We start from the raw sequence: 57,671 nt of genomic DNA on the forward strand, positions 1-57,671 counted from the left end.
CTCCGAGCGGATGACCTTGCGGACCACCTTGCGCGATACGCCAAGCTCCCGGCAGATCGCCTTGATCGGCTGACCATGAACAAAATAAGCGCGACGGATCTTCGCAATCGTCTCCACCACCAGCATCCCAACCTCGGCTTCCATGACTTGATGGAAGCCACTGTGGACCCTTGTCCCGGGGTCCCGATTGGATGCCGATTACCCCGAATACGGGGTCCTTATTCCATGCCGAAACACAGCCACGTCTCGCGTTCGAGGGCGAGTTCGCGAGCTTTTCGATTGAGCGCGTCGATCGCAGCGTCGAAACCTGTCGGACTCGATGCCATCTCGAGCGGTGTCTTGCCGTCCAGCGCTGGGTGTTCGGTTCAGCCATGTTGCCGCGAGATCGCCGATGTCACGCATCGCGCGGGCTCTGAACTGCGCCAATCGAGCCTCGGTCTCTAACTGTTCCCTTTCGTGCCTGGCGCGTTCGCGTTGTTCGGCTTCGTCGGCCTTCTTCTTGAGCATCCTACCGAGTGCGCCCGCGCATGGCAGGCCGAAGAGTTGCAGGTTGCTTCGCGGGGAAAATCGGGTGTTGGTCCGGATGTGCGAGATGTCCCGACACAAAGCCGTCCAAGCGGCCTCTTCGCCTTGAATGGCATCAGCGACTGATCCTTGGCGGCCGGGCAATGGGCTTGCAATCCACACATCTAGCATTCGCGCCAGCTTTCTCATCGTCTTGCATGTTGCTATCCCGAATAAGTACTGAACCTGCCGTGCTTCACACCGCGAACGTACCCGCGCGACACGCGCTCTTCCATCTCGCGCTCTAAGAACTCGTTCGCAATCAACAGCGCCTTCACAGCCTCGCGCACGTCACCGCCGCAAGCTGCAATTGCCTGATCGGCGGCAGCTTCCAGCGCCTGCGGGTCGGATTGCAGGATCAAGGCGGCTGCTTCAGGCATGGGGAAAACCGAACTATGTCACTAGCCAATGTTCTCATTTTGTTCCAAGCAAGTCAAGCGTGTAGCGATATAGAGATTAGCGGCATGACGGCGGACGACGCCACCGATGAGCGAGCTTTCCGCGAGAAGCAGCAGCGGGTCTATGCGTTGGTCGGTCACTGCATTTTGAGATTCCAACACGTCGAGGACTATCTTGAGGATGTCTTCGCCAGCGTCCTTGGCGGAAGTAGACCGCGAGCAGACGCCATCTTCGCATCGGTCCGAGGCATTGATCGAAAGACTGAAATCATCAGAGCTGCGGCAACGGATTTGTCCGGTGAACCTTGGGATCAACTCGCCCCATTGTTAAGGCGAGTCAAGGAAGCGTCGGACGTGCGCGGCCAGATCGCTCATGCCAACCCCGTCCAAAACGGCGGATTGACCCGCATCAAGATCAAAACCGGAAACGGACGGGTCACGGAGGTCGTCAGCGTAGAGCAGGTAAGCAGCAGCCACTGGGAACTGCATAAGAAGGCAAAGCAGACAACTATCTTCACCGAGGAAGAGTTGCTGAGCGAGTACAATCGTACGGACAGTCTCTACGGAGACATGATCAAGTTTGTAGCATCCGTGAAAAGTCTGTCGGTATGAGGCGCTCCGCTTTTCCTGCAGTTTCACTTTAGCTGAAGGCCTTTTTGATGGACATGCTCTCAACCCTGTTCGCGTTGGTCGGCTATGTAGTTGTGGGAGTCGGCGCGGTTGGCGCGTTCGTCTGGTGGCTGTTCCGCACGTTCAGCGAAAAATGGCTGAACGCAAAATTCGAGGAGCGCCTAGCTGCCTACAAGCACGAACAGCAAAAGGAGCTTGAGCATTTAAAATTCGAGATCAACGCCCAGATGGATCGCGCCACAAAGCTACACCAAAAAGAGTTTGAGGCGCTTCCTGAAGCCTGGGCTCGCCTGATGGATGCTCACGGAATGACAGTCAGCTTGGTCTCCCGCTATCAGTCGCATCCCGACTTAAACAGGATGCGGCCTGACCAGCTCGAAGACTTCATCGTGCACAGCAAGTTGGCTGAGTGGCAGCGCCAGCTTGTAAGGGATGCAGACGACAAGACGAATGCGTATCGAAACCAGATTGAGCCCTTCAAAATTGCGCGTACAAGAAAGGCGAGCCGCAAGTTCTATCTGTATTTTCGTAAGAACGGCATCTTTATTCGAGAGCCGATCAAGCAGAAGTTTGAGGCGCTGGATCAATTGATGCTTTCTGCGATGTCCGAGCATGAGATGAATTTTCAGCACAAGACCCGCGAGTTCAAATCCATTGATCGCCTCGCGTCGGACGGCGAGAAGATGGTGAAGGCGTTAGAGGGCGAGGTGCAGAAAAGGTTGTGGGACTCGACACGCCAAGAAACCGATAGTTCAAGCGCGGTCAGTGACAATGTCATATCTAACGTCTAGGCGGATGGAGAAGATTGAGCAGCGGCTCAGCGACATTGGGGCGAGATATAACCGCTTACTCTTAGCGGTCTCCCATCGGAACTATTTGAAATGAACAAGTGGCCGAGTATGCTCGGCACAGATATGCTAGCTCTCTGCAAAGCTACGCTGACGCGCCGATCTAGGGCGCGTACTCATAAATGCGGAGCAGTAGCAGCGTTTGGCCGATTTCCGCTTCGATCCAAGAGCAATGTTCGTCGCCGCGGAGCGAACACGATGGGCCGGACTCTGACATGTGACGGCCCGATGAGCTGCGGACAAGGTCGGTAAGATTGTGAACGCTCATGGCAGCGGTTCGACCTTCGCCGCCATATCGGGAGCGCGCGTGACGCTGTAGGTTGCGTTGCTGCACTTGAGGACCCACACGGCGCGATCTGGGCGGGAGCGTTTGGTATCTCTCGATGCACCAAGCGGCTTGTCACAAGTGAAACCTCATATGCGAATTTGCGCCGACAACATCGAGTGCGGAGTGTCGCCCTGGATTGCCGTCCCCTGTTGCGCCCGCACCGATGAGCTGACAAGAACACTTGCCACGGCGAGGAGTGCTAACCCAAGCGGTTTGTGCATGACTATCGTCAATTTCGAGGTTCGATGAAAATTCCTCGCCGAACCTCACGCTCGTCTGACAGCCACGTACTCAGCAGCCAGCAGAGTAGTGAAAAGTAGATGCAAGATAACAGCGGGCCATAGCAGCACGCCCACCAGGTTTCCCACGATACCCAGATAAGCAAGATAGATGGCTGCAAGAAGATTGTAGGCGAGCATTGCCCGCACGACCGGCCGAGCCGGGGGGAACGGCCAGGACGTAAGCGCAAATCCAAGCAGGGCAATCCCAGCGAGCCGGCCGAGCGCTTGACCGGAATCCGAAATGTCTGCCGAAAAGACCAGCCGCCCGAACAGCACCGGGCTGAGCAACAGGATCAATCCCGTGCCTGCGATCTCAACCGCAACAAGCCGCGCGCCCCACTTCATCATTTCCCTCCAGCGCGGCGAACAGCCGGTCAAGCATACTGCCCGACACCAAACTCACCCCGTCCGCTTTACCGGCGGAATCTTGTAGCTGCCGTCGAGCAACGGCTTGCTCGGCTGGTACGCGCGGATGGTCAAGTTGAACGGCAGGCTCGGCGGGCAAGGTAGCCAGTTCGTCTCGTTGTCCGCACCGGGCGTTGTGGCCTGGATATAAATATCCAGCGAGCCATCCGCATTGTACTTGAGAGGCATTCCCGAAAGGATCCCATAGCGGTTCAGCGAATTCCGTACATAGAAATTCTCGCGATAGGGCGACACCGACCAGACGCCGCTGGCCGAGGGCGGAAACTCGTCCTTGCCGAAATGCAGAACATATTTGGCGGCGCCGTCCAGAACGTTGCCATCGCCATCCACGAAGGCGCTGGGATAGACCGCATCGTCCGAGGTCAGCGCACCAAGCCCGAGCCACGCGATAAGAGCCCGGGTGTTGTAATCGGTGCCATATCTGCCGAGATTGAGCATGTTCAGCCAACCGTTCACGGCAGGCGTATCGTAGAGCGCAGCCTGAAATTTCAGCCATACTTCCGCAGGAGCCGCGTTCAGTCCCCTGATGATGGCTGGATCAAGCTTGCTGGTATCGAACTCCTTGCCCGGCTCGATGCCAAATTTCCTGAGCTTGTCGAGCATCCCGGTGTCGGCCGGATACGGCGGGTTGTCCTTCAAGAGGCGCGCCAGGCGTTTGAAGAACATCTCTCCCGTCATCAACCGTACCTGATCATACGGGGTCGCCGTGAGGTCGACGGCGGGATCGACGGGAACGTTGCTGGGCGGTGTATACGGCTTGCCCCATGCGCTCAACGGTGTGATCTGGAGCTGATCCTGCAATGCGTGGATTTCCGGAAAATCCTGCGGGCCGGCGGCCGACATCTGCACGAGCAGCCACGCGAAGCGCGTGGGGCATCGATAGACGTCCTTGACGTCCGCTGGCGCGGTCCCGTTCCATTTCGGTCCGGCGATGAGGAATTTGCCGGCACCCGAACCGGTGGTTCGGCTGCCGATCGAGGCAAAATCGTCCGTCCACATATTCATCAGCTGCAACACGATGTAGCGCCCCTTCGTGTCGGGGTGCGAAGCGATCATGGGCTCCTTGTCGAGATCCAGGATGGCGAACGACCACACCGTGCTCACGCTGATCCGCACGACATCCTTGAAATCCGGGCTGACGTAGCCCCTCATCCGGCCGAACTGGTTGAACGGCGCCTTGTATTCTTCGGACTTTGAGGTTGCCGTAACCACGCCATTGGTCACGTCCATCAGGACGAGCGGGAAGCCGTAGACGTAGCATTCCATGCCGAGCAGGTACGCAATTTCTTCCTTTGCGTCGCCCTTCAGGTCCTTCAGCTCTCCCAACTCTCCCTTCAGGAATTGGCCCAGCCTTTCGGCTCGACTCTCCGCCGCGCTTGGTCGCAGCAGCGCCGCGGCCGCGCCCAGCGCCAGAGCGCCCAGGCCCAGATCGCGGCGCCGCAGGCTGATCGACTTCATCCAATGACCGTCGCCCATGGCTGTCTCCTTCTTCGCGCGACGCGAGCGTCGTCGGTTGCTACCTTGCGTTCTTGGCCCGCACCGGGGAGGAGCCGGGCTTCGTCTGTTCGATGGGATCCGGCTCCGGCGCCGGCGTCGCTGCGAGTTCTGCCTTGGCTTGCGCCGGGTCCTTCACCTCAGGCTCAAGCTTGAACGTCAGCCTGTTGATCGTGCCAGTGAACTTGAACGGAGGATCGTAGCGATACTCGATCATCGCGACGCCGGTGCGGGTGTCCTGGCCGACGTCGAAGGTTTCGTCCTCAGGGAACGTGACCGGGGTGCCGTGTTCTAGGGATTTCCGGTCCACTTCCTTGCCGTCCACGGAGAGAACGCCCGTTCCTCCCTTGCCGAGGCCCGGACCATCCGACTTGAAGTCGAAGACGATGGTGTGCTTGCCGGCGCTGAGCTCCGGCCCCGACCAGATCGTGCGCTTGAGATTGAGCAGATTGTAGAGAAACACGGGCTTGCCGGAACGAATGCCCGCGACGCCTTTGCTCAGGAACAGACCGTAGCCGCCGAAGCGCCCGCCCTCGGTGACGATCATGCCTTCCGCACCGCCCTGGGGAATCTCGACCTCGGCGGTGATGGTGTAAGACTTGTTCAGGATGCTCGGCGCTGCGCTGGCCGGCACGCCGGTCAGCTCGCCCGAATAGGTGAACTCCGTTCGTCCCGCCGTCAGGCTCGGGCGCGGCGAATTCCAGCGCGGGAGCGTCGTGTTGTCGAGTGGCAGCACGTTGTACTTCTTCGCTTCGGAATCGAAGAGGGCCTGCATCTCCTTGACCTTGTCGGGCATCTGGGCTGCAAGTTCGTTGAACTGGGTGGGGTCATCCTTGACGTTGTAGAGCTCCCACTTGTAGCCGTTGACGACATCCGGAGGCGGTGCGCTGCTCAGCTCCCACGGCAGCGTCAAGGGCGTGGTGGATGCCATCCACCCGTCGTGATAGATGCCGCGATTGCCGAGCATCTCGAAGTATTGCGTCGTGTGCTGCGTTGGGGCTTCGGCATTCGCCTTGTCCCAGGTGTATGCCATGCTGACCCCCTCGATGGGGCTCTGCTTGATGCCGTTGACCGTCTCTGGTTGCGAAATGCCGGTCGCTTCGAGGATGGTCGGGACGACGTCGATGACGTGATGGAATTGGCGGCGGATGCCGCCGACGTCGTTGATGTGGCTGGGCCAGGATATGGCCATGCCCTGGGCGGTGCCGCCGAAGTGCGACGGCACTTGCTTCACCCATTTGAACGGGGTGCTCATCGCCCATGCCCAGGGCGCGGCGAAGTGCGGGAAGGTCTTGTCCGAACCCCAGAACGGGTACCAGAGATACTGGGCCTTCACCGGCACCGGAACGCCGTTGAAGGTGGTGAATTCGTTCGGCGTGCCGTTCAGCATGCCTTCCGCGCTCGCGCCGTTGTCGCCGCTGATATAAATGATAAATGATCAGGGTGTTGTCGAGCTGGCCGAGGTCCTCGACGGCCTGGATGACCCGGCCGATTTCGTGGTCCGCGTAAGCGAGATAGGCGCCGTAGACGTCGGCCTGCTTGATGAAGAGCTTCTTCTCCACCACGCCGAGCGAATCCCACTGCGGCAGCTCTTTCGGCCACGGCGTCAGCTTGGCGTAGTCGGGCATGACGCCCAGACGCTTCTGGTTGGCGAAAATCGTCTCGCGCAGCTTGTTCCACCCGTCATCGAACAGGTGCATATCGCTGATCTTCTTGATCCACTCCGGCGTCGGATGATGGGGCGCATGGGTGGCGCCGGGCACGTAGTAGACAAAGAACGGCTTGTCGGGCGCAAGCTGCTTGAGCTGCTTCATGTACTGGATGGCGTCGTCGGCCATCGCCGTTTCCAGATTCCAATCGGGATTGCCTTGGAACGGATAGATGGCGGTCGTGTTGCGGAACAGATTCGGTTGCCACTGACTGGCATCGCCTCCGACGAAGCCATAGAAATATTCGAAGCCCATACCATTCGGCCATTGATTGAACGGTCCGGCTTGGCTCGATTGGAACGAAGGCGTGTTGTGGTCCTTGCCGAACCACGAGGTTGCGTACCCGTTTTCCTTGAGGATCGTACCGATCGTGGCCTTCTCTATCGGGATGATTGAGTCGTAACCTGGGAATCCCGTTGATATTTCGCCGACCACCCCGTTACCAACCGAGTGATGGTTGCGTCCCGTGATGATCGCCGCCCGCGTTGGCGAGCAGAGCGCGGTTGAGTGGAAATTCGTATAGCGCAGCCCCCGCGCGGCGATACGGTCGAGAGCCGGTGTAGGAACCACCCCGCCAAATGTGCCGGGGGCACCGAAGCCGGCATCGTCAGTCATGATGAGCAGCACATTGGGTGCGCCCTTCGGCGGCACAACGCGCGGAGCCCACCACGCTGTCGACTCCGAGGCCTTCTCCTTGATCACCCCGCCGAAATTCGGCTCAGGTGGCGGAAGCTGTTGTCCGGTAATCGTGGTGGTCGCAGCTGGGGAGCCGGGGACGCCGGTAACCTGCTGAGCCGATGCCGAGGCGCAACCAAGAGCAAGAAGACCAGCGACCGAAATGATGCTGCGACTAATTTTCATGGCAGAATACTCCCGTTGAGAGCTGTGCCGTCAGAAGAGGGTCGTGCAATAAGAGAGGATCGTGCAATTCGAGCGAGACTGCTCGCATTGACGGGGCCATGCTTTGATGCAGGTCAAGTGTCTTGGTTGGACAAGGTTGGAGCCCACGGCTGAGATGCAGCTGTTGGACGTCCGCTCGTCAAAGTGCAACTTGGTGGGTAGGGCAGTTTGGGCGCAGAGCGGACCACCTCGGCAGCCGCGGTCAAATTCCGCCGAGGTGCTTGGATCGCGACATGGTGGATCAGTCGTGCGTCCTGGCAGTGATTCAGAACTACGGGGAAAATCGTGATCCGAAGGTTGCAGACAAAGTGACGCAATTCATGGCACGATATGTTGCAGCATCTGGCGGGCCTTGCAGGTCAGCAAGGTTTGCGTCGAACTCGGAGCCGGCATTGATGAGGTTTCGGACCGTTCTGAAGGCCGCACTCGGCGTCGTCCTGATTTGTCCGGCGGCGAGCTCGTTGGCCGCTGATACCGACGACGATAGCGATGGCGATAAAAAGCCGACCGTGCCGACGATGTACCTCGATCTCAGAACCTATTACGCGCAGATCCCGGCGGGATCCTTGGCGTTTGGCTTTGGTCATCCCTCCTTCTTCACCGCGTTGCCAACGCTTACCGGATCGAACAGCGCGGCATTATCGACCGGATTGCCGGCGGCAAAATCACTCAACGTCGATCTTCCATTTACGATCGATGTCACCGATCGCGTCTCGCTCTACGCCGGTGTGTCCGGCAGTTCGACGCAATTTGCGGGCAGCGGATGGTCTTCATTTGACATCACAAGCTGGAATATCGGTTTCCAGGCCGACATCTAAAAGCAGAATGGCGGGACCTTCCCGACCGTGACGCTGCAATCCACGATCACCCAGTCGATTCCAAACAGCCCTCTGACCGCGACGTCGTTCAGCAACATTCTCGAGTTCGATTATGCCCTGGACAAGGACGAGACTCGCGGTTTTCTCATGGGCGTCCAGCACACGCGCGTTGATGTAGACAACGCATCGGTGAGAATTAACCCGAATACGATCGGTTATGTCGGCGGCTACTATCAATGGCCGAATAACTGGAAGTTTACGGGGCGCATCGGAGTACAGTCGTTCGGAGGCGCCCAGCTGCTAAACCTCGCGCCGATCCAGTCGTTCACCCAGCCCATCGTGCGGCTCGATCTGGACCGCATGGACGACAATGACAACCGACTGTTTGGTTTGACCGCCGAGATCATGTGGCTGCCGAAACCAGCCTACCAGCTCACGCTTAGGACGCCGCTATACGCGGTACGAAACTAATCGAGCTGCAGATCTATCGAAGCCGTCTACCGCTTGAGCTGCTTGATGAGATCTTCAATCTCGCGATTGCTGGGCATCAAGCGCGAGAGTCGCTCAGCATAACCCAAGGCGGACGCGGAATCTCCTTTTTCGCGGCTCAGGGCGAGTGCCGCAGAAAGGGTGTCATGATCGTTGGGATGTGCTTGCAAGCTGGTTCTTAAAACGGCAAGGGCATCGTCGCGACGGCCAGAGGAATTCAGCCCCACGGCATAGACGTAAGCATAGCGCGGTTGACTGGGGTCCAGCTCTGCTGCTTGACGCAATTCATCGAGCGCCTCACTGGCGCGCCTTTCCCGCACGAGCACGAGGCCGAGTGCATGGTGAAGCGAGGCGCTCTGCCCAGAGTTGGACAGGGTCTCGCGAAGCACGCGCTCGCCATCACTGTCGCGCCCAAGTTGCCGATAGAGATCGGAAAGATTGATGGCGGCAGGCGAGAACGATGGGTCAAGCCTGAGGGCTGCCCGATATTCGGCCTGGGCCTCAGCGGCGCTGGCCTGTCGTGCTAGAAAGTTACCGAGCGCAGTCCGGGCGTCCGGACGATCTGCATTCAATTTCTGCGCCGCCACGAATTCGGCGGCGGCTTGCGTGAACTTGCTGCGATCGGCCGTCGGTTGGCGCGATGGCGGAACGGATGCAAGAAGCTCGGCGGCGCGGATGCGCGCGCCGCGCACCGGGTCCGTCAATTGGGGAGATGCAAGCGTCCAGAGCTGGTCGGCCGGAATTCCCTCCAGCGCATCGAGTGCGCCCAGCCTCACGAGCGGATCGGGATCGGAGAGCGCGCGACGGGTCAGGTCGGCATCGGGCGCGGGCATTTCGGCGAGCGCGCTGGCGCGGACAATTCCGGGTGCGTCGCTTGAGCCGACGACGACTGCAAGGAGAGCTTGCGCATCGGGTGCATCGGTCCATGCCGCATGAAATGCCCCTGCATAAGTCTGAAAACCGTGCCGCTCCGGACCGAACCAGGTCTCGATCTGCTGTGCCGCCCATGCGGCGGGCTTGTCGCGGTGGCAGTCGTTGCAGGCATTCGGTGTGCCAAGCTGCACCGAGAGATCGGGGCGGGGGATGCGGAAGCCGTGATCGTGGCGGCGATCGACGACCATGTAGCGACGTTCCGGCATATGGCAGGAAGCGCAACCTGGCGGCGGCGACACATTGGCGTGCTGCCGGTGCGCGGCAGAGTCATACTTGGACGGCGCATGACATTGCGCACAGACGCCATCGCCGGGCGCCTTGAGCGCTGCGCTGTGCGGATCGTGGCAGTCGCTGCAGGTGACGCCCTTGGCGAACATCTTGCTTTGCTTGAAGGGGGCGTAGTTGTAGGTCTCCTCGTCGTCGCGCATCTGGCCGTCGGCACGGAAGTGTTGCCGGTCGAGCAGCGACACCCGATGGGTTTCCGACAGGGGCTTGCCCGGCACCCAGTCTTCGGAGAGCTGTCCGCGACGCGCATGGCAGCGCCCGCAGGTCTCGACTTCCTTGCGCAGGGTTGCTGCAGGTGCGCTGCGCTTCGGAGTTAAAGTCCCAGCTTCGGCCGACCAGGTGATGCCCGCGCGTTCGTCGAATCGGACAAGCAGCCCCTTATCCGGGCCGCGGGCGGCAGGCTTCTGGTGCGCCCATGCAATATGTCGCGAGCCTGCGCCATGACAAGCCTCACAGCCGACGCTGATCTCGGAGAAGCTGGTGGCGAAACGGTCCTTGGCGGCGTCGTAGTTCTTGTGCACGTCCGTCGAGTGGCACTCGGCGCACATGAAATTCCAGTTCTGGTTCAGCCTGGTCCAGTGCAGGGGATCGCTGCTGGTGACCGCGGCATCCGGATAAAGGTGAAACCAGCGCTGCCCACCCTGATCCTTGGGCCGCGTGTCCCAGGCGACGGACAGAGCTTGGATGCGACCATCCGGAAATTCGATCAGATATTGCTGCAAAGGCTCGACGCCGAAGGTGTATTTGACTTCGAACGTCGCAAGCTTGCCGTCCGGACCGTCTGTCTCGACGAAAAATTTCCGGTCCTTTCGGAAGAAGCGCGAGCGCGTTCCGGCATATTCGAACGCGGCATCGTTGAAGTCGCCGTGGACAGACGCATCGGTCGCGTGATCCATGGCGTGGCGATGTTGCGAGCTTTGCCATAGCCCTGTCTCCGCCTGATGGCAGCCGCTGCACGCTTGGCTGCCAACAAAGCTCAGCTCTGCTACGCTGGCCGGCTGAGACGAGGTATCCGACGTCTTGAACCAGGACAGCCCGCTTGCAAGCAGAAGAAACAGCGCACCCGACCCGATTGCCAACAGCGCAGCAGTCCGCCAGCGCAATGTTGGCGCGGAGCGTTGAACAGGGGGCGAACGGGCTTGTTCAGGCCGCGCCGTCGCGGGGGCCTTCTGACGCCTGTGGCTCTTGCGAGAACCCTTCGTCACGTCCGATCACCCCTCGCATGCCCTGGAAGACTTACACGCGCAGATCGTTGTCGTGAAGGGCAATTCGGGTCTCGCGGGCGAGGTCGACGAGCGAAGCGCAGAACGTCAGCAGCGCGGCCATGAACAGCAGGGCCACGCCATATTCGTGGGCGACATTGAACAGCGCACTGATGAAGGCAACGATGATGATGAGCGCGGTGAGGATCGCAGAGAGGATGGAGCAGAACAGCGACCTGTTCAGGAGCGAAGCCCGGTGTCGCAGCCGGGGAATATCCGCCTTGAGGTAGTTCTTTGAGGTATCATCATCAGTGATGCCGTGAAGGAATTGAGCCCGGTCGACGACCCGGTTGATGCGGGAAATAAGGACTGAGATGAAGGACGCGACGGCCCCCAGCAGAAAAGCCGGCGCCGCGACGTTGCCGATGATCCGGGCCAGTTGGTCGATCGAAGGCGTTACCGGCACCAGCTGGATCACGTTGTCCATCTTTGCTCGATTCTCCTGGTGGCACGAATGAAAACTAAACTGCTCGCTGCATCGGGGGCTGTTTCCACTTGCCTTCGAGCGCCTCAGCTTTCGGCCAGTAGAGACGCATAACAACGAAGAAGCCACCCTTGGGTGCGGGCAGCCAGTTGGGTTGCCTGTCTGCTGCCGGAGCCTCGTTCTGGATGTAGAAGGTCATTCCACCGTCCGCGTCGCGCTTGAACTGTGACAGCATCGGCGAATTGAGCAAATAGCGGTTAATCGGATTGGCCGTGAGCAGGCTCGACGGCAGTTCGTACATGGTAAGGGACCAGAAGGCATTTACCGGTGGCAACTGGCCCGGTGCAAAGCGCACGGTGTAACGGTTCGCCCCGTCGAATTTCTTGCCGTCCGCATCTACGAGATACATCGGATACATCGCTTCCTGCTTGGAGTTGCCGTAGATGCCAAACACGGCAGCGGCCATGCGGTAGAGATAATTGTTCTTCAAATATGCGCGGGTGCCGAAGGTGTCCCCGCTGGTCACTTCCCCAGCATCCATTCGTTTTTGCAGTTGGGCCAATGCCTGCCAGGCGTCGGCCATACCCTGTTCGACGGCGGTGTTCAGTTCGGGCGTGAGATCGCTCGCGTTGAAGTTCTTTCCAGCACCAACGCCAATCTTGGCGAACCGCGCCATCAGTTCCTTTTCGGAGGGGTTTGTGGGGCAGAACTGCAAGAGGAAGTTGACGATGTTGAAAAACTCAAGTGAGGTCTTTTCGGTCTCGGGCGTCAGCGCCTTGATGAAATCAATCGCCGGGGCGGCCTTCGGCGCTGGCGCGCCAAGGAAGGCCGAGAGCGTCTGCACCTTGTAGCCGGCTTGCACCTTCTTCACATTGTCGATGTCGCCGGGGTTGAAAAGTTGCGTGCGGTACGCGGCCAGCGCAAATTCGGTCTCGGCACGTATAACCTTCGTCACACCTTTCGGGGTTGAGCCATTCCAATGAGGTCCGGCGATGAGGAAACTGCCGCCATTGTTGCCGGTGCTACGACTACCGATGTAGTCGAAGTTGAACGTATAGGCGTCAATTAGCTGAATGCTGAAGTAGCGTTCCTTTTCAATCGCAGGAACGGTGAGCACGATGGGCTCCGTACGCAAATCCATGCCGAGGAATGAGTAGGGTGTGTCCGAGTTGGGCGTTTGGACTGCCTTGTCTTCCGGGGTGAAGACGCGCGAGAAGTTGCGAAGCTGGTTCCATGGCGCCTTAAATTCGGGGCCATTCGCATCGATGAAATAGGCATATTGAATGCGGTAGCTATCCACCATTGGGAAGCCGTAGATATAGGCTTCCTTGGCAATTGCGCGGGCTTCGGTGGGACTGGCGGCGGTTTGCGCGCCCGCAAGCGCGGGACGGAACGACGGGAGCAAAGCTATCCCGCAGGCAAAAGCTCTCCGTGTTATGGATTTCATTGTCGCAATTCTCCTGTCAGAAAAGCCAGGACGGCCGCAGCGTGGACGGCCGGGATGACCCCGATCGGTCGCGCTCTGTCAGCGGCAGACGCGCACCCCGTTTACAATCGCGCAGGCCGGGCGCACCACGGGTGCGACGACTGGCGCCGAGACGGCCGGACGGGGAGCGACAACCGCGCCATTGGGACCGGCGCATCCCGCACGAACCACACCGCGAGCGCAGACGACAGCATTAGCCTCTCTCGCAACACCGAGCGTGGCCAGGATCAGCAACAGGGCAGCGCATATCTTGGTCATGTTCCATAGCTCCATTTCAGTCGCGGTTTCAATTCCGGGCTGGCCAGGACAAGTCCTTGCCTGCCTTAGGCTCCACGTCGTTCAGCTGCTCCGGACGCGCCGAATAGGCGGGATCTTGAACGTGCCGTCCTTGAGGGCCGTCTTGGGCTGATAGACCCTGACACTGAGATTGAAGGGCAGGCTCGGCGGACACGGCAGCCAGTTCGTTTCCTTGTCGGCGCCTGGTGATTGCGCCTGGATGTAGATATCCAGCGAGCCGTCCGGATTGTATGTGATCGGCATCGCCGAAGTTATGCCGTAGCGGTTGATCGCGTTTCGAACGTAGAAATTCTCGCGATAGGGCGAGATCGACCAAACCCCGCTTTCGGAAGGGAATATCTCGTCCTTCTCCAGATGGAGAACGTATTTCGCCGCACCGTCCAGCACGTTGCCGTCGCCATCGACAAAGGCGGTTGGATAGACCGCATCATCCGACGTCAGCGCCCCCAATCCAAACCAGGCGATGAACGCGCGCGTGGTGTAGTCGGTACCGAAGCGACCGATATTCAGCGCGCCCTGCCAGCCGTTCACGGTCGGCGCAGTGTAGGGGCCTGTTTCCAGCTTGTACCAGACCTCGGCCGGCGCCCGGTTGATCCCTCGCAGAATGGCCGGATCGAGCTTGGACGGATCGAAGTCCTTGCCGACCTCGATCCCGATCCGCTTCAGCTTGTCGACGGTCTTGGTGTCGTCGGGGTAGGGCGGATTGTCCTTCAACGCAGCGGCGAGGCGCTTGAAGAACATCTCGCCGGTCATGAGCCGCACCTGATCGTACGGCGTCGCGGTTGTATCGGCACTGGTGTCGATCGGCACATCCGACGGCGGCGTGTAGGGCTTGCCCCAGGCGCTGAGCGGCGTCAGCTGCAATTGATCCTGCAGCTTGTTGATCGCAGCAAACTCCGTGGGGCTATGGCACGCGATCTGGACCAGCACCGAGGCGTAGCGGGTTGTCGAACGGAACGTCTGCTTGATGCCGTTGGGCGCAACACCATTCCATTTCGGGCCGACGATGAGGAAGTCTCCGGCGCCGGTCCCCGTGGTCCGGCTGCCCGCCGAGGCGAAATCGTCGGTCCACATGTTGAGCGCCTGCATGACGACGTAGCGCCCCTGGGTATCAGGCTGCGAGTAGACGAAAGGCTCCTTGTCCAGGTCGATGAACGAAAACGCCCAGAGAGAATTGACGCTGATACGGACGCAGTCCTTGAAATCCGGATCGACATAGGTCCGCATCCTGCCGAACTGGTTGATGGGCGCTTTGTACTGCTCGGACTTCGAGGTGGCCGTCATCACCGCTCGCGTTGCATCCATCATGACCAGCGGAAAGCCATAGACATAGCATTCCAATGCAAGAACATACGCCAGCTCTTCCTCGGCATCGCCCTTCAGCTCGCCTAGCCCGCGCAGAAGGGGGCCGGCAGCCTCGCTCGTTGCTGGCGACAATGCCGCGCCCAGCCCGGCACCGAGCGCGCTTGCGATCAAATCGCGGCGATGAAGCGAAATCGATCCCTGTTCGGTAGAAAGCATAACTGACCTCCACATCGTTGAGACCGCGCGCGGGCGGGTGATGAAAGCCGAAGCGGCGGAAGTTCTGAAAGACTCAGTTGGTGCCAGTATCGTGGGACGCGATCAGGTGCGGGGAGTTGCTTGACTCCCCGCGCCGTCTTACAGCCGCGGCCTCACTTCATGCAGTTTCGGACGAACTGGATCCTCTCGATCATCCCCACACCCAGCGCTTCTGCCTGTTTGCGACAGCCCTCGCGCTTATCGAGGCGCAGCTCGACCTTTTGCAGCACGCTGAGGCCGATATCGCCCGAGACTTGCGGCGCACCGGCCTCGGCGGCGGCTTTGCCGGCATCGGCAGATGGCCCATCGCCAGCGGCCCTTGCCGCGGCTTCTAGACGCTTGATGTCTTCCGGACTCAATTTCGGCCGGTCGATATTCAGCGAGATCTTGTTGAGCGTGCCGGTGAAGGTGAACGGCGTGCTGTAGTCGTTGTCGTCGACCGGCGTGCCGGTGTCGGACCCGATGTCCAGCGCCTCATCCCACTGCAGGATGAAGGGAAGCGTGTGCTCCATCGTCTCGGTTGCGACCGCATTGCCGTCGACTTTGAGGACGCCGGTGCCGCCGCGGCCGATACCGCTATAGTCGCCAAAGGCCATCGTTGCCGCACCGAGACCGTCATACTTGAAATCGAACTCGATGACATGCTTGCCCGGTGTCAGTTCCGGTCCCTCCCAGCGTACGCGCTTGAGGTCGACCAGGTTCCACGTGAACACCGGCTTGTTCTTGAGAACATAGAAGCCGTATCCGCCGAATCGTCCGCCCTGGGTGATCAGCATGCCTTCGGCGCCGCTCGGCGGTATTTCGACATCGATCTTGAAATTATAGGAGGCGTTGAGGACGCTCGGCGCGTCACCGTTCGGCGTGCCAGTGAGCGGCCGCGTCCAGGTGAAAGAGGTGCGGCCAGCGCTGAGGCTCGGCCGTGGTATAACCAGCCGGCCAGCCACCGAGGAATCGAGTGGCAGAACCTGATATTTCTGCGCCTCTTTCCAGAACAAATCCTGCATCTCCTTCAACTTGGCAGGATTTTTGGCCGCGATATCCTCATACTGCGTCCAATCGTTCTTGAGATCGTAGAGCTCCCAGGGGTAGTCGGCAGGGTCCGGCAGCTTGACGCCAGCCGTCACCCACGGCGGCCGCAGTACCTTGGTGCTGGCGATCCAGCCGTCGTCGTAGATCGCGCGATCGGCGAACATCTCGAAATACTGGGTCTTGTGCGTCGAAGGCGCGTTCGCGTTGTTCTTATCGAAAGTATACATCATGCTGACACCCTCGATCGGGCTCTGCTTGATGCCGTCCACCATGTCGGGCTGCTTGATGTGCGCGGCTTCGAGAATGGTCGGCACGACGTCGATGACATGGTGGAATTGACTACGAATGCCGCCCTTGTCTGTGATGATTTTCGGCCAGGAGATCGCCATGCCCTGGCGGGTGCCGCCGAAATGCGACACGATCTGCTTGGTCCAGGAGAACGGCGTGTCGAACGCCCAGGCCCAGCCGATCGACATGTGGTTGTAGGTGCGGTCGGTGCCCCAGGCGTCATAAAAATACTTCAGCTGCTCCTCGACCCCAGGGTTGGCTCCATTGAACATCGCGACTTCGTTCGGCGTGCCGTTCGGTTGGCCTTCGGCGCTCGTTCCGTTGTCGCCGTTGATGTAGATGATCAGGGTGTTGTCGAGTTTGCCGAGGTCGTCGATCGCCTGGATCACGCGACCGATCTCGTTGTCGGCGTAGGCGACAAAGGCAGCGAAGACTTCGACCTGCCGGATGAAGAGCTTCTTTTCGTCGGCGTTGAGCTGGTCCCACTCCTTGATCAGGTCTTTCGGCCAAGGCGTCAGCTTGGCGTCCTGCGGAATGACGCCCAGCTTCTTCTGGTTGGCGAAGATCGTCTCTCGCAGCTTGTTCCAGCCGGCATCAAACAGCTTCATCTCGCTGATCTTCTGAACCCATTCCTTGGTCGGATGATGCGGCGCATGGGTGGCACCCGGCGCGAACTTGATCAGGAAGGGCTGGTCCGGCGAGAGCGCGTTGATGCGGTTGACGTAGTCGATCGCCTCGTCGGCCATCGCGGTCATCAAATTCCAGCCGGGCTTGCCGACGTAAGGATAGATCGGCGTGGTATTGCGGACGAGATTGCCTGGCTCCCACTGATTGGTATCGCCGCCCATGAAGCCGTAAAAATATTCAAAGCCTATGCCGGTCGGCCACTGATCGAACGGTCCGGCCTGGCTCGCCTGGTATTCCGGAGTATTGTGGTTCTTGCCGAACCACGCGGTGTGGTAGCCATTGTCCCTGAGGATGCGTCCAATCGTGGCCTTGTCCTTGGTGATGACGCTGTCATAGCCCGGATAGCCGGTCGCCTGTTCGGCAACGACACCGTAGCCAGCCGAATGATGATTGCGGCCGGTGATCAGTGCCGCACGGGTCGGCGAACACAGCGCCGTCGAATGGAAGTTGGTATAACGCAGGCCGTCCTTCGCGATCCGATCGAGCGCCGGGGTCGGGATCACTCCGCCGAACGTCGACGGCACGCCGTAGCCGGAATCGTCGGTGATGATCAGAAGAACGTTCGGCGCGCCTTTGGGCGGAACGACACGCGCAGGCCAAAATGGTGTCGACTTCGTCGCATCGCGCTCGATCTTGCCACCGAATTTCTGCGGCGGTGGTGGAAGCTGATCCCCGGGAATGGTGATGGTTGCGGCCGGCGAGCCCGGCGGCGGCGTGGTCGGTTGCGCTTGCTGTGCAAACGCAGGGACGGATAGCGACGATGTCAAGAACAGTATGGAAACGATCGCACGAAAACTCATTGCAGCCCTCCCGTGAGGCGCGCGCAACCGCGCAGACGTTTATCACTCTCAACGACGAGGCAAGAAGTGACGTTGACGCAAGATCAACCTCCGCAAGAACGGTACCTAAGGGCAGATTGGATCGCCTGGCTGAGCTATCCGGCGGCACGCGCTCAATTTTTGTAGGAATTTGCAGGCGTCACGTCGATCAAGCATCTGCAAAAATCCATCTGATATTGAAGAGCAGAACACGCGCTCACACTCGTCATCATGCTGCACGGACTAAGTCGAACGGCGGACCTTGAGCGAAATCAACGGGAAGAAATGTCTGGGGCTCACACTTCAAATGACAAGCTTCCGGGTCTTCACCTTGGATCGACAGCATGCTCGCTCACAAACTCAATCATCCTGTCGCCGGCGCCGTGCTCGCGATCGCCTTGGTCGCAGCAATTTCATTGGTTCCTTGGCCGAAGCTTCCTGCGAAGCCTAGGCTTGCGATCAAGAGCGATCGTCTGGAGCAGAGCGATCGCAGCGAGCTTGGGAATAGCGGTACGCAGGCCGCATGGCCCTATGGACGTGGCTGGCAGCTGCCGCCGGAAAGACGAGAAACCAAAGGACATTCACTCAAACGGCGGCAAGGGCTGTTTTGGTTTCTCTCATGATCAAGCCCGAGGTGTTCCTGCGCTCCGCGCGACGCGGAGTTCACTAGCACTACTTTGGGTGCGCCGGGAGACCGGCAAGGAATAGATGGTGGAAGTCCATTGCGATGAAGGTGTAGCGAACCACATCGGCCCCGAGCCGTGCGCAGGCGTCCGCGAGGGTGTCGGCGAAGCGTCGGTAGGGGAGCATGCAGGCCAGCCATTGAGCCGCGAAACAGTGTTATCTCGGGAGCCGACGCTGTCCAAAGAGCGGAAGGCAATATGGGCGAGTGCGCAAACGCGAGCACCCGTCCAACCCGGCGTGGTCGTAGACCCTGGCATGTATGGAAGCTCCTTGTACGGGAACCGGGATATCTCCGGGTCGGCCATCTTCCTTCTCGGAGGAGATGGTCCGCAGCGGGAAGGCGAGGAGCTGTAGCCGCTGATGCACGACACGGAGAAGTCTGACTCTGGCATAGTAGCTGAGAAGCCAACGAACAAAGCCGGATTACTGGCGGCGGAGTGGGCGGAGCCAAGGCCGGGGACCAAGGGAAACGCGGAACAGCAGCGCATGCACCGGACACAGGGCCGGGCTCGCATGACCCAGTCGCTGGACCGCGTACGGACAGCCGCAAGGCTGAGGAAGAAGGACCGGTTCACCGCGCTCTTTCACCACATCAATGTCGATACACTGCGGGCGGCGTTCTTTGCGCTCAGGCGTAAGGCTGCTCCCGGAGTGGATGGCATGACGTGGGAGGACTACGAGGAAGATCTCGAGCCCCGGCTCGCCGATCTGCACAAACGGGTCCAACGAGGAGCGTATCGCCCGCAACCGTCTCGCCGGACGTACATACCAAAGGCAGACGGCAAGCAGCGCCCGTTAGCGATCGCGGCTCTCGAAGACAAAATCGTCCAGGGCGCCACCGTCATCGTGCTCAACGCCATCTACGAAGGAGACTTCTGTGGCTTTTCCTACGGGTTTCGGCCCGGCAGAGGACCACATGATGCGTTGGACGCGCTCTGCACAGCGATCGAGACGCGGAACGTGAACTGGATCATTGACGCCGACATCCAAAACTTCTTTGGCGCAGTCAGTCAACCTTGGCTGGTTCGCTTCTTGGAACATAGGATCGGCGACAAGCGCATCATCCGCCTCATTCAGAAATGGCTGAAGGCGGGTGTTCTCGAAGACGGCGTCGTAGCCGCTGATGACAGGGGAACGGGTCAAGGTTCGGTGATTTCACCGCTTCTCGGCAACATCTACCTGCACTACGCTCTCGACCTGTGGGCCAAACGCTGGCGACAGCGCGAGGTCTCCGGCGGCATGATCATCGTGCGTTACGCGGACGATGTAGTAGTCGGCTTTGAGCGCGAGGATGACGCACGTCGTTTCCTTGACGCGATGCGCGCGAGACTGGAGGAGTTCGAGCTGACGCTCCACCCGGCCAAGACCCGCCTGATTGAGTTTGGTCGCCATGCGGCGGCTCAACGCAAGCAGCGCGGACTCGGAAAGCCGGAAACCTTTGCGTTCATGGGGTTCACGTTTATCTGCGGCAAATCACGCCAAGGGCGCTTCCAGCTTCAACGGAAGACCCGTAGCGACCGCTTGCGAACCAAACTCCGCGAAATCAAGGAGGAGCTAAGGCGCCGAATGCACTGGCCGATCCCTGCACAAGGGAAATGGCTGAGGCAGGTCTTGACCGGCCACTTTGCGTACTTTGCTGTCCCGACGAATGGCCGAGCGCTCAATGCGTTTCGGTTCTATCTGACCGATCTCTGGAGGCGGACGCTTCGGCGGCGCAGTCAGCGGACCTGTCTGACCTGGGATCGCATAACGCAGATCACCGATGACTGGCTCCCCAAGGCTCGCATCCTTCATCCATGGCCGAAGCTGCGCTTCGCCGTCAAACACCCGAGGTAGGAGCCCGGTGCCTTAATTGGGCTCGCCGGGATCTGCGCGGGGGGCGCCCAGTGATGGGTGTCCCTACCGCGAACAGAATGTGTTTTGGCCGCTGTTTTTCAAGGATTTGCTTTCGGCAATATGGGCATTGCTGAGGCGGCGGCCGAAGGATGAGATCGACGATGGCATGGCGTACGGCGGGCATGGTTGGTTGAGGCGGAGGCCCGTTGATTCTTTTTTTTCCGCCCCGCGTATGCGAGGCGACGATGTTGCAGGAAGGCGTAGGCAATCATTGTCATAAGGGCGTGGCGATGAAGACCTTGCCATGATCGCCCTTCGAAGTGATCAAGTCCAAGCTCCTCCTTCAACTGTTGATGCGCCTGCTCACAAATCCACCGTGCCTTGATGGTGGCGGCCAGCGTGCGCAGATCCGTCGTCGCCGGAAGATTGGCGAGATAGTATTTGCTCTCCCCGGAGGCACGTTGCTCGCCAATGAGCCAGACTTCGTCGCCTGGGAGATGCTGCTGACCTTTATCCCATATCCGCTGCGGAGGGCCGTCGGCGGTGCGGACACGGAGGGCAGCAAATCGGGCTTTGAGCCGACCTTTCGTCCCGCTACGCCAACTCACGGTTTTCCATTTGGCGCTGGCCAGCATTTGTTCTGCCGCAATCGATAAGATATCGGGCACGTGGTGCTTTCGTGGTTTGCCACGGACTTTGGTGATCGGCCAAATGAGCTTCACATCGACGGGATACACTTTCTGGTGCCGAGGGATACCGACCGCCCAGGCCAGCCCGCGCTCTGTTAGCCCTTGTCGAAACGGTGCGCTGAGGCCGTATCCTGCATCCGCCAGCACACATCCAAAGCGCATGTTGGCTGCCATCGCGCGGTCAATCTCGGCCAAAGCGATCTCCGGCTTGGACCGTGGCGTTCGGTGTTCGATTGGCACGCGAGCGCGCTTCAAACGGGGCATGTCGCTTGTCCAGCTGTCAGGCAGAAAGAGACGTAACGCGACCATCACTGGCACTTCGCCGCGCGCAAGCGTTAAAGACACCAGCGTTTGGCAATTTGCAGTTTTACCGAGAGCCGATGCGTATTGCGCCGCAACACCGACCGATCGCTCACCCTTCTTCGGCAGTGAGGTGTCATCAATAACCAGCACCGCATCCCTGCCGCCGACGAGTCGGTCCGCCTGGTTGAGCAGCTCTGTCTCCAGCGGCGTCGCGTCCCAGACACCGTCGGCAATGAAATGGTGCAACTGGTCGTAGTTGCTCGTGACAAGGCGTTCCGCCATCGGCTGAACGCTCTTGCGATCGCCAGGACCGATCAATCCCGCAACATACAGAGGACACATCCGCTGCCGGGTCTTATGACCCAGCCGGTCCAAGAACGGCATCAGCCAGCGTTCGAGTTCGTCTTCCCATCCCGGCATGGTCAGCCCTCCAAGAGCCGACCACCCATGAATCATTGAAAAATTGATTCGGGAATCTGGAGGGTTCTGTGAGGTCGCGCTCACGCGAGGGCGCGGCAAGCGCTTATAACGCGACCTCATTGAAGCCGGATTGAACGAAGGCGCGGGAGAATATGCACGGTGGTGCGGCTATGGGGATAGTTTGAGATCGCGGGTTGCTATCGGCAGACTGCGGAGCTGACGCGGCGACGTTTTGGTTGCGCAATGGCGGCAACTTGAGACAGAGAGCATTTTACCGGCTGTAGCGATCGATGGCCCGCTGCATCGAATAGTTTCCGGCGCGCTGTTTGGCCGCACGGATTCGGCAGCGTCTGCGATGATCGAGACGATGGGATCATAATGACGAATGACGATCTTCGTGCACGGCATGAATTGGCTCACGATGTGTCGCACCGGAACGATTGGGTTGGAGCGCCGGAACGACTGAAGCTGTGTCGAAAGCGCTCGATGATGCGCATGACGCCACCACAATCAGGACAGGCGGGAACCTTGGCCCACGTCAGAGCGTCCGAATCCACAGGCGACGGCTTGCCATCGTTTGGCGGTGTCCGCTCACGATCGAGAAGTTTGCGGCAAAGGGCGAGTTTGGCAGCGCGATGGCCGTTGGCCATGAAGCCGAAGTGGCGGATGCGATGGAAGCCATCGGGCAGCGTGTGAAGAAGGAAGCGGCGGATGAACTCGTCGGCCTCGAGCTTCATGATCTTTGTCGCGCCGTTCTGGCGGTAGTCCTTCCAGGTAAAGGCGACGTGATCCTCGTCGAGGGCTACGAGCCGGCTGTTGGCGATTGCAACGCGATGGGTATAGCGGCCGAGATAGGCCAGCACCTGCGCGGGGCCGCCGAACGGCCGTTTGGCGTAGACGACCCAGCTAATGCGCCGCATAGCGACGAGGTGAGCTGCGAAGGCAGCAGGCTCGGCCAGGGATGCGAGATCGCCGAAGAAGTTCAGGGTGCCGGCGTCGAAGGCGGCGGTCAGACGTTCGAGGAACAGGCGTCTGAACAGCCGGGCGAGCGGTTTGACGGCCAGGAAGAAGTTTGGTCGGCTGGCGATCCAGTGCGCGCTATCGGGCGAGAGGCCGCCGCCCGGCACGACGCAGTGGACGTGGGGATGGTGCGTCAGCGCCTGCCCCCAGGTGTGGAGGACGGCGACGACGCCGATCCCGGCGCCGAGCCGGCGTGGATTGGCGGCGAGCGTCGACATTGCCTCGGCGGCGGCTTTGAACAGGATCGCATAAACGATGGCCTTGTTCTGAAAGGCGATCGCGGCGATCGGAGCGGGAAGTGTAAAGACGACGTGGAAATAGGGAACCGGAAGCAGGTCAGCTTGACGCGCGGCGAGCCACGCGGCTCGGGCTCTCCCCTGACACTTCGGACAGTGCCGGTTGCGGCAAGTAATGGGCATCACCCATTACCTGCCGTATGGGCAAAGCCAGTAATGGGGAGCTGCCAATCGCGATCACCGTATTTTCTTGTGGATTGCCGCTCTCGAGCTCTCCATTACAAGTCGCTCGTGCGGCCCCGTTGGGTCGGCCACTGATGGCCGGTCACATACGGAGACGGACATGTTGGAGACGTACTTCTCGGCAGCGAAGATGCTGGGGCATCTGCGCAGTGGGCCGAGCGGGCCTTACCTTGACGGGTTTGCAGCGGCGCTGGAGCGGCAGGGCTATGGCCCCGAGACAGCGGTACGCTATTTGCGAGCGGCGGCTCACATCGGTCATGTTATGGCCGAGCAAGGCGCGGGCCTGACGGACGTTGATCTCGCCGCGTTCGGCGAGCACCTGCGCACTTGCCGGTGTCCACGCGCCAAAGGCGGCCGGCGCAACCACCACACCATCTACGGTGCCAGGCTCTTTCGTCGGCACCTCGTCGAGCTCGGCCTTTGCCGGTCCGCGGTGGCGGCAGCACCCGCCGAGCCGCAGCTGGTCGCCGACTTCAAAACGTGGCTGCGCAAGCATCGCGGCGCATCCGATGCCACCATCAGGCTCTACGCCCGCGACGCCGCGGGCCTGATGATGCATCTTCGATCTGACCCGGACGGCTGGAGGCCGAACGATGTCCGCAGTTACTTCCTGGAGCGGGCGAGCAATAGCGGGAGTGGCACGATCGAGAAGATGACAACGAGCCTGCGGGCCTTCCTGCGGTATCTCGCAGTCGCAGGCCGTTGTCAGGCAGGTCTCGACGGCGCCGTTCCAGCCTACGCTCATTGGCAGCTTGCCGACATGCCCCGGTATCTGTCGACCGAGCAGGTCGACCGGCTGATCGCTGTCTGTGACGGCGACGTCGGTGGGCGCCGGCGTGATCGTGCGATCGTACTTTTGTTGGTGCGCCTCGGCCTGCGGGCCGGTGACGTGGCGCAACTGCGTCTCGCGGATATTGAGTGGCAAACGGGATCGCTACGGGTCTGCGGCAAGTCGCGCTACGAGGTCCGGCTGCCGCTACCGCAAGACGTCGGGGATGCGATCGCCGCCTACCTCGAATGCCGGCCGTCTACCGGCCGGAACGATGTCTTGTTCCTGCGCACGATCGCGCCGAGCCGGCCATTCCGACGAGGCGACGGCATCTCGTCGGTGGTCAAGCGTATCATGAAGCGGGCCGACATTGTGGCGCCGGTCAAAGGGGCCCACACTCTGCGGCACACCGCGGCGACCGAGATGCTGCGCCATGGCGTGCCGCTCGACAAGATCGGCCTCGTCCTTCGGCATCGCGGCATCGACACGACGGCCTATTACGCAAAGGCCGACGTCGCGCTGCTGAAGCAGGTTGCTCAGCCTTGGCCGGAGGCGCTCTGATGCTCGACGCCATCGAGACCTATCTCGCGCTCCGCCGCACCACGGGCTTCGCGATGTCGACCGCGGAGCACCTGCTGAAGAGCTTTGCCGCCTTCGCGGCCGAGCGCGGACAAACGTACGTCGAGACAAAAACAGCGATCGACTGGGCCGCGCTCGGACCATCCGTCGCGCAACGCGATGCACGGCTCAGAGCCGTCTGTCGCTTCGTACGCCATGTCCGGGTGGAGGAAGTCGGGCACGAGCTGCCGCCGGCAAATCACTTCGGCGCCCGCAAGAAGCGTCGCACGCCGCACATCTACACGACAGACGAGATTAGTCGGCTGGTCGAAGCTGCGCTGCGGCTTCGGCCAACGCGCGGCTTGCGCCCGCACACGCAAGCGACCTTGATCGCGCTGCTCTCATCCACCGGGCTCAGGATCTCCGAAGCCCTGAAGCTGACGATCGCGGACGTGACCCGCGACGGTCTGCTGATCCGCGAGACCAAGTTCCGCAAGACCCGACTGGTGCCGCTGCACGACACGGCGGTTGCCGGCTTGCAGCGATACCTGGCACGTCGCGGGCTCGGCTCAGACGATGATCCGGTCTTCATCGACAAGCCCGGTCGGCCGCTACGCTACATTGCCGTCAAGGAGACCTTCGACAGGCTGGTCGACAAGGTTGGCATCAGATCGACGTCGGCTCGCCGTCCTCGCCTGCACGATCTACGGCACACGTTTGCGGTGCGCGCGCTGCAAGGCAGCCCTACCGGCCGGGGCCGGTGCGGGGCGCACATGGCGGCACTCGCGACCTACATGGGTCACGTCAACATCTATGCGACCTACTGGTATCTCGAGGCCACGCCCGACCTCTTGCGCGATGTCGCCATGGCCGGCGAAGCGTTCATCTCCGAAGGGAGGTCAGCATGACGCCGATCGCTCCCCTCATCGAGACGTTCCTGCGCGACACACTCGCTTGCCAGCGGGGCGCCAGCCAGCACACGAGGGACTCCTATGCCTCGAGCTTCCAGCTGCTGTTCGTGTTCGCCGCCGACCGGCTCAAGGTCAAACCTTCGGCGCTGACGCTCGAACAGATCGATGCCGGGCTCGTCAGCGCCTTCCTTGAGCATCTTGAGGACGAGCGCAAAAACGCGGCCGTGACGCGCAACGTTCGCCTGGCGGCGATCAAGTCGTTCTTCCGCTTCCTCGAGTACCGGCAGCCGGCGGCGCTCGAGCAGATCCGCCGTGTACTGGCGATCCCGTTCAAGAAAACTGACACGCGCCTGGTACCCTACCTTCTGCGCGAAGAGCTCAAAGCCGTGCTCGACGCTCCCGATCCGGCGACACGCGATGGCATCCGCGATCGCGCAATGCTGCACGTGGCCGTCTGCGCAGGGCTGCGCGTCTCCGAACTGACGGGCCTCAAGGTCGATGACATCGACCTGCCTTCGATGAGCATCTGCGTGCTCGGCAAGGGACGCCGGGAGCGGACGCTGCCGTTGTGGAAGCCGGCGGCTGCTGCACTGCGTGCCTGGCTGGCCATCCGCGGGCAGGTCGCGACACCCGAGGTGTTCGTCAACGCCCGTGGTGAGCCGCTGAGCCGATGGGGCTTTGCCTATCTGCTCAGGCAGCACGCCGCGACTGCGGCTCGCAAGCAGCCCGGTCTCGCCAAGAAACGCGTCTCGCCCCACGTGCTCAGGCACACCTGCGCGATGGTCGTTCTGCAAGCGACCCGGGACATCCGGAAGGTGTCGCTGTGGCTGGGCCACGCTACGCTGACGACCACCGAGGTCTACACGCGCGGCGATCCAACCGAGAAGCTCGATGCGATGGAGGCGATCGTGCCGCCCCACCTGCGGCGCGGCGTCTTCCAGCCCACCGACCAGCTGATCGAACTCCTCAGGCGTACCTCGTAATGGAGAGCGGGGTTGGCGGTGATTGGTGCAGGAGCGCGATCAAATTGCCGCCAGCTCCCCATTACTGGCTTTGCCCATAAGGCAGGAATTATAGGCAACGCGTGTCGTGCCGCAGTCGTCGCAAGCCTCCATGTGGCCGCCGAGCGCCTCGGTCCGGCACGCAACGATCGCGCTCATCACGCGCCGCTCGACCCGCCCCAGATGACCGGCATGTACACGGCGATAGGCGTCGCCATGCCGGCGCAGAATATCGGCAATCTCGATGGCGGGCCTGTTGCCGCGGCTGTCGGGGCGGATCATCACCCGCATCCCGCCGCGGATCATCTAGGTGGCGTCACCTCCAGCGACAGGCGATCGAGCGGGCTCTGCGTCGCCCGGATCGTATCGGTGGCGACCTGCGTGTAGCGCGCTGTCGACGACAAATTATTGTGCCCGAGCAAGACCTGGATGATCCGGATATCGGTTCCGTTCTCGAGAAGATGCGTCGCGAAGCTGTGGCGCAGCGTGTGGAGCGTGACGCGCTTGGTCAGGCCCGCAGCCTTCACCGCCGACCGACAGGCGGCGTGCAACACGGTCTGATCGATCGGATGATCTTCGTCACGACCAGGGAACAGATAAAGCCGCGGCCGGGCGAGCCGCCAGTAGGTGCGCAGGATGCCCAGCAGCTGGGGCGACAGCATCACGTTGCTATCCTTCGCCCCCTTGCCGTGGCGCACCTGGATGACGCCACGGGCGCTGTCGATGTCTTCGATCCGCAGTCCCGCAACCTCCGAGGCCCTGAGCCCGGCCGCATAGGCGGTGGTGAGCGCGGCGCGGCTCTTCAGGCTCGATACCGCTTCAAGAAACTGAACCACTTCGTCGGCGCTGAGCACGACCGGCAGCTTGCGCGGTTCTCGCGCATAGGGAATGCGCTCCGGGATGAGCGCCTCGCCGAGCGTGACACCGTAGAAAAACCGTAGCGCGCAGACGATCTGGTTCAGCGCCGGCCATGAAATGCCGGTCGAGACCAGATGCACCTGGAAGGCGCGGACGTCTTCCAGCTCTAACCGGTCAGGCGATCGGCCAAAATAGCGGCTGAACTTCGAAACCGCGCTGATGTAGGATCGTTGCGTCGCCGGCGACAGGTTGCGGACGGTCATGTCTTCGATCATGCGGCGGCGAAGAGGGCTCAAATCGGCCATCTCGATACTCCTGTCTGAGGGGGGGATGGGCTCCAACACCCACATCCTCTCAGCCAGGAGGCGATCTACGCCACCTTGCCTCTCACGCCGCGGCAGCGGCTTCGTTCAATCCTATAAAACGCGGCAAAATCAACAATCTGCCAAAGTAGTGCTAGGGCGTGTACTCATAAACATCGGCTTACCAACGTAGAGCCGAAGTCTCCACCTTGAGCGTGCTCGGCAGCTAATGACCCTGGCTGTGTGAAAACGCTGCGCTTGATGTGATTCGCGCGATATGATTCCCGCACGATTTGCGGGGGGCTGGAATGAAGCGCTTCGTTGCGGAGGCGGATCGTGGGCAGTCGACGTTGTTGCCCGAATGCCTCGACGATTTCATTGATGAGAGCAACCCTGTTCGGGTGATCGACGTGTTTGTCGATGCGCTCGATTTGGCCGAGTTAAGCTTCGAGGGGGTGGAACCGGCGGCGACCGGTCGGCCGTCATACCATCCCTCGGTTCTCCTGAAGCTTTACATCTACGGCTATTTGAACCGGGTGCAGTCGAGCCGGCGGCTCGAACGAGAGGCCGGACGCAATGTCGAGGCCATGTGGCTGCTGGGCCGGCTCGCTCCCGATCACAAGACGATCGCGGACTTCCGCAAAGACAATGGCTTGGCGCTACGCAAGGTATGCGCGCGCTTCGTCGAACTCTGCCGTGAGATGGGTCTCCTCACGACGGCGAGCGTCGCCATCGATGGCAGCAAGTTCAAAGCCGTGAACAACCGGGACAGGAACTTCACACGGGCGAAGGTGGAGCGGCGGCGCGCCCAGCTGGAGGAGAGCGTCGCGCGCTATCTGAGCCAACTTGACACGGCTGACCGGCAGGAGCCGGCGGAGGTGCTGGCAGCCAAGGTGACGAGGTTGACCGAGAAGCTGACGAAGCTGAAGGAAGAAATGGGCAAGCTTGCTGCCTACGAGAAGCAGATGCTTGCTTCGCCCGATCAGCAAATCTCCCTGACTGATCCCGACAGCCGTTCGATGGCCACGAGCGGCCGCGGCTCCGGGGTCGTCGGCTACAACGTGCAGGTCGCCGTCGACACCGAACATCATTTGATCGTGACGCACGAGGTGACGAACAGCGGTTCCGATCGGGCACAACTCGCCAATATGGCCAAGCAGGCGAAGGCTGTTCTAAAGACCGAAACGCTCGAAGCTGTAGCCGATCGCGGCTACTTCAACAGCCCGGAGATCCTCGCGTGCCACGAGGCCGGCATCACGGTAACGCTGCCTAAGCCGCAGACGTCGGGCGCCAAATCCGAGGGGCGCTTCGGTAAGCAGGACTTTGCGTATTTGCCAGGGGAGGACGTCTATCGCTGTCCGGCTGGGGAGCGATTGCCGTATCGCTACACAAACGAAGAAGAGGGCAAGATGCTGCGGCGTTACTGGACCACAGCCTGTCAAAATTGTTCACTCAAATCGCAATGCACGACCGGGCCAGAGCGGCGGATTACGCGATGGGAGCATGAGCATCTGCTCGAGGCTGTGCAGCAGCGCCTTGATGCAAACCCACAGGCAATGCGCCAGCGTCGTGAGGCCGTCGAGCATCCGTTCGGCACCATGAAGGCCCGCATGGGAGCGACACACTTCCTCACCAAAACCCTCCCAAAAGTAGCCGCCGAGATGGCTCTCTCGGTCCTGGCCTATAATCTGACGCGGGCCATGAACATCGTTGGGAGCAAGCAATTGATGGCTGCGATCGGCGCCTGAGACAGGGCGCGGTCCCTAGCTCCGGACCGACGCCCATTGAAGCCGTTTTTACACGGCCAAGACCCTGAACGGACTTCGCGTTAGTTTCGTCTAGCCGAGGCAGAAGCGGGCACTCTCCGGTCTCATGCCTGATCCGTCCTGGCGTTACGCCTTGGCGGCGTTCTTTGCAGCCTCGAATACGTGGCGTGCGGACGTCGTACCCGCTACGTGCTCCGTCCCCTCCACTCCGAGGTCCATCCATCCTGCATTCACGGCCTCAAACATTTCTTCGGCCGGTCCGGTGTGGCCCTTCGGGATGCCGAATTGCTCGAACGCCGCCGCCCACCCGGCCCGCGGGACGGCGAAACTAACGAGACCGCCCTGAAACAGACAGGCCCTTCTTCCAAGGTTGAATTGTCATTACCACGAGGTATAACGGCGTTCGGGGGCTCGCTGCATAGAGTAGCGACAGGCTGTGCGATGGTCGGGCCGCCACGCGGAAGGCGTGCGCCCCATGAATGATAGCTCTTTATTTGACGATCTGCCGAAAAGCCCAGCGGCTAGCAGAACAGGCCCTCAGCACTCTCCATAGGTTCCTGCATCTTGAGGCTGTCAGCGGTGCCGTGCTCCTCGTTGCTGCCGCTGCTGCACTGATCTGGGCCAACTCTCCGTTGGCTTATAGCTATCACGCCTTTTGGAACCTTCCGCTCACAGTCGGTGTCGGCCGACACGTCTTCTCCAGGTCGTTGCATTCCTGGGTCAACGATGGACTGATGACCGTCTTCTTCCTCGTCGTGGGCATGGAGATTCGGCGCGAGGTCCATGAAGGCGCACTAAGCAGACTCGACCAAGCCACTCTGCCGCTGGTTGCCGCGACAGGCGGCGTCATCGTGCCGGCGCTCATCTATCTGAGCCTCAACAGCGATCCGGCTAGAGGGCAGGGCTGGGCCGTGCCAACCGCGACAGACATCGCCTTTGCAGTCGGAGTGCTCGCGCTGCTTGGACGAACGATCCCGGTCAATGTGCGGGTCTTCCTGCTTGCTCTGGCGATCATCGACGACATCATCGCGGTCCTCATCATTGCGTTGTTCTATACCGCCAGTCTTCAACCTGGCGGTTTCATCATCGCGTCAATTGGCGTTCTCGCGGCTTTAGGATTTCAGCGGATCGGCATCGGTTCTGCGCCGTTTTACGTATTGCCCGGCTCTTTGGTTTGGATCGGGTTCACAGTAGCCGGGATCCATCCAACCCTTGCGGGTGTCGTGCTCGGGTTGATCACCCCGGCACGCGCCATACCGATGCGGGAGCCGCCGCTGAAAGTTGTGTCGCGAGTGCTGAAACAGCTGCGAAGCAGCGATGCGGTGAAAGCGAGGGATACGCATCTGTTGGAGCAACCGCTGCGAGACCTTCGTGTCGCTCACCGCGAGTTGTTGCCGCCGGTGTCACGGGTGCAGATGGCAATGCATCCGTGGGTGGCTTACGGCGTCATGCCGATCTTCGCGCTGGCAAATGCCGGCGTCAGCTTAACCGGCACTGATCTCTCCGCAGGGGGCCACTTGGTGATGATGGGCACTGCGCTTGCCTTGGTCGCTGGGAAACCGCTTGGCGTCGTCGGTGCGACTTGGTTCGCGGTACGAATGGGCTGGTGTCGCCTTGCTCCTGGAGTTTCGTGGGGTGGCGTGTGTCTGGTCGGCCTGCTGGCTGGCATCGGTTTTACCATGTCGATCTTCATCTCGATGCTCGCCTTCTCCGATGAAGGACTATTGGCGGCAGCTAAACTGGGCGTCCTCTTCGGTTCGCTTGTCGCCGCCACACTCGGCCTTGGCTGGGGCGCCACCTACGTGCGACGTCAGTGAAAGCGGACTCAAATGTCTTTCAAAGCTCCCCACGTATCTTTTGTATCGTTTGCCTTCGAGATTCTGCCCTCCGGGGTTACCCAAGCGATGATCGTAGAAACTGGCTTGCATCTAAATCCGAAGCATCCCTCGTACAATAAATCCGCCGTAGAAGGTCTCATTTCGGCCGCGCAGGAATATGTTAGCGTCAACATAGAAGGTCCTGCCGCTATTCGGCTTGTTTCGACCCAAAGCGGGGAGATCTGATGGTCTGCTCCCGTTGTTCGTCGGAAACGGCTCTATTGCGCTTCGCCGTCCCGCCAAATGTTTAATCCGCCGGTAGATCGTCAATGAAAGATGACAAACTTCTATTCGGGCTTTCAGTAGTCGTAGGCCTCCTTGCGCTCGGATACTCGCTCCACCTTCTCTATTTTATTTTCGGGTGAGAGTGGATCTCTGGCTCCGCAATTGCGATGTTTGGGGAGGTCGGCTGGTGACCCAACTCGGAATTAGGGTGAGGTGCACTAACGCCCCGCTATCAGTGGCAGAGCGGACCTCATGCGAAGTGCAGCGCGGGTTTATGAGTACACGCCCTAGCCCGTCTTATTCGCGAGAGGGCGCCTGAGAGGCTGGCGAGCGTGGTGTAAAGCGCTGATGCGGCGTAGGATTCGGTTGCGAAGCCACCCCATCACCTTCAACCGCGAACGCCACGCCCGCCATGACCGATGATACGATTTCAGACCACTATCGAGAAGCAAGAATTCAACACAAATAAAACCTCTGCCTCGCGCTCGATCTCTTCATGCTTGATAGTCTCGTTTCGGAGGCTGATCACCTACCGCGTCTAATAGGCCGCTCGCGCCGGTTTCTTTGGACGCGGCACGACCGCGACTCCACGTTTCGGCACAGAAATGATCGGGAGTCACTCAATCTTTCTTCAACTTAACCCGTCTTATTCGTAAGAGTGCGCCTGAGGGGTAAAGCGCTGATGCGGCGTAGGATTCGGTTGCGAAGCCAACCCCATCACCTCCAACCGCGAACGCCACGCCCGCCATGACCGACGATACGATTCCGCCCTTCTCGTTTCCAGCCGTTCACGCCAAGAAAGTCACAGCTGCCTTCGATGGTGGACGCCTAACCTCGAATGGGGGCGTGATGCTTCTGGCGATGGCCGAGCGGCGTCTCGGTTTGGCCGACAATCTGGCCCGGGTGTTCCCGGATCGGCGCGATCCGACGCGGGTCGTGCACAGCCTGGTCGATATGTTCCGCGCGCGCATGTTCGCGATCTGCTGCGGCTACGAGGACGCCGACGACCTCGATCATCTGCGGTCCGATCCCGCATTCAAGCTGGCCTGCGGTCGCCTACCGGACACGGGCCGGGATTTGTGTTCCCAACCGACGCTGTCACGCCTGGAGAATGCGCCGCGCCTGCGCGACGTGATCCGGCTGACCTACATTTTGGTCGACGCATGGATGGATAGCTACCCGCGCGAGCCGGCATCCGTCACGCTCGACATCGATGATACCTGCGATGTCGTCCACGGCCATCAGCAGCTCTCGCTGTTCAACGCTCATTATGATGAACGCTGCTTTCTGCCGATCCACGTCTACGACACGGAGAAGAGCCGGCCCGTGGCCGTCGTGCTGCGGCCCGGCAAGACGCCGGGCGGCGTCGAGGTGCGTGCCCATCTGCGCCGCCTGGTACGGCATATCCGCACGCGATGGCACAACACGCAAATTACGTTCCGTGGCGACGGGCACTATGCCCGGCCGGAGGCCATGGCGTGGTGCGAGACCAACGGCATCGACTACATCTTCGGTCTGTCCGGCACCAAGCCTCTCGCCAGAAAAGTCGACGAGGTCGCCGACGACATCCGCACGCGACGCGCCATCGAGAACCTGCCGGTTCTGCGTGGCTATACCGAGACGCGCCACAAGGCAAAGTCCTGGGATCGCGAACGGCGCACTGTCGCCCGTATTGAGGCGACGATGCTCGGCCTCGACATCCGCTTCGTCGTCACCAGCCTCGATGTCGGCTCGGCCGAGTGGATCTACGACAGCCTGTATTGCGCGCGCGGCCAAGCCGAGAATCTGATCAAGCTGCATAAGACACAGCTCGCCTCCGACCGCACCAGCTGCCGTTCGGCGCTCGCCAACCAGGTCCGTCTCGTGCTCCATACGGCCGCTTATTGGCTGATGCTGACCGTGCGCGACGCCATTCCCAAAGCCCGGGAATTGGCCGCTGCCGAGTTCGCGACGCTGCGTCTTCGTCTCTTGAAAATCGCTGCCCGTGTGGTCGAGACCACGAGCCGCATTCGCCTTGCGTTTGCCGCGGCATGTCCCGAAGCCGACCTGATCCGCGGCTTGCCAGGCGCGTTGCTGCCGCTCGGTCCTTGACCGGCGGGGCGTCCGCCCCCCGTTCGCCCAACCTATACCTCAAGCGCGTTGCAAAGTACGGGTCGTCAGGCGGTGAAAAGCCGAAGGCAATCCTGTGCGCCTCGTCAGACAAGATGTGCGGCCGCATCAATCGGGCCAAAAAGCCGCACTCTCACGAATAGGACGGGCTAGTTTGGCCGCTGCCCCTACCGATGCCGAAATGACAGCGGCTCGAAAGGCGCTGGAGCAATGGCAAACGCCTGAAGCTTTCGTATCGAAGGTTGAGAGCTTTGCTCCTCTCGTTAAGTCATCCGTTCTTTTCAACAGAATGCGAGATTTTTGCTCGACGCCATTCCAATTGCTGAGTTATCGAAGCACCGCCCGTTAGAGTCGGTCCGACTATCGGAGCAGCATGATGCTGAGGTGAAGGACCAAACTGGAACATTCGATGTCGAAGTGACCGAAGTGCTCGAACCGGGTAGAAAACGCGGCGATGAATATCGCTCGGGAGCGCCGCAAGTCACACACAGCGCATTTGATCCTAATCTAGGCGAGACTATCGCTACAGCGCTCGCGGACGGGATAAAAAAGAAAGCCGAAAAGAACTACGCGGCTAAGCCTCTTCTGTTGGTCTACTTGAATATCAGCACCGGAGGAAAGTTTAGCGACGAAGTCGAAACGAAAATCAATGAACTGAAGGCCCAATACGCGGACAAGTTTCGGGAGATTTGCGTCCTGTGGGCAGGCAAGCTTTATTAAGCAGGGTTTATAGGTACCTAGATCGAACGAGCCTGTCTCGCACTCCGGCAAGTCTTCGATCTGCTCTCTTACGTTGGCCTCGATCTCCGCTCTGCGCTTGGCGGGCCGCTGTGGGTAACTGCCTGAAGCTTTGCGCCTCATTGCGAACAGCTTAAGATTGTCGCCGGGTTACGAGGATTCGGACGGGGCATGGCGAATCAACCGCGCATAAAGAGCCTGGCGATCAGGAGATTTCGGGGCATCGAGCTACTAGATTGGCGGCCAAATGCCGGCATCAATGTTCTGCTTGGTGGCGGGGATTCCGGCAAGAGCACAGTGCTTCACGCAATCGCTCTCCTGTTCAATCCGACCAACGCGGTCCAGGTGCTCGAAACCGACTATTTCAATCGATCAACCGGCGAGGGCTTCTCCATCGAGGCCGTAGTGGACATCCCGCCCGAGGTCGGAATCGCGGATTTTTCTTCGCTATGGCCGTGGGAATGGGACGGCAACGCAGCGGTCCTTCCCGACCCGGAGGCGGAGAAGGTGCCCGGTCATCCGGTTTTTCGGTTCCGCGTCCGTGGGACTGAGGACCTCGAACTGGTGTGGGAGGTGGTGCAGCCGAACGCGGAAATCGCGGCGTTGTCCACCGGTCTGCGCCGCCGGATCGGCGTTGTACGCCTGGCGAACGACGACCGGAACGATCGTGATCTGCGGCTGGTCACGGGTTCTGCCCTCGACAGATTGCTGTCCAAGGGGAATCTCAAATCGCGGCTCAACAAGCAGATCGCCGAAGCCGATCTTTCGGCTGCGTTGCTTGCGGATGAAACGGGAGCTCTCGAAGCTTTGGGCGCAACGTTTCAAAAGGCTGGGCTGCCGCACAACCTGGAACTCGGGCTGACGAGCAGCCAAGGACTTTCGATCGGAGCACTCATTGGGCTGCTCGCAGACAAGGCTGGCGTAAAGCTGCCGCTCGCCAGCTGGGGCGCCGGCACGCGCCGCATGTCCGCATTGGAGGTGGCTGGCGTAACGGAGGCCGCGTCTCGTTTAACGGTCATCGACGAGATCGAACGAGGACTGGAGCCGTATCGACTTCGCCAACTGCTCGCGAAACTGGTCAAGGACGGTGGCCAATGTTTCGTCACGACCCACAGCCCGGTCGCGATCAAGGCGGCAACCAAGGCAGCACTCTGGTTCATCGACGCAAAGGGAGCTATCGGCGCTTTGCCAACTGCTGCCATCGCACAGCAGCAAATTCGTGATCCCGAGACGTTCCTTGCGAAGCTACCTGTTATAGCGGAGGGAGTGACGGAGGTCGGCTTCCTGCGGTTCCTGCTGCGAGATGCTTTTATAGCCGCGCCTGAGGACCATGGCATTCGTGTATGCGATGGCGGAGGCAACGAATCCATGCTCGGCTTGTTGATGGCGCTACGCGACGCGGGGCTGATGCTTGGAGCCTTCTGCGACAACGAGGGCAAGTCGACAGGCCGATGGAAAAGCGTTGGCGAGGCGCTTGGGCCGAGGTGTTTTCAGTGGCACGCCGGCTGTCTGGAAGCAAATGTCATCGCGCACGTGGAAGACGCCTCATTGCTTGCGCTCGCCCGTGATTCCGAAGGAGCGTCTGGCGAAAGATTGCGGACGCTGGCGGATCGCCTCAATCTGCAGGCCAAGGATGAAGACAGTATCCTGGCTGCGTGCGGAGCGCCCGAGGAGCGCTTCTCAAAACTTCGTTCGATCATCATTGCTTCGGCGACCGGCGACAAGGAGGGGGCGCCGGACGAAGACACGGCTAAGGACTGGGCCAAACATAGCCGACGCTGGTTCAAATCCGACGAGGGTGGATACGAGCTCGGAAGAAAAATGGTGGAGCTTGGCGTCTGGCCGAAACTCGAGCCGGAGCTCCTCCCGTTTGTCAACGCGCTGCGTGTCGCCCTTGGACAGCCCGCGCTGGCCAGAGGAAGGCTCAAGCTGTGAGCGATAAGGCCGTCGCAGATCTGCTGCGATCCGATTTGTCACTCGTTACGGTGGAAGCCGCCGCTGGATGCGGGAAAACCCATCAGGGAGCCCTATTTGCGACAGATGCCGCTTCGCATCTCACCATCGGGCGGGTCCTGATCTTGACGCATACGCATGCTGCGCGGTCAGTCTTTGCGCAGCGGACACAAGCGGTATCTGGTCGCGTCACTATCAGAACGATCGATAGTTTTCTGACCGAGATCGCCAGCATCTACCATCAGACCCTCGACTTTCCCCCTGACGTCGGGACCTGGGCGCGCGAGAACAATCGATATGATGAGGTGGCCAGCCGCTGTCGTCACCTTCTGGAAGGGGCCTCGCTGGTCGCCGAAGCGGCAGCGCAGCGTTATCCTGTCATTCTTTGCGATGAACATCAGGATGCAAGCGCTGATCAGCACCGGGCGATCATGGCGGTCCACAAGGCAGGGGCACGCCTGCGCATCTTCGGCGATCCGATGCAGGTGATTTTTGGGGGGCAGGATACCGGCATTCGCGCAACGCTGAGACGTTGGGACGACCTCAAAGGAGGTAGCGCATCGGGGGAGCTCCTCACCCCGCACCGATGGTCGGGATCATCGGAACTTGGAGAGTGGATTTTGGCGGCCCGCAAGGCGCTTAAGGATGGAGGGGCGGTCGATTTGACGGGGCGATTGCCAAAGGGGTTGTCGGTCCATTTCGCCGAGAACTCGGCGCCCGTGCCACACAGATCGTTCAGCATGACGAACGCACATAGGAGACCCATTGACGATCTCCGACGCCAAGGAGGCCAACTGCTCGTCCTGACCGAAAGCAATGACAGGGTTGCGCATATCAACGCGTTCTTTGATCGCTCGATGAGAATTTGGGAAGGACACACGCGGGAAAACTTGGCTCGTCTCATCGCGAGCATTCGACAGAGTGCTGGTGACACCAATGCCATCGTCGGCGGATTTCTTGCATTCGTTGAGGCGACGGGAAAGGGCTTCACGCTGTCCTCTCACGGGAAACGGCTCAAGGCAGAGGTGACGGAGCGTTGCTCCAAGGTGACCCGCGGTGTGATGCCGGCCCACCTCCAGGCGGTTGCGAGGCTCCTGATCGCAGAGCCGGATCATCGCGGGATCGCTCGCGCGCTAGCCTATTTGGTTGACGTCGTCGATCGGGGGGAAACCGGCTTCGGCGAGGTTGAGTTAGATCTGAAGAGCGAGATCCGTGATGCCATTCGTCTTGGTCAGTTTCAGTCGGTGGATGAAGGGTTCGCGGAAATTACCCGGCGCAGAACCTTCTCGCACCCCCACCCCCCGCGCCGATGCTTGAGCACAATCCATAAGTCGAAGGGGCTCGAGTGCGATAACGCGCTAATGTTGCTATGTGATCGCGTCTCATTTTCGAGTACGCTGTACAAGCGACGATTGTTCTACGTTGGCATGAGCCGCTCGAAGAAAACACTGAGTCTGGTACTTTCCAAGAATAATCCTTCGCCGTTGCTGAGATTCTGAGGCCTCGCGCATGGACACTGATAAGAAATGGCAAAATGGCGCCAGTCGCCGACTGGTAAGATTTGGTCGAAAAATTTGCTAGTGCTCAAGTGAGCATATAGCTCCAATCTATTCCGCCGCCTCGCCCTTCGCCTCAATCATCAGCAAATCAAGGCTCTCGATCTCCTGCATTGCCCGGCCGGCAATTCCCTGAAGATCGCCGTAGAGGCCCGCGGTGGAATCAAGCACGCCGCGAAGTTGCTCCTCGCGCTTGGCCCAAAGCCGCATCATCGTCTTGCGCTCGCGGTCGAGGTCGGCCTGCATGTCGGTGAAGTTCTCGACGATCGCGTCGATGCGGTGGCGGAAGCGGGGGCCCGTCAGGTAGGAATACATCATCTCCATCTTGGTTTGCTGGCCTTCCTGAGCCTGCCGGCTGCCGGCAAGATCGATCAGTCCATGTCGGAGCACGATCGCCAGGGGGACGGCGAACCGGGGCTCTGCCACCCAGACGTTGTCGACAAGACCGAAGGTCTCGACGTCCTTTGGCAGGACGCTGGAAACAATGAGGGCGACCTCCGCTTTGGCGGCGCGCTGGTCGCTCCTAAGCTTGGTCAGCCAGTCGTCGCTCCAGCGTTTGGTTCGCTTGGATTCCCAGAGGATCGTGCCGCAAGTCTGCCCACCAGGACCGGAGACGCGATGCAAAACATCGCCTCCAAAGTCGCCTTTCGGGACCGGCTCAATGAGGTCGCGCGGAAAATGGTTACGGAGCAGAGATTCCAGTTCGAGCTCGAGGGCTTCGCCTTGCAGCTGTTGGGAACCCTGTTCGGCCCGCCGGCGGAGCTCTTCGATCTGCCGGTTCATGCCGGCGATCTGGGCCTCCTTCTCGGCGACCTTCGCCTTGAACGAGTCCTCGGCATCAAGCTTCGCCTTGTCGCGCACGGCAGCAAGCGCCTCCTGGACCTTCGTCTCGACCGTGAGCTCGACTTCCCGCCTGGCGTCGTCGAGCTCGCGTTCCTTGCGAAGCATGTCCGCCTGGATCTTCTGGGCTGCAGCCAACTTTTCGCCATTGGTCGTGAGCATCTGCTGCAGATCGGCCAACTGCTGGTCGCGGGTGCTGAGCTCGTCGGCGACCGCCAGACGCGCTCTCTTGGCTTCTGCTTCGGCGATGTTCGCTCGCTCCGCTTTCAGCTTGGCCGCCACCTGCTCGTCAACGTCCTCACGAGCTTTCGCGATTTCTTCTCTGGCTTGCTTGAGGAGGGCATCGCGCCGGCCAAAGTCTTCCTCTTTCGCGGCAAGCTGCTGGTCGAACTTGCGGCGCGTCTCGGCGATGAGGGGAGCGGCAAGCGATTCGGTCAGCTTGATTTCGGTGCGGCAGTTCGGGCAGACGATCTGGGGATCGGTCACGGCATCGGTCCTCTGAGAATTGATCGGGATAGTACCGGGCGCGAGCGCGCCACTTAAGCCCTGCGGGCGGGTTATCCCGCGCAATTGCGGCGGTCGAGGCAATAGTGGCCGCGTCTTTCCGTTGTTCTGTTCCTCCATGATCAGTTCCTCGATGCGCGGATGTCGCGCTCGCGCAGGACAGCCTCGACAATGCGGCGCAGGCGCCGCACCGAGCCGCCGGGCCAGTGCTTCGCGACGGCTTCGCGCTCAACGCCGTCGAGCGGTGTCATCCAGCTCTGGTCGAGGCCGCGTTCCTTGGCGAGATCAGCGATCACGGCTGGCAGCAGCGCGTCCAGGTCATTCGCGGTCGGCTTGGGAAAGGTCACGATGCGGAAACGGTCCCTGATTGGACTTGGCAGCGGATCGAGACGGTTGGCGGTGGCGATGTACGACACCTGCGACAGATCAAGATTTGTCTGCAGCGCAGGGTCGGGATAGCGCGCGCACGTTTCCGGCTCGAGAAAGCACAAAAGCGTGTCCCAGAGACGGCCATAGTCGGACCTGGTCGCCGCCTTCTCGATTTCGTCGATCAAAACAAGCGGATTGGCGATGCGCCCTTGTGCAATGGCAAGGAAGGCGTGGCACGGTTCGGCCGAGTACCAGCGGCGATCCGTACCTCCAAAGACGGCGCCGTCCGAACGGCCACCGTCGGTGCGCCAAACGCTGACACCCAACACCTCGCCAAGGCGCCGGGCAAACCGGCTCTTGCCGCCGCCGGGCTCGCCGACAATCAGGAGGGGGCGCAGACGGACTGTGGTGCGCCCAACAAGATCCGCCAGCGCAAAATCGATTACGTCGACGGCGTGCGGGAACTCGGACTGCAGAACGTTGCGCGCCTCGTGGAGTGGCGGCGCCTCAACGAGCGGCAAAGCAGTGTTAATGACGTCCTTCAGCGGGCCGAGGATTTCCTTGAGTTTGATGTTCTTCATCTCCGCCTCGGACAGACGCGCGACGACGAGATGATGGTCGGGAATAAGTTCAGGGTTCGGGACGGCGTCCTGCTTGACGGCTCCGGTCCGGTCCTCGGCTTCCCGCTTTTTCCGGCGGTCTTCCTCCTCCTTGAGTTGGAGCCGTAACGCGGCCTTGGCCGCGGTGATGCGGTGCTCGGCCATACGGTGCCCGAGCACTGACGCGTTCATCGCAGCAGAGAACTTCTTCGGCAGAAATTGCGTGCAGGCCGGCAGCGCGGCCCAACCATAGGTGAACCGTTCGAGATCGCAGCAGACCTTCTGTTCGACGCGTAGCGAATTCACCTGAAAGGCCTTCACCAGCGCCTTGGCGACCCTGCGATGCTGCTGGAAGTGTTCGTCATCGCGTGGCGTCGGCAAGCTCACGAGCCGGACGCTATCAGCAAGGCTCCTGAGAGCCGGCTCATTCTGAGCGGCCGCGCATTTGTCGAGCTCAGCGGCGAGCGCCAATGCAGCCTCCAACGACCTGCCGGTGGCCCATGCGGCATTGTGGGACAAGTGAGGGCAGAGCTCTTCGATTTCTGCGATAAGCCGTTCCTCAATGTGTTCGGCCCCATCGACGACGAGCATCGCATAACGCAGGAGCCTCGGTAGACCCTTAAGGCGCTCGTCCCAATCGGCCGAATCGGCCGCCGCGCCGATCAAGGCCGCGTCCTCAGCTGCCGGCAAATCGTGATCGTCGCCGTCGTCGCTTGTGGCGCTCATGCCTCGGCCTCCGCGCGGTAGCTGGCTGAGCCCACCACGATGGTCTTGTCGAGACCGGAGTTCTGGAGGGCGCGGCCTGTGTCGTCGCAAGAAGGGCTGGCGACGCGCGTGCACCACAAGGTCGACAACTTGGTTGCGAATGGATGGTCCAGTTCGCTGCAGTGAAGGAGGTTCGCAACGACCATGGTGGCTGTCGCGTCGCCACCGAGGGCGCAGCGCAGCAGCGCCGTCATGGCGATGTCGACCGTCAGTGTCACCCCGTGGATGGGCAGCAGCGAGAACGCCACACCGACCGCGGCTGCGGCGTCACCGCGCAGCGCCGCAGCAAAATCGTCGTGCCGGTCCATCACGTAGATCGTGTCGAGCGTGTCGATCAGCAGCAGATGCTCAGCATCGCGGAGGAGATAGGATGGCAAGGTCCGCCACCACGCGAGTGGGGAGAAGTCCTGAGCGGCGAAAGGCCGCCCCGAGGTGGCCGACCCTGAGATCTGCCGGGCAAGATCGGCAGTATTGCCGGTCGGGCCATCGGGGCCCTGGTGCCGGCGCTCGCGCGCCGGCGCTTCCACTTTGTTCGACATGATTGATCCCTCAGCCCGCGATCAAGATCGGCTCGGGATAGCGGCGATTGACCCACTTGCCGCTGCTGACGTGGGCGCCGGTCACGACCTTCGCCGCGATGGCGGCCGATGGAAAGCAGACGGCCACGCGGAGGCGCGCCCGGTCGTCGATGCCGGGGATGATGGCCAGTGCGTCGGCCGCAGCGAGTTCGGCCCGGCGGGTGCGCAAGATCGGGTTGACGCTCGGATTCACGAGGCTGCGCACCTCCGAACCGGCCGTCACTACAAAACCGTCGCGGACCGGGTAGCCCCGAGCCCAGAGGTCGCCATAGGCGAGCTCGAGTTCACTACCGAGCGGGGGCAAGCCCGTCACGTCGATCTGCATCGGCCCGGTGTCTTCCGGCCCGATCGCCATATCAGTATCGACCGCTTCCGCCTTGCGGCGCTGGCTCGCGAAGTTACTGCGCAGCACACGGCATCCGGCGTCGAACAGGAGGCGCTCGCCGTGCTCGACGAAGTGGTCGAGCGAAGCGCGCTTGTGATTGGGCAGCTCCAGCACTTGCGGGTTCGTCCCCTTCAAGATGTCGACCAGATCGGCCTGCTCGGCAATTTGCGTGAGACGGAACTGCAGGTAGATGGCCGCCGTCTTGTCGAACCAGGCGCGCTGGTACCCCGAGATGACGTAGACTTCGCGGGCGAACGCCTTCGACGGGTCGCCGGAATGCTCGCCGAGCCTGCGGCCGGCATTGCCGGTCTCGCCGATATAGGCCGTCGCATGATCCGCAAGGATGTAGCAGGCCGGCACAGCGGCGAGGGTGAGCGAGATGTCTTTCACCATCGCGAACGGGAAGACCGAGACGGTGAGGCGGCCGACGTCGTCGTGGACCTCCCGAAGGCCGGCGATGCCACCCATCGGGCGGTGGACGTTGCTGGTGCAGGCGGGCTGCGCAGAGTGGTTGTTGAAAAAGAAGGACATTGTATATCTCTCTGGGTTGAGAGATCGCGGGACCAACGTCGTTGAAGTGGACCGGACCTTTGAGCCGTCGCTCCTGCACCGCGGATATCCGCAGTAAAAGGTGTTCGGCATATCGGCTCTTCGATTTGCGCCTTCAGCTGCGGTGAGAGCAGATGCACTACATCTGCAAGCTCGGCCGGAGCGTGGGACGAAAACCGATCAGTCCATGTGACGCATCTGCGTCACACGACGTAGGGCCTTGCGATCTGGCTTAGCCGTTGAACAGCTGGGTGATGAGGGCGGTCGGGTCGGTCGCCATGGCCACCGGATTGTCGGTGGGCGCACAGCCGACGTCGGTCAAATTGGACCGGGCCTGAAACACCAGAGAGGAAGAGGGCAGAGGCGCCGAATCGGCGCTATAGTCCAGGAGAGCTGGCCCCGGTTGTTTGGACAGCGCCCCGCTGGATTTAAGTGGATTCCTGCCGGGTTATGCTGAACGCGGGGCTTTACGGTTTTGTCGTTGCGTCGGGAGGGCGTAGCCCGACCAGAGCGACGACAAAACCGTCGGCGACGGTCATGCGGCCATCACCATAGCTTGCGTGCCGAAGTAAGCCTCGTCGGGCGTGCGCCCGTCAAGGCTCGAGTGAGGGCGTCCCTGATTGTAGAAGGCCAGATACTTGGCAATTGACGCTCGCGCCTCGGACACGCTGTCGTAGGCGCGGAGATATACTTCTTCGTATTTGACCGTGCGCCAGAGCCGCTCGACAAACACGTTGTCGCGCCAGGCGCCCTTGCCGTCCATGCTGATGGCGATCTTCGCGTCCAGCAGCACATCGGTGAACTCGAGGCTGGTGAACTGGCTGCCCTGATCCGTGTTGAAAATCTCGGGCCTGCCGTGCTTCGCCAACGCCTCCTGGACCGCTTCGACGCAGAAGGCCGCCTCCATTGTGATCGAGACGCGATGGGCCAGGACCCGTCGGCTGAACACATCGACGACCGCCGCGAGATAGACGAAGCCACGCCGCATCGGAATGTAGGTGATGTCCATTGCCCACGCATGGTCGGGCCGCTCGATCTTCAATCCGCGCAACAGGTACGGGTAGATCTTGTGACCCGGAGCCGGCTTGCTCGTGTTCGGGCGACGATAGACCGCCTCGATCCCCATGCGCTTCATCAGCGTCGCGATGTGGCGGCGACCGGCGTATACGCCCTCCCGCCGCAGCAACGATCGCAGCATACGCGCTCCCGCGAAGGGATAATCGAGATGCAGCTCATCGAGCCGACGCATCAAGGCAAGGTCCTCGGCCGAAACTGGCCGAGGTTCATAGTAGACCGTGCTGCGAGCCAGCTTCAGGACCTTCGCCTGGCGCACGATAGAAAGATCATGATCGCGGTCGATCATCGCTTTGCGCTCAGCAGGCCCGCCTTGGTGAGCGCGCCGGACAAAAAATCGTTTTCCAACGCCAGCTCGCCGATCTTGGCATGTAACGCCTTCAAGTCGACCGGCGTCTCGGCCGATGTCTTGTCATGCCCAAACACGCCGGCGGCGCCTTCCAGGAGCTGGTTTTTCCAGATCGTGATCTGGTTCGGATGAACATCAAACAGTTGCGCCAGCTCCGCCAGTGTCTTGTCGCCTTTGACCGCAGCCAAAGCAACCTTCGCCTTGAATGCCGGAGAATGCGTCCGGCGGCTCTTCTTCGTCATCTTCGCTCCTGATTCGCAGCAAGAATCCTCGCCGCTGTCAGGCAGAAAATCCACTCAAGCTACTGTCCGAATTTGCGGGGCCAGCTCTATCACGACTGCGGCTATATGGCCGGACGGGTTTTGATCTAGAGCAAGTGGCAGTCGCCCCACGTCGTGCAGCATGTGTGTTTGCCGGGTTTTGTATCGTCCTCTCAGGCTGAGAAGCCGCCGCTTGTGGTCAGTTGGGCAGGCGGGCATGTTTATGGGTGTGCCGATTGTTAGATTGGACACCGGCCTGCGCTCGACCTGCTTGATTCACGTCAACCAATTTGGCCCGCGTTTAGTCTATTGTGATTGGGAGGCTTTGATATGCAGCTACTCAATTCAGACAAGAACTACGGCGCTATTGCGCAGACCCTGCACTGGTTGACGGTCATTCTTGTCATTCTTGCTTGGGCGCTTGGCATTTTTGGCGATGTTTTGCCGAAGGGCGAACCCCGTCAGATCGGCGTTGGCATCCATGTTGCGGCCGGGATCGCAATTCTCGTCCTGCTTGTGGCCCGCGTGATCTGGCGAGCGGTCAATCCACCGCCTGTATCGGAAGCGACCGAATTTGGGGTCTGGCTTGGGAAGTGGGGCGATCCTGCCGCCGCGATCGCGCACTATACTCTTTACGCGTTGCTCGTCGCAGTGCCAGCCGCCGGGATTGTGCTTCAGTTCGCGCGTGGTGATGCATTGCCATTGTTCGGTCTTGCCGCCATTTCGTCACCTTGGCTCAAGGATGCGGCCTTTGCTCACGATGTGAAGGAAGTGCACGAAGTTCTGGCGCATGCGCTGGTGGTCATCGCAGCGTTTCACGCGATCGCCGCGCTCATTCATCATTGGGTATTTCAGGACCGAACCCTCATCCGGATGTTGCCTCACTCCAAAGATTGAGACGTCTTACGATTCGCAGACGTGTCTGCCTGCTCATATCTCGGTGCTGCCCGCGAGATGCTCGATGGCCGCGATGCCAATTTTCTATTCGATTGTTCTGCTGACGCTCGCGAACGGGTCGCCGGTCGTGGCCAAGAAGCTCTTCGGTTCTCGCTTCGCGCTCGCGCTGGACGGAGGGCTTCTGCTCTTCGACCGCCGACCGGTATTCGGGGCCTCGAAGACCATTCGCGGCATCGTTGCGTCAATCGCCGTGACCGCGGTCGGCGGGATCCTCCTTGGACTCGGTTACGAGTTGGGAGCTCTCGTGGCCATCGTCGCAATGGTGGGAGACTTGTTTTCCAGCTTCTTGAAGCGGCGCATGAATATGCCGCCAAGCAGCCAGGCGTTGGGCTTGGACCAGGTTCCGGAATCGCTGTTTCCACTTCTGGCTTGCCAGGAAAGCCTCGGGCTGAGCTACGCTGACATGTTCGTGGTTGTCCTGATGTTCTTTGTCGGCGAGCTCGCGATTTCCCGCGTGTTGTACGTGTTGCGCATCAGGGATCAGCCCTATTGAAGCGGTAGGCGGGTCGACACAATCGATGCAGCGTAATTTCCGGCGGGCAGTTGAAGCGGACGGCCACGACGCTCGATCCTGCGCCCACGGAGGTGTAGCCGACCATGTCGTGATAGCGCCAGGCGCCGGCTCCCAACCGACGCGGCAGCACCGAATCGAGCGTGATGGGGATCGAACCCGGAAGGCAGATCTGCCCTCCGTGCGTGTGTCCGCTCAATAGCACATCAAAGCCGGCATGCGCCGCTTGTCGGTAGATCTCCGGCGTGTGGGACAGCAGGATTGAGAATGCTCCGTCGGGGATTTCCGATCCGACCTTCTCGATGTTGTCGACCCTGAAATAGTGCGCATCGTCGATCCCCGCGACGAATATCTCCTGATCGCCGCGTGAGATCGTCGTGCATTCGTTCTGGAGCATGCGTATGCCCATCGCCTCCAGACCGGGCAGCATTCTGATGGTGTCGTGATTGCCGAGTACCCCGAGAATGGGTTGCTTGAGGTTGGCAGTCACCCGTGCCATGCCTTCCAGCGCAGTGTCGAACGCTCCGAAAGTCTTGCCACGATAGTCGCCGGTCAGGACGCATAAATCATAGCTCAGGCCTGAGATCAGTTCGACCAGGCGCCGCATGGCGCGCTGGCTCATATCTACGTGCGTATCGCTGATGTGAAGAATCGTGAAGCCGTCGAACAACGCCGGCACATTTGCGCATTCGATATTATTGTATTTCACGGTAACGCGCGCGGCGTTTTGGCGCCCGCGCCAATAGAGCCCGGACAGCTTCAGAACGTTTCGTATCAACGAATGAACGGAGTACCAGTTCTCGATATGAAAGAAGTTGAGGCCCTGGCCGAAGATCTGGGCTTCATGATCAGTTTCGATTCCAAGCCGCTGCCGCGCGTGGATCCGCCCTAGGCGCTGCTCCAATTTCGAAAGCAGTTCATCTTCCACTCGGTGCGCCTTTTGGTTGACGGCAGTCAATCCCTTGTGAGACGAGGGGGGTGTAGAGTTCGCCCCGCGAAGCCGTCTTGCCGCCGACTAGGCCGACGTCGCTCAAACCGATTTCAAGGAACGCTCTGATATACGAGGACATGGAGGAGCTGTTCATGGGACGGCTTTTTCCGCTTGAGGTAGGTCAAGCCCTCCAACGGCTTGGGAGGGCTTCCTACAAGCTGTCGATGACCTTCCGTAGCAGCGTCTGGACATGCTGGGCTGATGCTTTGAGCTCCGGATTGTCGATTGCCTGCATCGACGCGACGGGATCAATGGCCGCGATCTCGGTGCGATCTTGAGCGATCTCCTGCACCACGACATTGCACGGCAGCATCGTGCCGACCTTGTCCTCGAGTTGCAGGGCCTCGTAAGCGAGCTTCGGATTGCATGCTCCGAGGATACGATAGTTTCGAAACTCGGTTCCAAGCTTTTCCTTGAACGTTCGTTTGACGTCGATTTCCGTGATAATGCCGAAGCCCCCCTGCTTGAGCGCTTCTGTTGCGCGCTGCGACGCTACTTCGAAGCTGGCGGGCAGGGTTCTGCTGAAATAGTAGGCCATTTTGGGAATTCCTCCTCGCCAACCGCATGGACCTGATCGCTGCCTGGATATCAATCGTCTCGGGGACGCGACGTCGAGATGTGTAGGACCTTAACTGGCTATGTGCGCCATCTCGTTGAGATCCATCAACAGAGATCCGGGTTCCGCGTATCCCGCCGCTATGGCGTGACGCCCATCGCGGTTGCCGCCCGGTCGCGCCGGATTTGCAGCAGGGTCAAGGTGAGGGCAAGCAGCAATGGACCGAGCACCACACCCGGTGTCCCCATGAACACCAGTCCGCCAACGACGGCGATGAAAGACAGCATCGTGTCCATCCGAAGCCTGCTGCCGACCAGGATCGGGTACACGATGTTGTCGATGAAACCGACGACGAAAGTCCCCCACACCGCTAGAATGATTGCGGATGTGTAGGCGCCGCTCAACGCGAGATAGACGGCGGCCGGTGCCCAGATGACGAAGGCGCCGAGAAACGGAACGATAGCCAGAAGGGCCATCAATACGCCCCAGAACACCGGAGCGGGCAGGCCCAGCCACCAGAACATCAGGCCTCCCAGACCGCCCTGCAGCGCCGCGACGGCGACGGTACCGAAGACGGTTGCGAAGATGGTATCGGCAAAGCGCCCGGCGATCAGCGCAAATTCCGGCTCCGAAAGCGGCAGATGGAGCCGCGCGGCCTCCGCAATCGCCTCGCGGTCGCGCAAGAGATAAAACAGAAAATAGAAGGTGAGCAGAAAGTTGGCCATTCCGGAAAAGGACGCGCGGAGCACGGAGCCGCTCCACGTCGCGAGCGCGGAAGTCGCCGTTCGCATCAGATCCGGAAAATCCACCTTGTCATGGACCCACTGCAGCGCTGGGGCAAGCCAGCGATGCTCGTCCATGAGACGCGTCCAGTCATCGACGTCGAACATCGGCACGACAATCGCTCCACTGCGGACGGCCTCGTTGAGCAAGGTGCCTGCCACCAGGATGGCAGGAACGACCACGATAAAGGCGGTTACTATGACCGTGATCAATGCCGAAAGGTTGCGAGACTTGACGCAGCTGCTCACAGTGCGGTCGAATGGTGTGAACAGGACCGCGATCGTCGTCGACCAGACGAGCGCTCCCAGGAATGGCGCCGCCATGACGGCAGAGATGACAACTCCTAGCACGATGGCGACCGCGAGAGGGACCGAAGCCGGTGCTCGATCGGGAGATTTTGGGCCTGAAAGCATTGATCGGGTCTGCCTCAATTTTCCATCGAATGCGCTATCGCGAGACGAGCGCGTTACCGATCATCAGGATGCATGCGGCGAGGCGTGGACATGACCATCCTCTCCGGCACTGACGGGATAGTGGCGAGTTCGGCATAGGAGGCGGCCGTGAGAGCCATGAGCGCGGCCGCCAATGCGAATCCGCAAGACGAGTACATCTGCGCGTGATCAGCGACCGCGCCGATTAGGACGTAGATCCCGGCTCCTACGGTCGCTCCGGTGCCGTAGAGAACGAGCAGGGGCAGTCCAATACGCCGCCGTAGGCGTGCCGGAGGTGCGTTCGGATATTCCGGCACAGCTTCCACTTTTAGCCATTTTACGAGGAGCGACTGACGACCGAAGCTTATCGGGCAATCCTAGGTACGGCCGGTTGATTTGCGTCAACTCGGCGGACCCGAGGTGGTGGTGTGGGCCGGCGATCAGAAATTTGATGGCAGGGGCCGGACCGGAGACGTTCTGACCTAGATCAATCGACCCAGACCCGGCGTTGGTATCGTGTCAAGATTGCAATTTCGGAGACACGCGATGGCCATCAGGGACGTTCTGCTCACCTTGACCAGCTATCCCGAACCGACGCCGGTTTCGGTCATCGACCGCGCCGTACCGCTGATATCACCATTTGCCGCGCACATCGCGGCGATCTCTTGTGAAGTCCATGTGCAGATACCCGGGACTTTCCTGTCAGGGGTCGGCAATGTCGGATCAATCGTGGCCGGCGAGGCCCACAAGAGCAGGAAAAATGCGCAGGACCTGCTGGCGACGTTTGAAGCGGCCTCCACGAAATCAGGGCTGCTGCACGAGATCATTCTCGAGCGTTGCCTGACGTCCGAGGTCCCGGACCTCCTGGTAGACTATGCTCGGCTGCGTGATCTCACCATCGTGCCGGTGCCGGAATCCTACGACCAATGGTACGCTGAAGCGATCATCTTCGGTTCGGGAAGACCGACGCTGGTGCTGCCGGAGGCCACCGCCTCAAAGGAGGCCGAGCTTAATAGAGTGATCGTTGCGTGGGATTTCAGCCGCGCGGCAGCACGTGCCGTCTCCGATGCGATCCCGATCCTGGAGAAGGCGCGAGAGGTGTTTATTCTCACGGTGACCAATGAGAAGGCGATTTCGAGCCGGCGCTCGTCGTCCGAACTTGCGAAGAATCTCTCGCGTCATGGCATCGATGTGGTCGTCGAGGAGGTCGACGCCGCAGGACGGGCCATCGGCGATGTCCTCGCGTCTCAGATAGCTTCCCGCAGGGCGGATCTGCTCGTCATGGGGGCGTATGGTCATAGCCGCTTACGAGAGTTCATATTGGGAGGCGCGACCCGCAGCATTCTCACGAGGCCGCCAATCCCCGTGCTGTTGTCGCACTGAACCGATCAGTGATTGGCCAAGCTACTGAAGGGTGCCTGTAAGTTTCCTGAACATCCCGGCGGCCTGGACAGCCCGACGTCCGGCGAAGCTCCTCTCCGTCTTGGCGAACGGAGATCGGAGGGGCGCGTCGAGAGCAGTGGCGGCCCGTCGACAGCCTCATCGCGGAGATGGACAAGGCCGCTCAGTCAACGGATGCGTGGCACCGACGAAACTGCGAAATTGACGTGCGTCAACCGACCGCCCCCGGAACCAGTCAAACTCGCCTGGCCACAACCGTCAGGAGCTTGCCATGCGCGCATTGACCCTCGCCGCCGCGCTACTCGTCTCGGCCATCGGGTATTCTGCCTGGGCCCAATCGGACGCCGAGCACCAAGGTCACCATCCCGACCAGAAGGAGCAACAGAAGCAGCCTGAGCCCAAGGCGGCTCCGCCCGACAAGGCCGGCTCTCAGCGCATGCCGGGTGCGGGAATGATGGGCGGCGGCACGATGGACATGATGGGCGCCAACATGCCGATGTCGGACATGATGCGGATGATGGGCATGATGCGGCAGTCCGGCGGCGACGGAATGGGCGGCATGGAGACCATCGATCGCGTCGAGGGCCGGATCGCTTTTCTCCGGACCGAGCTCAAGATCACCGAAGCGCAGACCTCCGCCTGGAACGCGTTCGCCGACGCTTTGCGGACCAATGCCAAGACGCTCGGAGGGATGCGCGGTTCGATGATGATGCCGCAACAGGGCACCGGATCACCGGACCTCGTCGAGAAGCTGTCGCTCCAGGAAAAATGGCTCGCGGCGCGCCTCGATGGCACCCGTGCGATAAAGTCGGCGCTCTCCAACCTGGCCGGAACGTTTTCCGAGGAGCAGAAAAAGACCGCGGACGAACTGCTCGCGCCGCACATGGGCATGATGCCGATGATGTCGGCGATGCGGGGCGGCGCTACGACGGGCATGGGGATGCCGACCGGCAAGTCGCCGAAGTAGCCTCGGTCGAAGGCGAGGGTGGCTTCGCCGTTCCTCATTTCGCCGGCCGAGCAGGTAGGTCCTTGGCGCCATCAGGCGTCGGCTTGGATTCGAGTTCGGCGATCAGTCGCTTCATCTCGCCGATCTCCCGGACCTGGGCTTCGATGATTCCGTCCGCGAGCTTGCGCACCCTCGGATCCTTGATGTGGGCCCGTTTGCTCGTCATGACGGCGATCGAGTGGTGCGGAATCATGGCCTCCATGTAGGAGACGTCACCCACCGTCTCCTGGCTCCGCACCAGGCACAGCGACCCGGCGAACGCGACGGCGGCCGCCAGCACGATGGCCGCGTTCGTCCTCGACTTCTTGTACATGCTCCACATGAAGCCCGAGCATGATGACGGCCATCACGGCTCCCATCATGGTTGATCTGCCTCAACAATGATGGCGGCGGCAGCGCTAAGCTTCCAGCAGCCATAGGAGCGTGCCGATGTTGGTGCAGAACCATTCCGGATATCGAGAGCGCCCTCAGGAGGGCATGTCTACCAAAGCCAAAGGCGGCTTGGTCCTGATAGGTTTCCTGGTCATCGCCGGCGCGCTTCTGTTCACCGAGCATAGGGCTCATGTGCTCGGACTCCTGGTCTGGCTGCCGCTCATCGCCTGTCCGCTGATGCACTTCTTCATGCACGGGGGACACGGGCACCATGACGGCGGGGGCCGGCTGAACGATTCAAGGAGCGCGTGATGCACGACACGGCGCCTGCCTACGGCCTGTGGAGCCTCGTCATCGTCAATTCGGCGGTGTTCATCCTCTTCGTGTACAGCTTCTTCAAGCCGCAGACATCCCGCGACTGGCGCTCGTTCGGGGCTTTTAGCGCCTTTCTGGTTGCGCTGTTCGTCGAAATGTACGGCTTCCCGCTCACCATCTACTTACTTTCCGGCTGGCTTCAATCGCACTATCCCAACGTCGACTGGTTCTCGCATGACGCGGGCCACCTGCTTGAGATGATGTTCGGCTGGAAGACCAATCCCCATGCCGGACCGTTTCACATCCTGAGCTTCATCTTCATCGGCGCAGGCTTCGTCCTGATCTCCGCCGCGTGGAGGGTGCTGTACGATGCGCAGCAGACCCGCAGCCTTGCGACCACAGGCCCCTACAGCTACGTCCGGCACCCGCAGTACGTCGGCTTCATTCTGGTGATGTTTGGTTTCCTGTTGCAGTGGCCGACGATTCTCACGCTGGCGATGTTCCCGGTGCTGACGATCATGTACGTCAAGCTGGCGCGTGACGAGGAGCGCGAGGCCCTGACCGAGTTCGGCGAGGCCTACGCGAGGTATGCGGCCGAAGTCCCTGCGTTCATTCCCCATCCAAGCCGGCTGTTCGGACAGGGCTCTTCGGGCGGCTATCGTCACGGCTGACTTTCGCTGGAGATGCCGTCGAACGGCCGTGGCTCGAAAGGACGTCGATGAGCGAGCTCGTTTTCACGGCAAAGCAGCTAACCAAGACCTATGTCTCCGGCGAGGTGACGGTCCATGCTCTCAATGAAGTCGATCTCGAAATCGCCGAGAAGGAAGTGGTCGTGCTACTCGGACCGTCCGGCAGCGGCAAGACAACGCTACTCAACATCATGGGCGGTCTCGACCGACCGACGAGCGGCAGGCTGTTCTTCCGCGACCTGGACCTGACGGACCTCGGGGACCGCGAGCTCACGAAGTACCGCCGCGACCACGTCGGCTTCGTCTTCCAATTCTACAATCTGGTGCCGAGCCTTACCGCCTACGAGAACGTCGCGCTGGTCACCGAAGTCGCCAAGAACCCGATGCGGCCCCCCGACGCGCTCGCGCTGGTTGGACTCGAAGAGCGAATGCACCACTTTCCCGCGCAGCTATCCGGCGGCGAGCAGCAGCGCGTCGCCATCGCCCGCGCGATCGCGAAGCGCCCGGCGGTGCTGCTCTGCGACGAGCCGACCGGCGCGCTCGACTCGAAAACCGGCATTCGCGTCATCGAGGCGCTGCTTGGCGTCAACCGGCAGCTCGGCACGACCACCGTCATCATCACGCACAATGCCAGCATCCAGGATGTCGCCGACAGGGTGCTGTTCTTCGCCGACGGCCGGATCGTCCGCGTCCGGACGAACGAGGTCCGCCGGGAAGCGGCCGAACTCGTCTGGTGATGTCATGAGAGCGCTCGACATCAAGCTGTTTCGGGACGTCAGGCGGCTCTGGGCGCAGGTCCTCGCCGTCGCGCTGGTCGTCGGCGGCGGGGTTGCGACGCTGGTGCTCGCCGTCGGATCGCATCGCTCCTTGGAAGAGACACGGATCGCGTACTACGAACGTTACGGCTTCGGCGATGTGTTCGCCCAGGCGAAGCGGGCACCCAAGGCGCTCGCCGACAGGATAGGCGAGATTCCGGGCGTCGCCGCCGTCGACACGCGCATCGCCAAGCAGGCGTTGCTCGACATCCCAAGCTTCTCCGAGCCGGCCAGCGGGCAGTTCGTTTCGCTGCCCGACAGCGGCGAGCCGCATCTCAACCGTCTCTACGTGCGTTCCGGACGGCCTCCGGAGCCGGGGCGGACTGAGGAGGTCGTCGTTAACGAGCCGTTCGCCCGTGCTCACGGCTTCTCGGAAGGGGCGCGGTTCTCGGCCATCCTGAACGGCAAAAAGCGCGAACTCGTCATCGTCGGCACCGCGCTGTCACCCGAGTTCGTCTACACGGTCGGACCGGGCGACCTGATGCCGGATGATCGCCGCTACGCGATCGTCTGGATGTCGGAGAAGGCGCTCGCCGGCGTCTACGATCTCGACGGTGCCTTCTCGGCGGTGTCGGTCAAGCTGCAGCCGGGCGCCTCCGAGCGCGAGGTGATCTCGCGCCTCGACGCCCTGCTCGACCCCTATGGCGGGCAGGCGGCCCATGGCCGGAAGGACCAGACCTCGCACGCCTGGCTCGATCATGAGCTCGACATGCTCAACAACATGAGCCGCACGCTGCCGCCGATATTCCTTCTGGTCGCCGCCTTCCTGGTCAATCTCACCCTGACCCGGCTGGTCGCGCTCGAGCGCGAGCAGATCGGGCTCCTGAAGGCGCTGGGCTACGCCGACAGGACCATCGTGCTGCACTACTTCAAGTTCGTGGCGCTGATCGTCGTGATCGGAGTCATCCTGGGCGGCGTCGCCGGCACGTGGCTGGGCTTGCGCGTCACGGCGCTGTTCGGCGACTTCTTCCACTTCCCGTTCCTGGTGTTCGCGAAGGCGCCGGACCTGTACGTCACCGCCGGCGCGCTCAGCGCGGCCGCCGCCGCGATCGGCGCGCTGCGGGCGCTGCGCGAGGTGGTCAAGCTGCCGCCCGCCGTCGCGATGCAACCGCCGGCTCCTCCGGTGTACCGACGGCTGCTCCCGGCGAGCATCCAGCTCGACCAGGTCGTGTCGCAGCCGACGCTGATGATGATCCGCAACATCGCGCGCCATCCGGTCCGGGCGGCCTTCACGGCGCTTGGGATGGCGCTTGCGACCGCGATCCTGGTTGTCTCGCTGTTCACGCGCGACACCATGGAGCAACTGATCGACGTGACCTACTTCCTCGCCGACCGGCAGGACGCGACCATCGGTTTCGCCGAGAAGCGGATCGAGAACGTCGTGCAGCAGGTGAATCGGCTGCCGGGCGTGCTGACGGCCGAGCCGTTTCGTGAGGTGCCTGTCCGGATCCGCCATGGCAACGTCGAACGCAGGATCACCATCAGCGGCCGGCCCACTGACGCCGATCTGAGGCGCATCATCGATGCTGATCTTCGGCCAGTCGCGCTCCCCGGGACAGGCCTCGCCATCTCCGCCATGCTCGGGCACATCCTCGGGGTGGGGGCCGGGGACACGGTCGAGGTCGACCTGCTGGAGGGCGCCCGTCGCACGGTCAGCATGCCGATCGTGGCGACCGTCGAGGACTATTTCGGCATCAGGGGGATGATGGATATCAGGGCGCTCGGCAAGTTGATGCGCGAGGCGCCCGTCGTGAACAGCGTGAACCTCAGCCTCGACGAGAACCGCAAGGAGGACTTCTACGCGGCGGTGAAGTCCATGCCGACGGTCGGAGGCGTGGCGCTGCAGCGCGTCTCGCTGGCGAACTTCCGCAAGACCGTCGCACTCCTCGTCACCACGATGGCAAGCATCTATACCGGCCTCGCCGCCGTGATCGCCTTCGGCGTCGTCTACAACAACGCCCGCATCTCGCTGTCCGAACGGGCGCGGGAATTGGCCAGCCTTCGCGTGCTCGGCTTCACGCGCGGCGAGGTGCTGCGCATCCTGCTGCTCGAGCTCGCGATCCTGACCCTGATCGCGCAGCCGCCCGGGTGGCTGATGGGCTATGGGCTCGCTTGGGTCATGAAGACGAACCTCGCCGGCGAACTGATGCGCGTCCGCCTCGTCGTCGAGCATTCGACCTACGTGGTCGCCACCTCCGTCGTGGTACTGGCGGCCATCGCTTCCGCTGCGGTCATCCGCCAGCGCATCGACAACCTGGACCTCGTCGCGGTCCTCAAGACGCGAGACTAGCCATGCCGGCAAAGTGGACCAAACGCATGATCGGCGCCGCGGCCCTGGCCGCGATAGCGGGAGGGCTGGCCTGGTTCGCCTGGCCCCGGCCCGTTCTGGTTGACCTTGCGACCGTCGCGAAGGGGCCCATCGAAGTCACGGCGGACGACGACGGCAAGACCCACGTCCGCCACGTCTACACCGTCTCGGCGCCGATCGCCGGAAAAGTGCTGAGGATTTCGCATCCGCTCGGCGAACAGGGCCCTTCGCTCCACGTCGGCGACGAGGTCGTGGCCAACCAGACCGTCATCGCCCTGATGCAGCCGACTCTGCCGGGCTTCATCGACGTGCGCTCGCGCGACCAGCTTCAGGCGGAGGTCCTCGCGGCGGATGCCGCCATCCAGCAGCAGGAGGCCGAGGTGAGGCGGATCGAAGCCGCGCTGGACTTCTCGCGGACCGAATTCCAACGGGCGCAGACGCTGCTGCGGACGCAGTCGACCTCGGCTCAGGCCTTCGACAAGGCGAAATTCGAGGTGGCGACGAGCGAGGCCAATTTGGCGAGCGCCAAGGCCCAGGTCGAGATGCGTCGCGCGGTGCGGACCAGCCTGGCCGCCCGGCTCATCGATCCCGCCAGCACGAATCCATCAGCGGAGCCGACCTGCTGCGTCCGGGTGCTCGCGCCGGCGAGCGGACGTGTCCTGAAGATCATCCAGGACAGCGAGGCGACGGTCCTGCCCGGCGCGCCCCTTGTCGACATCGGCAACCCTCTCGATCTGGAGGTCGTGGCCGACCTGCTCTCGACCGACGCGGTGCAGATCAAGGCCGGCGCGCCGGTCTGGATCGACGGCTGGGGCGGGGCGCCGATCACGGGAAAGGTGGTGCGTGTGGATCCCGCCGGCTTCCTCAAGATCTCGGCGCTCGGCATCGAGGAACAGCGGGTACGTGTGACCATCGACTTCAGTGACCCGCCGCAGGCTTGGTCGCAACTGGGACACGACTACCGTGTGGTCGTCCACGTGACCACTTGGAGCGCTCAGGGCGTCGTGGCTGTGCCGGTAAGCGCCCTATTCCGACAGGCTGATCAATGGGCCGTTTTTGCCGATGAGAACGGCCGTGCGCGGGCCAAGCCAGTCCAGATTGGTCACCGCAACAATCGGTTCGCCGAGGTGATGTCTGGATTGACTGAGGGGGATCAGGTCGTCGTACATCCGAGCGACCGAATTGCCGACGGAAGCAGGATTGCGCAGCGAGGCGTACCATAAGTAGACGTGCCTCAGACCTTCAAATTGCAGTAGCATGCAGCGATATAGCGTTCCTCGGCGCCATCGTGCACGCAGAACGCCGCATCCGGTCCAGTGGCCGTCGCTGTTCGCACCACTATGCCGAGCGCGTCCAATCCTGCAGCCATTCGCCGAGAGAGCGATCTTGAGACTGGTCTGGCTGCGCTCGCTTTTGGCGACCTGAACGAGCGGTGGCTCCGCGGCAGCACCTGCTCCGCGCACGGCTAGTCGAGCGGATCGTGCCGATCGCACTCCGGGCACCGACCGTCCTCGGCGGTGCCGAGCTGACGGCCGAACTCTTCCCTGAGAGCGTCCGATGGCCAGGCCTCACCATCGCTCCTAACGATTCGTTTGGCGCGTTCGAAGGCATGGCTCTCGGCGGCATCGTCACCCACGCGGATGACCACCTCCTCATGGAAAGGGCAGACCATCGTGGCCCGGGTGGTCTCGAGTGCATAACGCACGACTGCAGCGAGGTCGTCCGTGTGAAGGTTGGCGGACATCATACGGTTCTCCTGCTCGAGTGCCCCCGATTGCACCCTTTTGTTAGTCGGCAGACGGGCCTCGCCTGCCACAGCCGGTTGCCCCGGCTTGCACCGCCCGGATGCAAGTCAGCCCCGGCTTCCAGAAGGAGCGCCGCGGCCGATTTCCACTTTCGTTCAGTTCAGGGCTTCGGCGGTCCAACCGGCAGGGCCGCCCGTAGTGCTACCGAACGGGCCGACGGAGCTGCTCTAGGAGCCGACCCATGGTCGCGGTCGAAGATCCAAGGAGTCCGAGGCTCCGCAACCGTAACGGCACCGGCGCGCGCGAATGCCATTCGGTGCAATTTAAGTATAGGCTCGAGCCGGCGGTTAGCCTTGACCTGCCTCAAGCCACGATGAGGACGGCAGGGCCGCGCAAACAAGATCGTCCTTGCGTAGCCGGCGGACAGAAACACGAACTGTGCTGCCAAGTCGAAAGAGGGAACGCCTTGCAAATAGCTTCCTCTTCTGGAGCTCGGTCGCGAGGTCCCTGA

Annotated in this window: 42 protein-coding genes and 6 pseudogenes (1 of these 48 only partly in view); 23 read left to right on the forward strand and 25 right to left on the reverse strand. The window is 61.3% G+C overall.

Annotation, left to right across the window (positions count from 1 at the left end; genetic code table 11):
- A pseudogene (istA, locus tag J4G43_RS05260) lies at positions 1-126 on the reverse strand (IS21 family transposase); it reaches 1,414 nt to the left of the window's first position.
- 602 nt (positions 127-728) lie between these two features.
- A complete protein-coding gene (locus J4G43_RS05265) occupies positions 729-944 on the reverse strand; it encodes a hypothetical protein (RefSeq protein ID WP_208084209.1) in 216 nt (71 codons plus the stop codon).
- Between the two features lie 84 nt (positions 945-1,028).
- Here J4G43_RS05265 and J4G43_RS05270 point away from each other — a divergent pair, with 84 nt between their 5' ends.
- Both J4G43_RS05270 and J4G43_RS05275 read left to right on the forward strand, forming a co-directional pair.
- Positions 1,029-1,574 carry a hypothetical protein gene (locus J4G43_RS05270; protein ID WP_208084210.1) on the forward strand — a complete coding sequence of 182 codons (546 nt, stop codon included), beginning with the start codon at positions 1,029-1,031 and terminating at the stop codon, positions 1,572-1,574.
- Positions 1,575-1,621: 47 nt separating this feature from the next.
- Positions 1,622-2,383, forward strand: a complete 762-nt coding sequence (locus J4G43_RS05275; protein WP_028153440.1) for a hypothetical protein — start codon at positions 1,622-1,624, stop codon at positions 2,381-2,383.
- Positions 2,384-3,034: 651 nt separating this feature from the next.
- Here the strand turns inward: J4G43_RS05275 and J4G43_RS05280 are convergent.
- The 3 genes and pseudogenes from J4G43_RS05280 to J4G43_RS05290 form a co-directional block, all read right to left on the reverse strand.
- Positions 3,035-3,397, reverse strand: coding sequence for a hypothetical protein (locus J4G43_RS05280; protein ID WP_228411343.1), 363 nt, complete (start codon positions 3,395-3,397; stop codon positions 3,035-3,037).
- Between the two features lie 51 nt (positions 3,398-3,448).
- On the reverse strand, positions 3,449-4,951 hold the full coding sequence (locus J4G43_RS05285; RefSeq protein WP_028153442.1) for a DUF1254 domain-containing protein: 1,503 nt from the start codon (positions 4,949-4,951) through the stop codon (positions 3,449-3,451).
- A 40-nt stretch (positions 4,952-4,991) separates the two neighbouring features.
- Positions 4,992-7,539: pseudogene (locus J4G43_RS05290) on the reverse strand (arylsulfatase).
- Between the two features lie 434 nt (positions 7,540-7,973).
- Here J4G43_RS05290 and J4G43_RS55850 point away from each other — a divergent pair.
- Positions 7,974-8,867, forward strand: a pseudogene (locus tag J4G43_RS55850) (hypothetical protein).
- A 26-nt stretch (positions 8,868-8,893) separates the two neighbouring features.
- Here the strand turns inward: J4G43_RS55850 and J4G43_RS05305 are convergent.
- The 5 genes from J4G43_RS05305 to J4G43_RS05330 form a co-directional block, all read right to left on the reverse strand.
- The gene (locus J4G43_RS05305; protein WP_028153443.1) at positions 8,894-11,308 is read right to left on the reverse strand and encodes a cytochrome c3 family protein; all 2,415 of its coding nucleotides are present in this window, start codon (positions 11,306-11,308) and stop codon (positions 8,894-8,896) included.
- Between the two features lie 31 nt (positions 11,309-11,339).
- A complete protein-coding gene (locus J4G43_RS05310; RefSeq protein WP_063629892.1) occupies positions 11,340-11,792 on the reverse strand; it encodes a DUF2721 domain-containing protein in 453 nt (150 codons plus the stop codon).
- A gap of 34 nt (positions 11,793-11,826) precedes the next feature.
- A complete protein-coding gene (locus J4G43_RS05315; RefSeq protein WP_028153445.1) occupies positions 11,827-13,236 on the reverse strand; it encodes a DUF1254 domain-containing protein in 1,410 nt (469 codons plus the stop codon).
- Between the two features lie 378 nt (positions 13,237-13,614).
- Positions 13,615-15,093, reverse strand: a complete 1,479-nt coding sequence (locus J4G43_RS05325; protein ID WP_028153446.1) for a DUF1254 domain-containing protein — start codon at positions 15,091-15,093, stop codon at positions 13,615-13,617.
- A 152-nt stretch (positions 15,094-15,245) separates the two neighbouring features.
- Complete coding sequence (locus J4G43_RS05330) at positions 15,246-17,936, reverse strand: arylsulfatase (RefSeq protein ID WP_208084211.1); 2,691 nt, start codon at positions 17,934-17,936, stop codon at positions 15,246-15,248.
- 362 nt (positions 17,937-18,298) lie between these two features.
- Here J4G43_RS05330 and J4G43_RS05335 point away from each other — a divergent pair, with 362 nt between their 5' ends.
- Positions 18,299-18,577 (forward strand): hypothetical protein, encoded by a 279-nt coding sequence (locus tag J4G43_RS05335; protein ID WP_155258104.1) that lies wholly within the window; start codon positions 18,299-18,301, stop codon positions 18,575-18,577.
- 49 nt (positions 18,578-18,626) lie between these two features.
- On the opposite strand, the gene J4G43_RS05340 is transcribed toward J4G43_RS05335, so the two are convergent.
- Positions 18,627-18,764 (reverse strand): hypothetical protein, encoded by a 138-nt coding sequence (locus J4G43_RS05340; protein ID WP_171901125.1) that lies wholly within the window; start codon positions 18,762-18,764, stop codon positions 18,627-18,629.
- A 387-nt stretch (positions 18,765-19,151) separates the two neighbouring features.
- Between J4G43_RS05340 and ltrA the strand changes: the two genes are divergently transcribed.
- Positions 19,152-20,474 (forward strand): group II intron reverse transcriptase/maturase, encoded by a 1,323-nt coding sequence (gene ltrA, locus J4G43_RS05345; RefSeq protein ID WP_456298913.1) that lies wholly within the window; start codon positions 19,152-19,154, stop codon positions 20,472-20,474.
- A 98-nt stretch (positions 20,475-20,572) separates the two neighbouring features.
- Here the strand turns inward: ltrA and J4G43_RS05350 are convergent, their stop codons facing one another.
- Both J4G43_RS05350 and J4G43_RS05355 read right to left on the reverse strand, forming a co-directional pair.
- Complete coding sequence (locus tag J4G43_RS05350) at positions 20,573-21,922, reverse strand: IS701-like element ISBj6 family transposase (RefSeq protein WP_038951335.1); 1,350 nt, start codon at positions 21,920-21,922, stop codon at positions 20,573-20,575.
- Positions 21,923-22,302: 380 nt separating this feature from the next.
- Positions 22,303-23,316 (reverse strand): annotated as a pseudogene (locus tag J4G43_RS05355) (IS91 family transposase); the annotation flags it as partial.
- 169 nt (positions 23,317-23,485) lie between these two features.
- On the opposite strand from J4G43_RS05355, the gene J4G43_RS05360 reads away from it, so the two are divergent.
- Genes J4G43_RS05360 through J4G43_RS05370 form a run of 3 tightly spaced genes read left to right on the forward strand, consistent with a single transcriptional unit; the run spans position 23,486 to position 26,606 of the window.
- Entirely contained in the window at positions 23,486-24,715 is a 1,230-nt protein-coding gene (locus tag J4G43_RS05360) for a tyrosine-type recombinase/integrase (protein ID WP_225004627.1), read from the forward strand.
- Positions 24,715-25,620 (forward strand): tyrosine-type recombinase/integrase, encoded by a 906-nt coding sequence (locus tag J4G43_RS05365; RefSeq protein WP_028153991.1) that lies wholly within the window; start codon positions 24,715-24,717, stop codon positions 25,618-25,620. Before J4G43_RS05360 ends, J4G43_RS05365 begins: the two co-directional genes overlap by 1 nt.
- A complete protein-coding gene (locus J4G43_RS05370; protein WP_028153990.1) occupies positions 25,617-26,606 on the forward strand; it encodes a tyrosine-type recombinase/integrase in 990 nt (329 codons plus the stop codon). The genes J4G43_RS05365 and J4G43_RS05370 overlap by 4 nt, the downstream gene beginning before the upstream one ends.
- A gap of 81 nt (positions 26,607-26,687) precedes the next feature.
- On the opposite strand, the pseudogene J4G43_RS05375 reads toward J4G43_RS05370, so the two are convergent.
- Positions 26,688-26,906: pseudogene (locus J4G43_RS05375) on the reverse strand (transposase zinc-binding domain-containing protein); the annotation flags it as partial.
- Positions 26,907-26,926: 20 nt separating this feature from the next.
- The gene (locus J4G43_RS05380; protein WP_208084206.1) at positions 26,927-27,787 is read right to left on the reverse strand and encodes a tyrosine-type recombinase/integrase; all 861 of its coding nucleotides are present in this window, start codon (positions 27,785-27,787) and stop codon (positions 26,927-26,929) included.
- Between the two features lie 305 nt (positions 27,788-28,092).
- Here J4G43_RS05380 and J4G43_RS05385 point away from each other — a divergent pair, with 305 nt between their 5' ends.
- The 6 genes from J4G43_RS05385 to J4G43_RS05410 all read left to right on the forward strand — a co-directional run bounded on the left by J4G43_RS05385 (position 28,093) and on the right by J4G43_RS05410 (position 37,951).
- Positions 28,093-29,532: an IS1182 family transposase gene (locus J4G43_RS05385; protein ID WP_208084212.1), complete on the forward strand. Its 1,440-nt coding sequence runs from the start codon at positions 28,093-28,095 to the stop codon at positions 29,530-29,532.
- Positions 29,533-30,029: 497 nt separating this feature from the next.
- The gene (gene nhaA, locus J4G43_RS05390; RefSeq protein ID WP_208084213.1) at positions 30,030-31,367 is read left to right on the forward strand and encodes a Na+/H+ antiporter NhaA; all 1,338 of its coding nucleotides are present in this window, start codon (positions 30,030-30,032) and stop codon (positions 31,365-31,367) included.
- A 1,032-nt stretch (positions 31,368-32,399) separates the two neighbouring features.
- Positions 32,400-33,743: an IS1380-like element ISBdi2 family transposase gene (locus J4G43_RS05395; protein WP_208084214.1), complete on the forward strand. Its 1,344-nt coding sequence runs from the start codon at positions 32,400-32,402 to the stop codon at positions 33,741-33,743.
- A 318-nt stretch (positions 33,744-34,061) separates the two neighbouring features.
- Positions 34,062-34,481, forward strand: coding sequence for a hypothetical protein (locus J4G43_RS05400; RefSeq protein WP_028153985.1), 420 nt, complete (start codon positions 34,062-34,064; stop codon positions 34,479-34,481).
- A 189-nt stretch (positions 34,482-34,670) separates the two neighbouring features.
- Positions 34,671-36,434 carry an ATP-dependent nuclease gene (locus J4G43_RS05405; protein ID WP_208084215.1) on the forward strand — a complete coding sequence of 588 codons (1,764 nt, stop codon included), beginning with the start codon at positions 34,671-34,673 and terminating at the stop codon, positions 36,432-36,434.
- Positions 36,431-37,951, forward strand: coding sequence for a UvrD-helicase domain-containing protein (locus J4G43_RS05410; protein WP_028151346.1), 1,521 nt, complete (start codon positions 36,431-36,433; stop codon positions 37,949-37,951). The genes J4G43_RS05405 and J4G43_RS05410 overlap by 4 nt, the downstream gene beginning before the upstream one ends.
- Positions 37,952-38,059: 108 nt before the next feature.
- Here the strand turns inward: J4G43_RS05410 and J4G43_RS05415 are convergent, their stop codons facing one another.
- The 5 genes from J4G43_RS05415 to J4G43_RS05435 form a co-directional block, all read right to left on the reverse strand.
- The gene (locus J4G43_RS05415) at positions 38,060-39,334 is read right to left on the reverse strand and encodes a DUF2130 domain-containing protein (protein WP_028151345.1); all 1,275 of its coding nucleotides are present in this window, start codon (positions 39,332-39,334) and stop codon (positions 38,060-38,062) included.
- A gap of 140 nt (positions 39,335-39,474) precedes the next feature.
- On the reverse strand, positions 39,475-41,046 hold the full coding sequence (locus J4G43_RS05420) for an AAA family ATPase (protein WP_208084216.1): 1,572 nt from the start codon (positions 41,044-41,046) through the stop codon (positions 39,475-39,477).
- The gene (locus J4G43_RS05425) at positions 41,043-41,624 is read right to left on the reverse strand and encodes a hypothetical protein (protein WP_028151343.1); all 582 of its coding nucleotides are present in this window, start codon (positions 41,622-41,624) and stop codon (positions 41,043-41,045) included. The genes J4G43_RS05420 and J4G43_RS05425 overlap by 4 nt, the downstream gene beginning before the upstream one ends.
- Positions 41,625-41,634: 10 nt before the next feature.
- Positions 41,635-42,579, reverse strand: coding sequence for a DUF4357 domain-containing protein (locus J4G43_RS05430; protein ID WP_049831808.1), 945 nt, complete (start codon positions 42,577-42,579; stop codon positions 41,635-41,637).
- A 553-nt stretch (positions 42,580-43,132) separates the two neighbouring features.
- A protein-coding gene (locus J4G43_RS05435; RefSeq protein WP_129557670.1) for an IS3-like element ISRj2 family transposase occupies positions 43,133-44,262 on the reverse strand; the annotation gives its coding sequence in 2 pieces (ribosomal slippage) (positions 43,133-44,010 and positions 44,010-44,262; 1,131 coding nt in all).
- Between the two features lie 348 nt (positions 44,263-44,610).
- Between J4G43_RS05435 and J4G43_RS05440 the strand changes: the two genes are divergently transcribed.
- Both J4G43_RS05440 and J4G43_RS05445 read left to right on the forward strand, forming a co-directional pair.
- Positions 44,611-45,177, forward strand: a complete 567-nt coding sequence (locus tag J4G43_RS05440) for a cytochrome b (RefSeq protein ID WP_028151341.1) — start codon at positions 44,611-44,613, stop codon at positions 45,175-45,177.
- A 64-nt stretch (positions 45,178-45,241) separates the two neighbouring features.
- Positions 45,242-45,730, forward strand: a complete 489-nt coding sequence (locus J4G43_RS05445; protein ID WP_038944212.1) for a CDP-archaeol synthase — start codon at positions 45,242-45,244, stop codon at positions 45,728-45,730.
- Here the strand turns inward: J4G43_RS05445 and J4G43_RS05450 are convergent.
- The 3 genes from J4G43_RS05450 to J4G43_RS05460 all read right to left on the reverse strand — a co-directional run bounded on the left by J4G43_RS05450 (position 45,711) and on the right by J4G43_RS05460 (position 48,401).
- On the reverse strand, positions 45,711-46,676 hold the full coding sequence (locus tag J4G43_RS05450; RefSeq protein ID WP_028151339.1) for a metallophosphoesterase: 966 nt from the start codon (positions 46,674-46,676) through the stop codon (positions 45,711-45,713). The genes J4G43_RS05445 and J4G43_RS05450 overlap by 20 nt on opposite strands.
- Positions 46,677-46,890: 214 nt before the next feature.
- Positions 46,891-47,277 carry a DUF302 domain-containing protein gene (locus J4G43_RS05455; protein ID WP_028151338.1) on the reverse strand — a complete coding sequence of 129 codons (387 nt, stop codon included), beginning with the start codon at positions 47,275-47,277 and terminating at the stop codon, positions 46,891-46,893.
- A gap of 158 nt (positions 47,278-47,435) precedes the next feature.
- Positions 47,436-48,401 carry an AI-2E family transporter gene (locus J4G43_RS05460; RefSeq protein ID WP_049807818.1) on the reverse strand — a complete coding sequence of 322 codons (966 nt, stop codon included), beginning with the start codon at positions 48,399-48,401 and terminating at the stop codon, positions 47,436-47,438.
- A 654-nt stretch (positions 48,402-49,055) separates the two neighbouring features.
- On the opposite strand from J4G43_RS05460, the gene J4G43_RS05465 reads away from it, so the two are divergent.
- Entirely contained in the window at positions 49,056-49,892 is an 837-nt protein-coding gene (locus J4G43_RS05465) for a universal stress protein (protein ID WP_028151337.1), read from the forward strand.
- A 289-nt stretch (positions 49,893-50,181) separates the two neighbouring features.
- Positions 50,182-50,877, forward strand: a complete 696-nt coding sequence (locus J4G43_RS05470) for a Spy/CpxP family protein refolding chaperone (protein ID WP_049831807.1) — start codon at positions 50,182-50,184, stop codon at positions 50,875-50,877.
- 34 nt (positions 50,878-50,911) lie between these two features.
- Here J4G43_RS05470 and J4G43_RS05475 read toward each other — a convergent pair.
- A pseudogene (locus J4G43_RS05475) lies at positions 50,912-51,278 on the reverse strand (DUF305 domain-containing protein).
- A gap of 67 nt (positions 51,279-51,345) precedes the next feature.
- Here J4G43_RS05475 and J4G43_RS05480 point away from each other — a divergent pair.
- From J4G43_RS05480 to J4G43_RS05500, 5 genes are read left to right on the forward strand one after another with little or no spacing between them, the layout of a single operon-like run.
- Positions 51,346-51,600 carry a DUF2933 domain-containing protein gene (locus tag J4G43_RS05480; protein WP_038944207.1) on the forward strand — a complete coding sequence of 85 codons (255 nt, stop codon included), beginning with the start codon at positions 51,346-51,348 and terminating at the stop codon, positions 51,598-51,600.
- Positions 51,600-52,274 carry a methyltransferase family protein gene (locus J4G43_RS05485; protein ID WP_038944206.1) on the forward strand — a complete coding sequence of 225 codons (675 nt, stop codon included), beginning with the start codon at positions 51,600-51,602 and terminating at the stop codon, positions 52,272-52,274. Before J4G43_RS05480 ends, J4G43_RS05485 begins: the two co-directional genes overlap by 1 nt.
- A gap of 47 nt (positions 52,275-52,321) precedes the next feature.
- On the forward strand, positions 52,322-53,029 hold the full coding sequence (locus J4G43_RS05490) for an ABC transporter ATP-binding protein (RefSeq protein WP_028151334.1): 708 nt from the start codon (positions 52,322-52,324) through the stop codon (positions 53,027-53,029).
- Positions 53,030-53,033: 4 nt separating this feature from the next.
- Positions 53,034-55,397: an ABC transporter permease gene (locus tag J4G43_RS05495; RefSeq protein WP_028151333.1), complete on the forward strand. Its 2,364-nt coding sequence runs from the start codon at positions 53,034-53,036 to the stop codon at positions 55,395-55,397.
- 2 nt (positions 55,398-55,399) lie between these two features.
- Positions 55,400-56,638 carry an efflux RND transporter periplasmic adaptor subunit gene (locus J4G43_RS05500; protein WP_028151332.1) on the forward strand — a complete coding sequence of 413 codons (1,239 nt, stop codon included), beginning with the start codon at positions 55,400-55,402 and terminating at the stop codon, positions 56,636-56,638.
- A 242-nt stretch (positions 56,639-56,880) separates the two neighbouring features.
- Here the strand turns inward: J4G43_RS05500 and J4G43_RS05505 are convergent, their stop codons facing one another.
- Positions 56,881-57,162: a hypothetical protein gene (locus tag J4G43_RS05505; RefSeq protein ID WP_028151331.1), complete on the reverse strand. Its 282-nt coding sequence runs from the start codon at positions 57,160-57,162 to the stop codon at positions 56,881-56,883.
- Positions 57,163-57,671: the final 509 nt, after the last annotated feature.

The organism is Bradyrhizobium barranii subsp. barranii (assembly GCF_017565645.3).
Classification (GTDB): Bacteria; Pseudomonadota; Alphaproteobacteria; order Rhizobiales; family Xanthobacteraceae; genus Bradyrhizobium; species Bradyrhizobium barranii.

Excerpts from the sequence above, each read along its gene's own strand:
- J4G43_RS05310 (WP_063629892.1), bottom strand. The coding sequence starts at position 11,792 with ATGGACAACGTGATCCAGCTGGTGCCGGTAACGCCTTCGATCGACCAA.
- J4G43_RS05505 (WP_028151331.1), bottom strand. The coding sequence starts at position 57,162 with ATGATGTCCGCCAACCTTCACACGGACGACCTCGCTGCAGTCGTGCGT.
- J4G43_RS05445 (WP_038944212.1), top strand. The coding sequence starts at position 45,242 with ATGGCCGCGATGCCAATTTTCTATTCGATTGTTCTGCTGACGCTCGCG.
- J4G43_RS05460 (WP_049807818.1), bottom strand. The coding sequence starts at position 48,401 with ATGGCGGCGCCATTCCTGGGAGCGCTCGTCTGGTCGACGACGATCGCG.
- J4G43_RS05430 (WP_049831808.1), bottom strand. The coding sequence starts at position 42,579 with ATGTCCTTCTTTTTCAACAACCACTCTGCGCAGCCCGCCTGCACCAGC.
- J4G43_RS05280 (WP_228411343.1), bottom strand. The coding sequence starts at position 3,397 with ATGATGAAGTGGGGCGCGCGGCTTGTTGCGGTTGAGATCGCAGGCACG.
- J4G43_RS05335 (WP_155258104.1), top strand. The coding sequence starts at position 18,299 with ATGCTCGCTCACAAACTCAATCATCCTGTCGCCGGCGCCGTGCTCGCG.
- J4G43_RS05325 (WP_028153446.1), bottom strand. The coding sequence starts at position 15,093 with ATGCTTTCTACCGAACAGGGATCGATTTCGCTTCATCGCCGCGATTTG.
- J4G43_RS05420 (WP_208084216.1), bottom strand. The coding sequence starts at position 41,046 with ATGAGCGCCACAAGCGACGACGGCGACGATCACGATTTGCCGGCAGCT.
- J4G43_RS05465 (WP_028151337.1), top strand. The coding sequence starts at position 49,056 with ATGGCCATCAGGGACGTTCTGCTCACCTTGACCAGCTATCCCGAACCG.
- J4G43_RS05500 (WP_028151332.1), top strand. The coding sequence starts at position 55,400 with ATGCCGGCAAAGTGGACCAAACGCATGATCGGCGCCGCGGCCCTGGCC.
- J4G43_RS05405 (WP_208084215.1), top strand. The coding sequence starts at position 34,671 with ATGGCGAATCAACCGCGCATAAAGAGCCTGGCGATCAGGAGATTTCGG.
- J4G43_RS05470 (WP_049831807.1), top strand. The coding sequence starts at position 50,182 with ATGCGCGCATTGACCCTCGCCGCCGCGCTACTCGTCTCGGCCATCGGG.
- J4G43_RS05380 (WP_208084206.1), bottom strand. The coding sequence starts at position 27,787 with ATGGCCGATTTGAGCCCTCTTCGCCGCCGCATGATCGAAGACATGACC.
- J4G43_RS05285 (WP_028153442.1), bottom strand. The coding sequence starts at position 4,951 with ATGGGCGACGGTCATTGGATGAAGTCGATCAGCCTGCGGCGCCGCGAT.
- J4G43_RS05275 (WP_028153440.1), top strand. The coding sequence starts at position 1,622 with ATGGACATGCTCTCAACCCTGTTCGCGTTGGTCGGCTATGTAGTTGTG.
- J4G43_RS05485 (WP_038944206.1), top strand. The coding sequence starts at position 51,600 with ATGCACGACACGGCGCCTGCCTACGGCCTGTGGAGCCTCGTCATCGTC.
- J4G43_RS05365 (WP_028153991.1), top strand. The coding sequence starts at position 24,715 with ATGCTCGACGCCATCGAGACCTATCTCGCGCTCCGCCGCACCACGGGC.
- J4G43_RS05360 (WP_225004627.1), top strand. The coding sequence starts at position 23,486 with ATGTTGGAGACGTACTTCTCGGCAGCGAAGATGCTGGGGCATCTGCGC.
- nhaA (WP_208084213.1), top strand. The coding sequence starts at position 30,030 with ATGATAGCTCTTTATTTGACGATCTGCCGAAAAGCCCAGCGGCTAGCA.
- J4G43_RS05440 (WP_028151341.1), top strand. The coding sequence starts at position 44,611 with ATGCAGCTACTCAATTCAGACAAGAACTACGGCGCTATTGCGCAGACC.
- J4G43_RS05490 (WP_028151334.1), top strand. The coding sequence starts at position 52,322 with ATGAGCGAGCTCGTTTTCACGGCAAAGCAGCTAACCAAGACCTATGTC.
- J4G43_RS05395 (WP_208084214.1), top strand. The coding sequence starts at position 32,400 with ATGACCGACGATACGATTCCGCCCTTCTCGTTTCCAGCCGTTCACGCC.
- J4G43_RS05425 (WP_028151343.1), bottom strand. The coding sequence starts at position 41,624 with ATGTCGAACAAAGTGGAAGCGCCGGCGCGCGAGCGCCGGCACCAGGGC.
- J4G43_RS05455 (WP_028151338.1), bottom strand. The coding sequence starts at position 47,277 with ATGGCCTACTATTTCAGCAGAACCCTGCCCGCCAGCTTCGAAGTAGCG.
- ltrA (WP_456298913.1), top strand. The coding sequence starts at position 19,152 with ATGACCCAGTCGCTGGACCGCGTACGGACAGCCGCAAGGCTGAGGAAG.
- J4G43_RS05385 (WP_208084212.1), top strand. The coding sequence starts at position 28,093 with ATGAAGCGCTTCGTTGCGGAGGCGGATCGTGGGCAGTCGACGTTGTTG.
- J4G43_RS05495 (WP_028151333.1), top strand. The coding sequence starts at position 53,034 with ATGAGAGCGCTCGACATCAAGCTGTTTCGGGACGTCAGGCGGCTCTGG.
- J4G43_RS05330 (WP_208084211.1), bottom strand. The coding sequence starts at position 17,936 with ATGAGTTTTCGTGCGATCGTTTCCATACTGTTCTTGACATCGTCGCTA.
- J4G43_RS05350 (WP_038951335.1), bottom strand. The coding sequence starts at position 21,922 with ATGATTCATGGGTGGTCGGCTCTTGGAGGGCTGACCATGCCGGGATGG.
- J4G43_RS05270 (WP_208084210.1), top strand. The coding sequence starts at position 1,029 with ATGACGGCGGACGACGCCACCGATGAGCGAGCTTTCCGCGAGAAGCAG.
- J4G43_RS05265 (WP_208084209.1), bottom strand. The coding sequence starts at position 944 with ATGCCTGAAGCAGCCGCCTTGATCCTGCAATCCGACCCGCAGGCGCTG.
- J4G43_RS05340 (WP_171901125.1), bottom strand. The coding sequence starts at position 18,764 with ATGCTCCCCTACCGACGCTTCGCCGACACCCTCGCGGACGCCTGCGCA.
- J4G43_RS05370 (WP_028153990.1), top strand. The coding sequence starts at position 25,617 with ATGACGCCGATCGCTCCCCTCATCGAGACGTTCCTGCGCGACACACTC.
- J4G43_RS05480 (WP_038944207.1), top strand. The coding sequence starts at position 51,346 with ATGTTGGTGCAGAACCATTCCGGATATCGAGAGCGCCCTCAGGAGGGC.
- J4G43_RS05315 (WP_028153445.1), bottom strand. The coding sequence starts at position 13,236 with ATGAAATCCATAACACGGAGAGCTTTTGCCTGCGGGATAGCTTTGCTC.